We start from the raw sequence: 57,671 nt of genomic DNA on the forward strand, positions 1-57,671 counted from the left end.
GGTCAGTCCGACGCGGGCAGCTGCTTGCTGGCGCGCAGCTGGAGCGGCTCGTCGCCGATCGACAACAAACCGCGACCGCCTTTGGTGACGAGCACCTCGAGACCGGCGCCGTCGTGCTGCCAGCGCTTGCCGACGAGCAGCTCACCGTCCCACGCTGCATCCACTTCGGCGCTGCGGTCGCCGCCGGGCTCGACCATCGGGTGACCTCCGCAGCGCAGGTCGGACTCGCCGACCGCCGCGCGCACGATCACGATCTCCGCGTCGCTCACACCGCTCGCCAGCCGTCTGCCCGGCCGCAGTTCCATCTGTTCCCTCGCTTGCACGTGCATCGTCACACCTCCACAGGGGCATGCGGGTGCACACCCAGTCTTTCCGCAGCAGCGCCGAGCGCGGCGCGCTTGGTCGCCGGATCGGCATCGGCCGGCCAGACCTGGTCGGCCCACACCATCACGTGGTCAAAGCCCTCACGCTCGTAGCGCTCGATCGCATCGGGGTCGATCTCGGGCACGCGTACGTAGATCGGGAAGGCACCTCCGATGCCGAGCGCATCGCGGTTGGCGACCACCTGGTCGCGCCAACGGACTGCATCGCTGAACGCAGGCGTGCCCGACGCGAACCAACCGTCTCCGAGCCGGGCGGCGCGGCGCAACGCGAGATCGGTGTTGCCGCCCAGGATGAGCGGCACGTGCATCGGCTCCTCGCACAGCTGCACCCGCTCGACCTGGTAGTGCTCGCCTCGGTGCTCGAAGGGCCCGCCGGCCCACGCCTTGCGCACGACGTCGATGACCTCCTCGAGACGAGCGCCCCGACCGGCGAACGGCACGCCCACCGCGACGAACTCCTCCTCGAGCCACCCCGCTCCCAGGCCGAGGACCAGGCGCCCGTGGCTGAGGTCCTGCAGCGTGTGGCCCATGCGGGCGGTGATCATCGGGGGCCGCAGGGCCGCGAGGTAGATGCCGGTGGCCAGCTGGATCCGCGAGGTCACCGCGGCGCATCCTGCGAGCGCGACCAGCGGATCGACCAGCTTGGTGTTCGGGTCGACGATCGGACCACTGTGATGCTGGTGGCCAGCCGTCCCAGTGGTCGGATGCTCACTGGCGTAGTCGACGGGCAGGACCACGTGCTCGCCCAGCCACAGCGACGCGAAGCCGAGATCGTCGGCTGCTCGGGCGAGCTCGACGAGATCGCCGGGCCGAATGTTGTAGGTGGAGAGCCCGATGCGCATCACGCCTCCCTGTGGGGGCTCGACTCGCTTCGCATCAGACGGCCTCGAGCACGTCCGCGAAGCGGGCGCGGGCAGCGGCCTCGAGCCGGGGCAGGTGCCTGGTCGGGAAGACGTCGTCGGTGCCCTTGTGGCTCTTGAGGATCTGGCGGGCCAGGGTCACCTTGTGCACCTCGGTGGCACCGTCGGCGAGCCCCATGTGGAACGACTCGAGGACCATGGCCGCGTACGGCATCTCCCACGACACGCCCAGCGAGCCGTGGATCTGCACGGCCCGGCTGGCGACGTCGTGGAGCACCTTGGGCATCGCGGCTTTCACCGCAGAGATGTCGGCGCGGACACGCTGGTAGTCGTCGTACTTGTCGATGCGCCACGCGGTGCGCATGACGAGCAGCCGGAACTGCTCGAGTTGGATCCACGACTCGGCGATCATGTCCTGCACGAGCTGCTTTTGGGCCAGCAGCTCGCCTTGCGTCCACCGCGACAGAGCGCGCTCGCACATGTCGTCGAGGGCCTGGCTCACGAGCCCGACCGTGCGCATGGCGTGGTGGATGCGGCCGCCACCGAGTCGGGTCTGGGCCACGACGAAGCCTTGGCCGCGCTCGCCGAGGAGGTGGTCGACCGGGATGCGCACGTCGCGGTAGCGCACGTACGAGTGGGTACCGTGACTTTTGTCGTGGCCGTAGAGGCCGACGTTGCGCACGATCTCCACGCCGGGGGTGTGGGCCGGCACGATGAACATGGACATGCGCTTGTGGCGATCGGCGTCGGGCTCGGTCACCGCGAGGAGCACCAGGAACGACGCAAAGTTCGCGTGCGACGAGAACCACTTCTCGCCGTTGATGACCCACTCATCGCCGTCGAGCTCGGCACGGGTCACGAACCCGGTGGGGTCAGAGCCGCCGCGTGGTTCGGTCATCGAGTAGGCCGACACGGTCGTCTGCTCGAGCAGCGGCTTCAAGTACCGCTCCTTGAGCATGGGCGTGCCGTAGTGGGCGAGGATCTCGGCGTTGCCGGAGTCAGGGGCGTGGCAGCCGAACACGATCGGGGCGCAGTGGGAGCGGCCGAGGATCTCGTTCAGCAGCGCCAACTTCACCTGTCCGTAGCCGGGTCCGCCGAGGCTGCCACCCAGGTGGCACGCCCACAACCCTTGCTCGCGCACCTTGGCTTGCAGCGGCGGCACGAGCGCCTGCCGCACCGGGTCGTCCATGTTCCAGGCGTGTTCGACCACACGGTCGACCGGCTCGCACTCTTCGCGCACGAACGCGTCGGCCCAGTCGAGCTTGGCCTGGTAGTCGGCGTCGGTCTCGAAGTCCCAACTCATGGTGTCCCCCATGTCCCAGCTGCGTCGTGGATGGCGTGGCGTCCGCTCATGACATTAACATCATGAGGAATAGAGGGCTAGTCAAAGTTCGCCGTCATCGTCACCGCCTGTGGACGGGGCGTGCTCAGCTCGGGAAGGGTGAGGTGACGTTGATGCCGCCGTCGAGGGTGAGCACGTGGCCGGTCATGAACGACGAGGCGTCGGATGCCAGGTACAGGGCGGTACCGACGATCTCTTCGGGCTCGGCGAGGCGGCCGAGCGGGTAGCGCTCGGCTGCGAACGCCTTGAACCCGTCGACGTCCCAGGCCTTGGAGATGTCGGTGAGGAACGGGCCGACCATCACGCCGTTGGCGCGCACCGCAGGTCCGTAGGTGATGGCGAGACCGGCGGTGAGGTTGTTGAGCCCGGCTTTGGCAGCGGCGTAGGGGATGTCGTTGCGGCCGGGGTGCACGGCGGCGAGGCTGGAGATGTTCACGATCCTGCCGCCGTCGCCGGCCGCCATCCGCTCGCCCACCAGGGCGCTGAGGCGGAACGGCCCTTTGAGGTTCACGCCGATCACTTTGTCGAACAGCTCCTCGGTGACCTCGGCGAGGCTGGGGTACAGGGGTGCCATGCCGGCGTTGTTGACGAGGATGTCGACCCGGCCGAACTCGCCGTAAGCCGCCTCGACAAGGCCGTCGATCTCTTCCCAGTGGCCGATGTGGCAGCCGTGGGCGTATGCCTTGCGGCCGGTGGCGGAACGGATCTCCTCGGCGAGCGCCTCGCACGCCTCGACGCGTCGGCTGGTGATCATCACATCGGCCCCGCACCGAGCGAACGCCGTGACCATCTCCTTGCCGAGCCCGCGCGACCCGCCGGTCACCAGGGCGACCTTGCCGGTCAGGTCAACGTCGATCATGTGATGGTCTCCAAGGTGCGCTTGGCCCGGCGGGCCAGTCGGGGCGGGTACGAGGCTTGCTGGGCCATGCGCTCGTCGGTGCTCTCGCCGCGCAGGTAGCGGATCGACAGCTGTTGGCACACGACGGCGATCTTCCAGCAGGCGAACGCCTCGTACCAGGTGATGGTGTCGAGTGCGGCGCCGGTGCGGCGGTGGTAGTGCTCCGCGACCTGGGCGCGCGGCGGCAGACCCATCAGCTCCATGCCGGGCACGTGCAATGGCCGGTCGCCGTCGACGTCGCTGGGGTCGGGCCAGTAGTTCAACAACATTCCGACGTCCGCGAGTGGGTCTCCGAGCGTGGCCATGTCCCAGTCGAACACTGAGGCGACGCGGTCGGGCTGGCCGGCGTCGAACTGGCAGTTGTCCATCTTGAAGTCGTTGTGCAACAAGGTCGGAGCCGGGGACGCGGGCCGGCTTGCGGCGAGCTCGCGCCCGAGCTCGGCCATGATCATGTCGACTTCGGGGGTGGCCACGAGCTCCCAGCGCTTGCGCCAACCGTCGAGCTGGCGCTCGAGGTAGCCGGCGGGCCGGCCGAGGTCGCCGAGGCCGCACGACGCCGGGTCGACGAGGTGGAGGTCGGCCAACGCGTCGACCACCGCGAGCCCGGCGCGTCTGGCCACGTCGGCAAGCCCGGTGAACGATGGGGGCCAGCCGCCCCACACGACCACACCGTTGCGGTACTCGGACACCACGAAGTCGCTGCCGATCACGTCGTGGTCGTCGCAGAACAGGTAAGCGCGTGGCGCCCGGTCGTAGGCCTGCCACAGCTTCGACAGCACGCGGTGCTCGCGGCGCATGTCGTGCGCGCCTGGGGCGATGGCGCCCATCGGCGGCCGGCGCACGACCACGGGTAGGTCGGAGCCCGCAAAACGCGCCAGGTAGGTGAGGTTGGCGTGGCCGTTGGGAAACTGCAGGACCGACATCGGACCATCGACGCCGAGGCCGAGGTCGCGCAGGCGCGGGGTGAGGTAGGCCTCGAGCGCCGCCCAGTCGAGCTCTTCGCCCGGTCGCACGGGCGCGAGCTCGGGCAGGTCGACGCGCGGCGCGTTCGCGTCGGCGCCAGGCACGGTGGTCACCGGGTGAGCACCGTGCAGGCGCTGATGCCGGGCGCGCCGTACACGTGCGTGAACGCCGCGCGGGGCTTGCCGGGCACCTGGCGCGAACCGCCTTGGCCGCGCAGCTGCACCACGTTCTCGTGCACCTGGCGCAGGCCCGACGCGCCGATCGGCTCGCCATTGGCGATGCAACCACCATCGGTGTTGATCGGCAGACAGCCGCCGATCTCGGTGTCGCCCGCCTCGATGAGCTTGGGCTGGTCGCCATGCGCGCACAGGCCGGTCTCGGCCATGTGCATCAGCTCTGCGCCCGATTCGGTGTCTTGGATCTGGGCAACGTCGATGTCGTCAGGCGACACGCCCGCGGTCTCAAAGGCAGCTCGGGCCGCCTGGGTCGTCGGGCCATCTGACCGCTCGGGAGCCAGGCCCGGGCTGAACACCTCGAACGTGCCGTACTGGCGCGAGCGCAGCACCGACGCGTTCACATACACCGGCGTGTCGGTGTAGCGGTGTGCCTGGTCCGCGCGGCACAGCACCAACGCCACGCCGCCCTCGCCGGGTGAGCAGAACATGTACTTGGTCAGCGGGTGGCTCAACATCGCGGACGACGCGATCTCCTCAGCCGAAATGGACTGGCGCCGCCACGCGTTCGGGTTCCCGGCACCGTTGCGGTAGGCCTTCGCGGCGATGAGCGACAGCACCGCCGGGTCGATGTCGTGGTCGTGCAGGTAGCGCTGGATCTTCACGCCGAAGAACTGTGTGGTGACCATCAGTCCGACCTCGCCGTACCAGTCATCGAGGCCGTAATCCGCTGGGCTGGCGTTGAACGCGCCGCGTGGGTGCTTGTCGAATCCGACCGCCATGCCCAGGTCGTACTCTCCCGACGCGATCGCCCGAGTGGCCATCGCGAGCGCACTACCGCCGGTCGCGCAGCCGTTCACCACGTTGACGAACTCGATGCCGGTGAGGCCCAAGTCGTTGACGAGCGCGTCGGCGTTGCCGGCGTCACTCGAGCCGCCGAACGCGAACTGCATGTCGCGCCACGCACAGCCCGCGTCGCGCAGCGCTGCCCGAGCGGCCACCGCGCCCTGTGCCCGGCCCGACACACCGTCGGTCCGGCCAAAGGGGTGCATCCCGATCCCCACGATCGCCACATCAGGCATTGGTCACCTCCGCTGCGTCCACTGGGCGGAACGCGTACGAGCAGGCCGTGGTGCCGTCGGCGCCACGGTGGAAGGGCTCGAGCGTGAGCTCCATCGCCATCCCGATCTCGAGCTGGGCCGGGTCCGCCACAGCCAGCCGCGCCTCGACGAGCACCTCGCCGCCGAGGTCGACGTAGCCGAGGCCGAACGGCGTGAACGGATCGTCCGCCGCCAGATAGGGAACCTTCGGCGCAAATCCCTGCACCGTGAAGCCCCACAACGTGCCCGAAGCGGGCAACACGTACCGATCGACGTCCTCGCCGGTGCAGCGCGCACACGAGCCCTGCTCGGGGAAGCTCACCGCGCCACAGCCGCGGCACTTGGACCCAACCAGCCGGGGGCCACCATCGGTGTCGACCATGACCGGCTCTGTCACGTTGGTCATCGGACCACTCACGGCTGTCCTCCTTGGGTTTGGCCCACTTCGGCGAGCACAGCTTCGGTGTCGGCTCCGAGCGTCGGCGCAGGACGCAAGAGTGGGTCGTAACCCGACAGCCCGAGTGGCAGGCCCGGGTGGGGCACGTCCTTCCAGTAGCCGTGATCGAGCGGCACGAAGAAGCCCCGCTCCCGCATGTGCTCGTCGTTCAGCACGTCTTCGGGGGCATTGACCACGCCGACGGGCAGCGATCGCTCCTGGCCCTCGTGGTACAGGTCGCTGGCGTTCTGGAGCAGGAAGAAGACCTCGAGCACGCCCTGCACGTGGGGGAACTGGGCCTGACGGTGAGCGACGTCGTCATAGGCCGGGTCGGTGAGGTCCGCAGCAAGTCCTTTGCTGTCGAGCCAGCTCACCATGCTGTTCCACGGCTTGGTGTCGGCCAGGATCAGGGCGAAGTAGATGTAGCCGTCCGCGCAGCGAAACAGCGCCGGTTGGGTGGGTGACGGCTGGGCGTGGCGGCACGTCTGCCGTTGCACGAGCGCCTTTGGGTAGAAGTAGTAGGGGTTCGCGAGCTCACAGGTGACCGCACACGAGTCGTGCATGGCGACGTCGATGAGGTCGCCGCGACCGGTCTGATCGCGGGCCACCAGAGCGAGGGCGGCCCCGATCTCGGCGAAGCTGGCGGCGCTGTGGTAGCCCTGCCCGCCGCCGGGCCGGATGGGTGGGATCGAGTGGTCGTCGTAGCCCGAGGTGTTCAACAGCCCGCTCGCGGCGAGGCCGACGAGGTCAGAAGAGCGGTAGTCGGCCCATTCGCCGGTGAGGCCGAACGGGGTGATCGACACGACCACCAGACGCTCGTGGGTGTCGATGAGCTCGTTCAGGTCGAGGCCGAGCGTGCGCAGCTCGATGGGGTGCAGCGCGGAAACGAACACGTCGGCGGTGGCGAGCATCGCGTCGAGGTGGGCTCGTCCTGCGCTCGTGTGGAGGTCGAGGACCACGCTCCTCTTGGAGGAGTTGTAGTACCAGTACGTGAGGGACGTCTCCGGCCCCTCCTGACCGTCGGCGTAAGGGCCGACGTGGCGTGAGGGCGCACCCTCGGGCGGTTCGACCTTCACGACTTCCGCTCCGAGCTCGGCGAGGCGCAGCCCGGTGAGCTCACCGGCCGGGTCGTCGGCGATCTCGATGACCGTGATGCCGGCGAGCGGACCTGCGCTGCTCGCTGCTTCGTCGGTGCCCACTCAGATCACCCCCTCTGCGGCGAGCCCCGCCTGCTCGTCCTCGTCGAGGCCAAGGAGGTTGCCGTACACGTAGGCGTTGTCTTCACCGAGCAGCGGCGCGGAGCGCCAGTGGTCGGGCTTCATCCGCGTGGACACGAACGGCAGTCCTTCGAACAGGGCTGGACCGATCACCGGGTGGTCGAGCTCGAAGAACGTGCCATGGGAGCGGATCTGCGGGTCAGTTTCGGTGAGGTCGCGGGCGTCTTGCACGGCGCCCGCACGCACACCTGCTCTTTGCAAGCGGTGCATGACGTCGTGGCGGTCGCGGCTCTCGGTCCACTCGCTGATGTGCTTGTCGAGATCGTCTTGGTGGTCGAACCTCGAGGCCTGGGTGGCGAACCTGGGGTCGTCGGCCCACGTCGGCGAGGCCATCGTGTCGACCAGCGCCTGCCATTCGGCGTCGTCGAACACCGCGATCGCCACCCAACGGTCGTCGCCAGCGCACGGGTAGACGCCGTGCGGCGCGGCCTGGGGGTGGTCGAGGCGGTTGCCGAGCGGGAACTGGTCGTTGCGGGTGGACCGATGGTTCACGGCCACGTCGAGCAGCACGGGGCCGAGCAGCTCGACGCCGGCTTCCACCGCCGACACGTCGACGTCGCAACCCTGACCGGTGCGGCGCAGAGCGAAGATCGCAGCCACGAGCGCGAGCGAGTTGTAGTACGCGGCTTGGTTGTCCATGTAGGACAGGCCCCAGCCCGATGGCTCGCGTCCGGGCAGCCCGCTCACGTGAGTGAGGCCGCTGACGGCCTGCACGACGGGCCCGTAGCTGCGGTAATGCTGGTGCGGGCCGGAGTGCCCGAACCCGCTCATGCGCGCGTAGATGATGTCGTCGCGCAGGGAGCGCACGTGCTCGGATGTGAGGCCCCAGCGCTCCATCACGCCCGGCGCGAAGTTCTCGGTGACGGCATTGCTCGACGCGATCAGACGCTCGGCGAGCTGGCGACCCTTGTCGGTGCGCATGTTGAGCGTGATGCCGAGCTTGTTGCGGCTGTAGTTGTTGAACAGGCCGCCCTTGTTCGGATCTGGGTTGGGGTCTTCTTGGCCGTAGGGTCGCGCCGGCTCGTCTTTGTAGATGGGGAGGCGGCGGGGCATGTCGAGGCGTGTGCGGTCCTCGATCTTGATGACCTCGGCGCCGAAGTCGGCAAGCAGGCGGGTGGCCAGGGCGCCGACGCCCATCCAGCAGAAGTCCGCGACGCGGATGCCCACGAGCGGACCGCTACGCGGCCGCGGCGTGCGGTCGAGCGTGGGTCCCTCGGTCTCCTGAGGCGAGCTCATCGTCGTCCCCCTGCTCGTTCTTCACGTCCCGCCTGTGCGGGTCGCTCGGCGCATCGCCGATCCCGACCGTACCAATTCCTCCGGAGGTTCGTCAACTTTCCTCATGAGGATTAGCGCGTCGTCTTGCCGTAGCGGGGTCCAGACCGGCCCACAAGCTGCCGGAATCTTCAGGCCGCTGCGGCGCAAGCGGTGCGTGCAGCACGCAGTCCGAACACCAAGGCGTTGGCGAGCCCGCCTGCGTACGCGCGCACGAACACCCCGCCGCTGTCAGCACCAGCGGCGAGCAGACCCGGGATCGGGTGGCCGGCCTCGTCGAGCGCACGCGCCTGGTCGTCGATCAACAGACCACCGAAGGTGAAGGTGATCGCGGGCACCACGTCGACCACGTAGTAGGGCGGCTGGTCGAGGGGCGCACGGTCGTAGCGTCGGGTGGGCTCGGGCCCACCGTTGCGACACGCCTCGTTGAAGGCCTCGATCGTGGCGCGCACCTTGCTGCCGGGATAGCCCCACTCGGGCGGCAGGTACTCGAACTCCTCGAGGTCGGCCGCGGTGGCGATGCGGCCGCCCGAAGCGCGGGCGATCTCGAACTTGTCGATCGGGGCAGCACCCACCACGAACGGCGTGACATACCACTGCTCGTACGTGCGCTGGTCAGCGATCATCAGTGCCCGGCTGCCAGGCTGCTCGAGCACGGCCTGGGTGTTGAGGTGATCGCCCAAGGTCTCGTCGGCGAACCGCGAGCCTTCGGTGTTCACCAGCACGGCGTGCTCGCTGCAGTACATCGACTTCATCGCGAACTGCGTGGGCTCGTCGTAGCGGATGCCGAGCGGGATGAGGTGGCCGTAGAACCCCGCGTTCGGTTTGCCGAAGCGCGCCCCGGCCTCGAGGCCGAGGCGCAGGCCGGCGCCGTCGCTGCGGGGGTTCGACCGCAGCACCATCTGTGGTGCCTCGGGGTGGATGTGCTGGGCGCGCAGGCCGTCGTCGCCTTGGTAGCCGCCGGTCGCCAGCAGGGTGTTGGCGGCCTCGATGGTGCGCGGCCCCTCGGGCGTGTGCACCTCGGCGCCCACGACCCGGGGGCCGTCGAGCAGCAAGCGTTCGGCGGTGGAGTCGAGCAGCACCTCGCAGCCGTGGGCGTCGCGCAGCAGTCGGCTGCAGATGCCGAAGTACTGGGTGGTGTCGACGTGGCGGCCCCGCCCGAAGCGCATCATGTCGATCGGCGCCTCGCAGGCCACGCCGAGCGACTCCATCCACTCCACATCGGCCTGCACGTCGTCGACAAGCGCGCGGGCCAGCGCCGGGTCGCCGCCAGGGTTCTCAGCGCGCAGCACGGTGTAGGTGGGCGCCGTCCAGACGTAGCCGGCGAACGCGGCAGACCCGCCGACCGCGGAACCCTTCTCCACCACCACGGCGGTTCCGCCATGTTGGGCCACCCAGGTGGCGGCCGACATGCCGGCCATGCCGCCGCCGATCACCAGGAGGTCGACCTTGCTCATCAGCCTGACCTCTCAGTCGAGGTGGTACAGCTCGGCCGCGTTGTCGTGCAGCACCCGTTGCAGCGCCGCCTTGGGGAACCCGCCGAGCTCTCGGGCGATGAACTCCCGGGGCGAAACCGCCGAGGTGGCAGGTCCGGGCGACATGCACGTGGGGTGTGGGAAGTCGGTTTCGTACAAGATGCACTCGGGACCGAGCTGTTCGATCGCTGCGAGTGCGGAGTCGGTCTCGAACCAGAAGCAGCCGTAGAACTGCCGTTTGAAGTACTCGCTCGGCAACAGGTCGTACTCGGGGTGCTCGAGGGGTACACCGCAGTTCTTCCACTGCCAGTCGAGGCCGCCGAGCGCAAACGGCAGCCAGCCGACGCCGCTCTCGACCGACACGAACTTCAGCCGGGGGAAGCGGTGCGCCACGCCGCCCGTGATCAACAGCGCGATCGGCTTCGCGTTGCTCATGCCGAACTGCATCGAGAACGACGCGTAGTTGGCGTGGCGGCCGCTGCCCTCATACGGCGAGTCGAACAGCGACATGTCGCCGGAGCCGATGTGAAAGTTGATCGACAGCTCGGCGTCTTGCGCTGCTGCCCACAGCCCGTCCCAGTACGGGTGGGTGAGCTTGGGGAGACCCCAGAACGCGGGCTCGCCGCTCATGATGATGCCTTTGTGGCCCAGGTCGGCGGCACGCTCGATCTCGGCGACCGTGGCGTCGAGGTCCCAGAACGGCACGGCCATGATCGGGATGTAACGGTCAGGCGCAGCCGACGCGTACTCCACGAGGAAGTCGTTGTACGCCTGGACGCAGGCGAGCTTGAGCTCATGGTCGCCAAGCGCGAGGTACTTGCCGGCGCCGAAGCCGGCGACGTTCGGGTACAGGACCTGCGCCCAGATGCCATGCTCGTCCATCCACGCGAGACGCTTGTGGGGGTCCCAGGTCGCGGGGTCGACATCGGCGAGGCGCGGTGGGTGGTCGGGGGGGAACTGCGACCAGCCAGCCTGGGCGGAACCGGCCGCCGCGCTGATGCGCTCATCGCCGAAATACCAGGCGTCCTCCTGAAGTTCCTCGTCGAACTTCACGTGCGGCACCTTGTCGCCCCACTTCTTGACCGAGAGACGGCTGGTCCACAAGTCATAGGGCTCGATCACGTGCGAGTCCGTGTCGATGACCTTGAAGCGGTCCACGTCCTGCGGCTCCAACATGTCTGGCCTCCCCTGGCGCGCGCCGCACCGATCGGACGGAGCCCGCCGCGAGCGCGGCTCGGCCTCCGTGGCTGCGCCTCACCTTACCTCATGAGGAATTGAGAAGCTAGGGGTCAACTGCCGACCGCGGGCACGCTGGCGTAGGCGGCGTAGGACTCGATGAGGCCGTCACCGGTCAACGTGACGGCAGAGACGAACGACCCGGCGGGTCGATCGCCTTTGGTGTGGAAGGTGCCACCGACGAAACCGCGGCGGCCGTCGAGCGCTGCGGCCTCGATCACGTGACGCACCTGACGAGGTCCCCGGTGCCCGAACAGCTCGATGAGCTCGTCGCGACCGTGCACCTCGTGGCGGAGGTTCTCCACGTCGTCTGCGTAAGGCGGGTGCGAGTAGAAGGCGTCAGCGGTGAAGCAGGCGGCTGCCTCGACGAGCTCGAAGCGCTCGAGCGCATCGAGGTACCTCCCCACCACCACCCGCAGGTCGTCGGCCGTCAGGTCCACCTTCTCCACGGTCATGCTGCTCCCCCGTTGTCGTGGGCGTCCGTCGAAACTGCCCTTGCCTTCCGCTGGCATTATCCTCATGATAAAACGAATTCATCTGGAGGAAAAGGGCAGAGGCCCGTCCGCCGCGGAGGAGGCCGCATGGATCAGTGGGGCACGAGCGCCATCGTCGGGATCGGCGAGACGGTGCCGGTGCGAACGAGTGCGCATTCCGAGGCGCAGCTCGCCTGGCAGGCCAGCCGTTCGGCGATCGCCGACGCCGGCCTGCGCCCAGACGACATCGACGCGCTGGTCCCTGTGTCGGCGGGCGTGCATCCCGACGAGCTCGCGGCCGCGCTCGGCATCGGCGAGTACCGCTTCGCTGCCTCGCGCTCGACGGCGGGCGGCGGGAGCGTCGGCGGGATGGAGCTGGCGCACCTGGCGATCGCATCGGGCATGGCAACCACCGTCCTGGTGTACTTCGCCTACCGGGGCTCACGGCCCGGCGGCCCGTACGGCGTGCACGCGCTCGACCCCGTGAAGTCGGCGATCGAGATGCCGGTGGGGTGGTACGGCCAGCCCGTGTACTTCGCGTCGATGGCTTCCCGCTACGGGCACCTCCACGGCCTCGACGACGAGGCGCTCGGCGGGGTCGCCGGCGCTGCGAGGCAGTGGGCGGCCACCACCGACACCGCGCTGCAGCAGACGCCGCTCGACCTCGATGCCTACCGCGCGTCGCCGATGATCGCCGCCCCGCTGCGGCGACCCGACTGCAGCTTGATCACCGACGGCGCCGGCGCTTACGTGGTGACCGGTCTGCGTCGCGCGCGCGATGCCCCACACCCGCCCGTCGTAGTTGCCGGCGCCGGGCTGGGATCGTTGCCGGCGACCACGCTCACCAGCTATTTCACCCAGTACCCCGAGCTTCCGCGCACGCCGGCCAGGTGCTCGGGGCCGCTGGTGTTCGAACGGGCCGGATTGAAGCCCGCCGACATCGACGTGGTCGAGGTGTACGACTGCTTTTCGATCTCCACGATCCTGCAACTGGAGGATCTGGGGTTCTGCGAACCGGGCGAGGGGGCCGTGCTGGCAGCGAGCGGCGCTTTGGCGCCCGGCGGCTCGCGTCCGGTCAACACCGGCGGCGGCCACCTCGCCCACTCCTTCCTGCCGGGCATGACCCATGTGCTCGAAGGCGTGCGACAGATGCGCCGAGACCGCGGCGTCGGCCAGGTGCCCGACGCCGAGACCTGCCTCGTCGGCGGTCTGGGGATCCCCGATCACGCCGCGGCGATCCTGACCGCCGACCGGTGAGCGCCGCCCGCCGATCCCCACGTGCAGCGAAGCCCGACGTCGATCCGCGCGAAGGAAGAGCCATGCCTGTCCCCGACTTCGACGGGCCCGTGCCCGACGACCTGGCCCCCTACTGGGAGGCGATCGCCGACGGCGCAGTGGCGTTCACGCGCTGCCGCGAGTGCCACCGCTCGTGTTGGTATCCGCTCGCCGCGAGCCCCTGTCATCCCGACGCGGGCCTCGAGTGGCACCGGGTGGAGCCGCTGGGCACCGTGTGGTCGTTCACGGCAGTGCAGCGCGACTTCCTGCCGGATGCCAGACCCGCCGCCCCCTATCTCGTGGGCCTCGTGGCGCTCGACGCGGATCCGTCGGTGCGGATCCCGGCGCTGCTGGGCGACCGGCCCGTCGACGGCGAGGCGCCTCCGTGGCTCGTGGTCGGCGCCGCGGTGCGGCTGGACCCGGTGAGCGCCCCCTCGGGCCGCGCGCTCCCCCGCTTCGTGCCGGCGGCGAGCGCCCGATGACCCGACTGCGGATCGGGGTCCGGGTCCCGTGCTACCGCCGCTGGTGCCGGCGCGAAGAGGCACGTGCGATCGCGCAGACCGCCGAGGAGCTCGGGTTCGACTCCCTGTGGGTGCAAGACCACCTCGTCGCACCCGTCGGCGATGACGCGGAGCTGCGCGTCGAGCAGGTCGATCCGTGGATGGACCCGGCGTCGGCCGCCCGCGAGCCCGCGCAGATCAAGGACTACTACGCGGCCGACGACTGGTGGCTCGACCCGTATGTCACGTGGGGGTTCCTCGCGGGCGTGACCGAACGGGTGCAGCTGGCAAGCGACATCATCGTGATCCCGTACCGCAACCCGGTGGTGCAGGCGAAGATGATCGGCACGCTCGACGTGCTGTCAGGCGGGCGGATGATCGTGGGCACGGGCACGGGGCACGTGCAGGCTGAGTCCGAGGCGATCGGTGTGCCGTACGAGGCACGGGGTCGAGCGCACGACGAGGGCCTGCGGGTGATCAGGGCGCTGTTGAGCAAGCCGGAGGCGAGCTTCGATGGCGAGCTCACGTCGTTCGGTCGGGTGCGGTCGCTCATCCGTCCGGTGCAACGCCCCTACCCGCCGATCTACGTGGGAGGCAACGCGCCGCGTTCGATCCGCAGAGCGGTGGAGCTCGGGGATGGCTGGCTTCCGACGAGTCCGACACCGGCGGGGCTCGAGCGCGGCGTCGCCCTCCTGCACGAGGCATGCGAGCGCGCCGGCCGCGCGGTGCCGCCGACCGTGGGCGCGTCGATACCGGGGAACCTGCGGTTCGCGACGCCGAGCCTGCGTGCGGGCCGCCGGCCCACCACGACCGTTGGTGAGGCCATCGACCTGCTCACGAGCTACGCCGAGGCGGGCGCCGAGCACGTGGCCCTCGGGTTCGCCATGCCGACTGCCGACGTGTACCTCGAGCAGATCGAGCTGTTCGCTGCCGAGGTGTTGCCGGCGGTGCGCTGATCCCGGCCGAGCGCGCGGGCGTCGAACGCGGTTCACGATCCCCATGGCAGTGTGTGACGTGCGGAGGCGAGGAGCTCACCGACCGAGCGGACCTGCTGCTGGACGACTTCGGGTGCGGCCCCGGCAACGTGCACGCGCACGTTCATCGCCGACGCGCCGACGGCGGCAAGGTCTTGTGCCAGCCGCTCCACGAGCAGCGCGGGGTCGCCCGACGTGCCGTCGTGGTGGAAGCCGCCGGCTTGCCGCATCCCCGCGGCCGCTGCCTGGCGGAACTGGTCGGCAGCGGCGCGTGCTGCTGCGGTGTTCGGTCGCTCCCCAATCCACAGGTGGCGGATCCACACGACCGGTCCGACTCCGCCCGCGGCGCGATAGCGACGGGCAAGGTCGCCGAGGCGGGCAGGATCCTCACCCCCCGGGAAGACCAGGCCGAGCTGGAGGCGCGCCAGCGCGTCGACGCCCGTCGTGCTGTTGGCCCCGCCCAACAACGGCACCGCATCGGTGGCCAGCGCGGCCACCGCCGGATCGACGGCAAGGCCGCCGTCGCCGCGCAGCTCCTCAGCGAGCACCTCGAGCGCGGCTCGGCTGCGCCGTATGCGATCGTCGAACGGCACGTCGAGGGCGTCGAAGTCCGTGCGGGCGTAGCCCGGCGCCACGGCGGCGCCCACGCGTCCGGGGAATCGTGCCGCGGTCCACGCGATCTCCTCGGCCACGAGCCTCGGGTTGCGCACGCCCAGCAGCATCGGCGCCGGCGCAGCCCACACTGTTCGGGTGGCGCTGAGCAACCAGTTGACGGCCAGCAGCGGCTGGGGCAGGTAGCCGGGGAAGCCCGCGTGGTGCTCACTCACGGTGACGCCGTCGAAACCTTCCTGCTCGGCGACGCGGCCGAGCTCGATGAGGTGCTCGACGCGCTTGGCTGCACTCGTCTGGTCGCTGAGGTGCAGGCCCAGCGAGATCGACCCGTGGCCGAATGGTGTGACAGCCCGATCGCCGGTCACGCGGTACGCGCGTCGCGCGTGGGCGTTCGTTGACCGGCAAGAAGCGAGTGATGGACCCACTCGTTGTCGGCCCCGAGTGATGGCGCACCACTTCGCTCGGGGAACGGAACGTCGTCGAACTCGAGCAGTCGCGCCACCATCCGAACGCGCCCGTGATCAGCCAGGTCGAGCTCGGCGACGCGGCCAGATGCAAGGTTCGCGTCGTCGAGTAGATACCGGGAGTACCACTCGGCCTCGTCCACCACAGCGCAAGGCACCCCGGCATCGCGCAGATCGCGCTCCCACTCGAGCGCGGGACGACCGAAGAACTGGTAGGCGAGGGGCTCGGCGAGGTCGGTGCCCGCCGGGTCATGCGGGTCGGGCGAAGCGTCGAGAACCACACGCAGGAGCGAGTCCACCTCGGCGGCACGACGGCAGCTGATGGCGAGCCACCCTTCGAGGCACTGGTAGATGCGCTGCGCGGCCGACCAACCCATTTCCTCGTCGTCGATGAGCGGCAGCACCGATCGGGGCTGGCCATCGACGATGAACCAGTGCGACGTGGCGAGCAGCGACGAGTGCAGCTGCGGGCACTCGATGTCGTCGGCGCATCCCGTTCGGTCGCGCCCGATCACCCCGAGCAGCACGCCCACGGCGCTGAGCATGCCGTTGTAGTAGTCCTCGTTGCCGAAGCTCTGGTGCGGCGGGTGGTCGCCGCCGGTCGCCTCGCTCATGATCCCGACGAAGCCCGACAGAAGCGGGGCGAAGCTCTGCAACGCCGACTTCGGACCGGTGGAGCCGTACCCGGGCGCGTAGCTGTAGACCAGTTCGGGGTTGGCGCCGCGTGCGCTCGCAGCGTCGATGCCGACCCGTTCCGCTGTGCCGGGGCGGAAGTTGTGCTGCACGGCGTCGGCCCACCGGAACAGCGCACCCAACAGCTGCGGCGCATCGTCGCCCTTCAAGTCCACCGCGACGCTGCGTTTGCCGTGGTTGGCAGCGTGGAACGGGTCGGGCATCACGCGGATCGGGTCGCCGTGCACCGGTTCGACCTTGATCACCTCGGCGCCGAGGTCCGACAGGATTCGGTTGCCGTAGGCCGCTGCGAACCACGACGAGAACTCGAGCAGATGCAACCCGGCGAGCGGTCCGGTCCCTCCCTGGACCTCAGACGCGCTTCCGATGCCGGTGCCCCGAGAGTTGTCGAGCTCACCGCGCAGGCCCGGCGCGGTCCACCCCTGTTCGCGCACGGCCCTGTTGTCGTCGCCGTCGGTCGGGATCCGGCCGCCGGCGGCGCCGGGCTGGTGACGGAAGCTGATCGGGGGGCCGACCACCGAGCGCGGGTCGCCGTCGGGTCCCGCCACGTCGATCACCAGGCGTGCATGCTCGACCTGCGGGTCGGTGAAGGCCACGGCGGGCGCTTGCAACGGCAGCGCCGCCACCTGCGCGTCCCACAGCAACGACAGCCATTCGCCGGCGGGTCGAGCCGCCATCAGCGCGGGCAACTCGCGATCGAGCACTTCGAGGTCGACGTCGGTGAGGTCGGTGGCCGTCTCCGGTCGGTCGGGATCGGGGGCGCTGACCTGGTCGGCGAGACCCATGAGCTCGACGAAGCGGCCGAACGCGCCCTGGGCGCCGGTGTGCACTTGGATCAGGGCGCCGTCGCCACATTCGAACCTGCGCAGGAGCATCCGGCGATGGCCGAGGTCGAGGTCGCCGTTGGCGGTGCGGCCCTGGATGTACGACACGCGACGCTCGCTCCACCACTGCATGGTGCGCTGCGCGAGCACGGCAGCGTCGAGTCCGACTGAGGTGGCAGCACCCTCGCCCGCATGCAGGCGGTGGCGCAGGCCGGCAAGGGCGCCGATCACGGTGAGGAGCCCGGAGCTGTACGCGATGGCGGGGTGCCCGAGAAACGTGGGTCCGGGTGTGTGGCCGGGGCTGGCGGCCATGGCCCCGTAGCGCGCAGCCGCGATGATGTCGTCTTCGCAGTCGGCCTCGCCGCCGGTGAGCGCCACGGTCACCAGCCCTGGAGCCTCGGCACGCAGCGCTCGGCTGTCGAGGCCGGCCCGGGCTAGCTCGAGCTGGTCGTCCTCGATCAACGCGATGTCCGCGGTCGAGCCGAGCTGGCGGAGCAGGTCGACATCGGCGGTGGACCCGAGGTCGACGGTGATCGAGCGCTTGCCACGGTCCCAGGGGAGCGGCTCCGCGCTCTGGCGTGCTCGGTGCACGTCGCCTCGCACGACCCGGATCACCTCTGCGCCGTAGTCCGCGAGCAGCACGCCGGCGATCCCACCCCCATACGACAGGCTCAGGTCGAGCACGCGCACCCCCACCAGGGCGCCAGATCGCACCGGTTCTTCCGCGGTGGGCGTCTCTTCGCTCGGTGAGCGCGCCATCACAGGTTCTCCGCCATCCGTCGACCACCGCCCACCGCGAAGGCCAACGCGACACCGACCGCGGCGATCACACACATGACCAGCGCCATCGCTGCCACGATCGGGTACGAGGTCGACGTCCAGAGGTCGAACAGCACGGTTCCCATGACGTTCGTGCGTGTGGAGCGCACGAGTAGCGACGCGCTGAACTCGTGCGTGAGCAGCACGAACATGAGCGCTGCAGCCCCGCCGAGCGCGGCCCGCACCAGGGGCAACACGATGGTGAGGTGGCAGCGGAGCCGGCTGGCTCCGGCGACGCGAGCAGACTCCTCGAACACCGTGCCGAGCGCGCTGCGACTCGAGATCACGAACCTCGTGGCGTACGGGAGCATCAAGGTGATGTACACGAGCAGGATCACGAAGTTGGTGCCGTACAGCACGAACGGGCCGCGGGTGTATGCGAAGAGGAACCCGGCGCCAAACACGACCGCGGGGACCCCGAGCGGCAGGAACGTGATGAACTCGAGCGTGCGCCGCAACAGGGCCGGAGTGTCCTCGCGGCGCATCAACTCGGCCACGAGGTAGCCGACGAGGAGCACGATGAGCACGCCACCCACCGCGAGCACCAGGGAGTTTCGGATGGCGCCCGACAGCTGCGGGTCGTGGAAGACCTGGGTGAAGTTCGCGAACGTGAACTTGTCGGTCTGGATGTGGCGTGAGTAGAAGGGCGACAGCGCCACGACGGTGAGGCCGAACAACGGCAGGCCCAACGCGACGATGGCATACACGGTGACCGGCACGATCGACCAGGCGGTGGGCCGCAGCGACGAGCGCGAGGCGCGTCCGCCTTGGGTCACGTAGCGCCCCTCGTCGCGCAGGCTGAGGCGCTGGAGGCCAACGATCACCAGGCCCGCGAGCAACAGCGGCGTGGCCAGCACGGCGGCGACGCCGTAGTCGATCGGCGGGTTGGCCGTGCGGTCGTAGATCACGGTCGTGAGCACACGGATGTTCTCCTGCGGCCCGAGCAGCAGCGGAGCGGTGAACTGGCCCAGCGCGAGCAGCAACGTGATGCCCGAGCCGTACAGGATCACGGGGCGCAGGAGCGGAAGCGTGACGGTGCGCAGGACGCGACTTGGCGTCGAGCCGAACACGGCACCGGCCTCGAGCAGCTCGGCGTTCATGTTCGCGAGACCCGAGCGGATGAACACGTACATGAAGCTGGTCAGCGCGAAGCCGGTGATGATGATGATCCACGGCTTGCTGTAGATGTCGATCGGGCCGCTGCCGTTGGGGTCCATCCCCAGAACGGCGCGGATGAAGGCGTTGAGGTACCCGACTTTGGGCGACAACAGCAGCGCCCACCCGACCACGTTCGCGACCGCGGGGATCACGAGGGGGAGCACGGGCAGCATCCCCATCCACGCCCACCGGCGCGGCAGGCGCGTGGCCACGAGCGCCAGCGCGACCCCGAGCACCAAGCTGATCACCACCGACCCGATGGCGAGCTCGACGGTGGTCCATATCACCTCGCCGAGACCGGCGATGTGCCGAGCATCGGTCGCTGCCTGGTTGCCGTTCCGTGTGGCCTCTTGGACCAGGCGGAACATGGGCCAGACCACCAGGTAGCCAACCGCTGTCAGCAGCGCTCCGAGCTGGAGCGATGACCGCCAGTCGAGGCGGCGAAGTCGCAGGGCGAGCACCGGCTCAGCCTCCCGGGTGAGCCCGGAGGCCGAGCCGGGTCGACAGGTGTCTCATCGGCCGAAGGTCTTGTTCCACTCGCTGATGAGCGCGTTCTGCTCGTCGATGGAGGTGGTCACCGGGTCGACCTCGTTGGCCATCAAGATGCCTTTCACCCCATCCAGGCCAGGTGCCTGGTCCTGGCCGAAGGCGCGTTGTCCGGCTTTGGAGAGCATGAAGTTCATGAACACCTGGGCGGCGTTCGGGTGCGTGTTCCACTTGACGATGAACGAGTCGATCGGCGCGCCCCATGCCGGGTTGACCTGCAGGTACTCCACCGGCGCGCCCTTGTCCTTGTCGGCGAGGATCGACGGCGTGGCGTAGCTGGCCACGTCGATCTCGCCTGCCTCGAGGGCCTGTTGCATCGGCACGAGCGTCTCGTAGACGCGCGGCTTTTGGGCGGCGAGCTTCGTCAGGAAGTCATCGCCCAAGTGCTTCTCGAGGAAGCTGTAGTAGTCGGCGGTGCCACCCGTGCTTGGCTTGACGATGCCGATCTTGCCGCCCTTGAACTCGGGCTTGAGCAGATCTTCGTAGCCTTTCAGCGGCGTGCTCACGGCGTCGGTGTTCCACGCGATCCCGAGGACGGTGTAGCTGGAGACGACCGCGTCGGGCCCGAGCTCGGCCTTGCTGCTCGCCCAGTCGGCAAACGCGGGTCCCTTGATGTCGACGAGCTGCCCGGCGGGACGCAGTTCGGGAACGAGGTCCTGTTCGCTGTGCGACACCACGTCGGCGCCCTTGCTGCCCGTGGTGCGCTCGGCGTCGAGCTTCGACTTGACCTCGCTGAGGACGCGCACGCCCTGGACTTTGATGTCGGGGTACGCCTTCTCGAAGGCGTCGATCACGTGGGTGGCGGTGGGCGGCGGCACGACGTAGTACCAGACGACGCTGCCTTCCTTGTTGGCCGCGTCGAGCACCTTTTGCCATTCGGGCGATGCCGTGGAAGTCGGCGAGGAGCCGCCAGCGGCGTCGCTCGAAGACGCTTTGCTGCTCCCACTGCTGCCGCACCCGGCGACGAGCAGGAGCGCCGCAACGAGCGCTCCCACGATCGACCCATGTCGCAACGTCGTGTTCCGCACCGTACGGATCCCCCCGTTCGTGTCGCGCGGGCGCCCATTCGGGGCACCTGCTCAATGCCCCCCTGTCCGACGATCCGATCGCACGCCATATTTATCAGGAGGTTTGGCTAATCCTACCGACGAATACGGAGGTGTCAAGGGTCCGGTGCCACGTTCCGCACCCGCGGAGGTGAGCGCCGGCCCGGGGATCTGCCGCGCCGAGCTGGCAGCGGCACCGCGGAGGGGGCGGCGGCGCTCGGCCGCCGTTCGCAGGCGCGCAAGGAGGTGGCACCGGTCGACAGGCTCGCCGGGACGCCACGGACGTGGCGGGCTTCGCCGCTCAACCGAGTCGGCGCCGGTGCCGGCGCCGCGTGGTCAGCGCCAGATGCGGACCCACTCGACCTTGGTGGTGTTGACGTCGGGCGTCGCCGCGGTGGCCCGGTTGTCGAACGACTTCTCGGGGTGCAGGAAGTTCTGGATGTTCACGCCGAGGGCCTGGGTCAGGCTCAAGAAGAACGGCTGGTCGAACGGCGCCGGGGCGGTGAGACCGCCGTTGGGCACGTAGTGGTCGATGAAGCACACGTTGCCGTTGTAGAGGACGGTGAGCGTGCCGGGCGTCCACTCGAGCCCGTAGGTGTTGTAGGCCGACAGGTCGATGGCGCAGCGGTTGACCGGGTCGTCGTTCGAGACCACGTTGGTGCCGGTGGCGTCGTCGCGGGTGCTGGCGTCCATGCCGTAGTGGATGTAGGGCGTGACCTCTGAGGGCGACGCGAACGGCGAGTAGAACTCGGCGAAGTCGATCTCACCGGACTTCGGCCAGGCGCCGTAGTACGTGGGGCTGTCGGGCCACAGCCAGAAGGTCTCCTGCAGGCCGACGGCGGTGGTCTGGGGCAGCTTGGCGCGCACCTCGAACTTGCCGTAGGTCTGCGAGAACTTCTGGAAGCCCATCACCTGCGCGGCGGTCCATTGGGTGGTGAAGGTGGTGTTGCCGAACAGCCACGACAGCCCGTTGGGGTAGCTGCACTTGAAGGTGAAGGGCTCGCGGCGAGCCGACAAGTTCAAGGTGCCGTCGGCCACGTTCACGTTGTCGGCGCTGTTCACGTAGCACGCCCGCGAGGGGCTGTCGCCGGCGACGATGCGGCTCGCCTCGGTGGTCTGCCATGTCCAGCGGTTGGTGTCGAGGGCGTTGGCGTCGCCGGTGGAGGCGTCGAACTCGTCGTCGAAGGTGCACTGCCACGGCGTGCCGTCGCTCTTGTAGATCGTGACGCCGCCGCAGGTCGGCGTGGTCGGTGGCACGGCGACCGTGGCGATCGGCGTGAACGACGAGGCTGCACTGCACTGGCCGAGCAGCTGCTGCAACGGGTTGCACCCGGCCGACGCTGCCCGGCCTCTGGCCGACGCCGAGCTCGTCGCCGACGCGGCCCCGACCCCGCCGATCGCGCTGAGCGCCATCAACGCGGCTGCGACCAACGCACCCGCCCCGGCTCGCCTCTTGTGCCCCATGGCGCCCACCCCCATTTTGTCCGTTTGGTGCGGTGAGCGTGGCACCCATCGGCGCGGGCCGCAACCGGTCCGCTGCGCCCCGGTCCTCCAACGCGCACGCGACGACGAGGCGCGCTCTGAGTTGCACGATTGCCAGCGGGCAACTCCAGGAGCCGACTTGGCAGCTTTGAGCATCCCCGCGTGGGCTACGGGGTGCCGATGCCGTGGGCGAGGAGGCTCTGGGCGCAGGCGACCACGGTCTCGGCGGCGGGGCGGGGCTGCCAGCCGAGCACGCTTTGGGCTTTGGCGGTGGTGTGGCGGTTGCGGCGGCCGAGCGAGGGGGTGATGGAGCGGAGGCCTTCGTCGCCGAAGCGGGCGGCGAGGCGCACGGCGAGGTCGGGGAGCTGGCGGGTGCGCACGCGTGACGCGGCGTCGCCGAGCTCGGCGCGCAGGGTGCGGGCGATGTCGCGCATCCACACGAACTCGCCGGTGGCCAAGAACCGCTCCCCTGCCGCTTCGGGCACGGTGAGGGCGCGCAGGTGGGCGTCGGCGAGGTCGCGCACGTCGACGACTTCGAGGCCGATGCGGGGAACGCCGGGCATCTTGCCGGCGAGCATGCGGGCGATGACGCCGACCGAGCCGATGTTCGCGGTGGTCATGATGGGGCCGAGCACGGCACCGGGGAGCACGGTCACGAGCTCGGGTGCGTCGGCGGTGGTGGCGACGTGGTCCCATGCGGCCAGCTCGGCGACGGTCTTGGAGCGCCGGTACGGGATCAGGGTGGGGTCATTCGGGTCGGTCCACAGCGCCTCGTCGGTGACCCCCTCTTCGGCGTACGACGAGGGGCTGGCGGCGTTGGCGGCCGACGTCATCACCACCCGCTGCACGCCAGCGCGGGTGGCGGCGCGCAGCACGCGGAGCGTGCCGTTGCGGGCGATGTCGACGGCTGCGTCGGCGTCGCCGGGCAGCCTGGCGCCGATGGGCGAGGCGACGTGGAGCACGTGGTCGACGCCGCGCATCGCGTCGTCCCAGCCGTCGTCGCTGGCGAGATCGGTGGAGGCGACTTCGATGGCGTCGACGTCGGCCACTTCGGACCGAGCTGCGTCGAGCACGCGCTGGCGGGCGTCGGCGCTGCGGACGGTGGCGCGCACCTGATAGCCGCGGCGGGCGAGCTCGGCGAGGCACCACCCGGCGATGTAGCCGGTGCCGCCGGTGACGAGCACCCGTTCAGACACGGGCCCGTCCCGATCGCTGCCGAGGGCTGGCGGATCGAGCGGTCGGCTTGCGGCTGGCGGCCAGCTCGACCGTGCCGACGAGGTGGGTGAACAGCCCGTCGCGCACCAGCGTGGCGAACGCAACGGTGGGGAGGCCGCCGAACTCGGCGTTGACCTTGGCGATCTCGGGCGACGGGCGCTCGTAGCTCCACAGCGCCCCGGCGAGCACGGTGACGAGCCCGGCGAACGACCGGGCCGACCGTGCGCTCAGCCCGGGAAGGCGCTGTTGCACCCAGGCCTGGAGACGGTCGGCGTTGGCGATGGCTTGGCGCTTCCAGTCGAGCGCGGCCCGCTCGGAGATGTTGCGCTCGAGCACGCCGGCCAGGTTGGCGAGCAGCTCGCACAGCAGGGGTCGTGCGGCGAGCGTGTCGGCCAGCGTCGAGGCGACGGCGCGCTCGGCGGCGTGCGCGGAGCGACGGCCACCGGGGGCGGTGGCGGCCTGGGTGTCGAGCTCGTCGAGCCAGTCGGACCACTCGGTGGTGAGCACGGTGAGGTAGATGGCTTCGCGGCTGTCGAAGTAGCGCAACACGTTCGACTTCGCGAGCCCCACCTCGGCGCTGATCTGGTTGAGGCTGACATCGGCGAGCCGCCGATCGGCGAGCAGCTCGCGTGCGACCGCAACGATGGCCGCCCGTCGCTCGGCCACCTGCTCGGGCCGCCGGGCACGTCGGAAGTCGGAGGGCATGCACAGCAGTATAACAGACCAGTGGTCTGTTATTAACGGCGGCGGTCAGGTGACAACCGTCCGCCACAACCGATCAATCGGCATGACGTGGAGTCGGTCGTCGAAGGTGTAGGAGCGGGCACCGGTACTAAACGCCACGCCAGCGATGAAGCGGTCTCCGACCGAGTCGCGCAGCTTGTGCAAACCCCCGAGATGCTTGCCGGCGACTCGCTCGTTGGCCTTCACCTCGAACGCCAACACCCCACCGTCGGAGAACTCGATGACGACGTCCACCTCGTCATCGTCGACGCGCCAATGGCCAAGGGTGACCGATTCGTCGAGCCATGACACCTGCTTGCGCAGCTCGCCTACCACGAACGTCTCGAGGAGGTGCCCGAACTCGGTCAGATGCGTTGGGTCGAGGGTGGCGAGCTTGGCGGCGCTGGAACCGAGCAGCCAGGCGGCGAGGCCCGAGTCGACAACATGCACCTTTGGTTGCTTGGCCGCCCGGGCCCGCAGTGACTTCCCCCATGCGGGTAGTCGATAGACCAGGAAGAGGTCTTCGAGGAGGCGAACGTAGCCGTCAATCGTCTCGCGATGTGCATCGAGACCCCGGGCGGCCGAAGCGACATTCAGGCTCTGCCCGGTTTGGCCGGCGAGCCGGTCGAGCAGATCGCGCAGCACCTGCCGTTGCCGCACCCGTGCGAGGTCCACGGCATCGCGTTCGATGCTCAGGCGCACGTAGTCGTCGAACCAGCGCGCCCGAGCGGCGCCGCTCCGGCGGCGCGCCAGCGGGAAGCCGCCGGCCATCACACGCTTGACGTAGTCCTGCCGGGTCGTCGTCGACGTGGGATGCGCGGCCACGACGTCGGAGGGTGCCGCGCGAAGAGACACGAGGAGGTTCTCGGACACACCGTCGATCTCGCCTTGGGATAGGGGCAGGATCGTGAGCACGTGCATGCGCCCCGTGAGCGCTTGCGCCGTGCGAGGAATCGCGTCGTGCCGGGTCGATCCGGTGAGGACCGCCGTGCCTGGCTGCGCCCCCTCGCGGTTCAGTCGCGCCTTGATGGCATCAAGGATGTCGAGGGCCTTTTGATACTCGTCGACGCACAGTGGCGAGGGGCCGCCCGCCGCTGCCGCGGTGTTCGCCTGGACCGCCTCGAGCGTGGCCGGGTCGTCGAGATCGAGCACGGCGACGTCGCTGGCAGCGGCGAAAGCTCGCAGGAGCGTCGACTTGCCCACGGCACGCGGACCGTGCAGGGCGATCACCGGCTCGTCGATGATCAAGCGGTCCAGTACTTCGAGGAGCCGGCGCTCAACGATGCTCTCAGGGAACCCAGGCACGCAGGCATCCTACCCTGGCTACCGCACGCCATCCGTAATTTTTGAGCGCATCTATCCGGATATTTCGAGCAACCCTGTCCATACTTTTCGAGCGCTCAAAGCGACCCGTACGACCTGGAGCGGCTGCTGCGCGAGCGTGGCATCGAGCGCGACTTCTGGTCGTGGCCCTGAGCCTGGCGAGCACGGGGCGACGGCGGGCCCGGCGCCACCCTCCACTCACCGCCGATCGTCGAAGCCGCTGGCGAGGTTCTCGGCGATCTCGGTGATGAGGTCGGCGGCTTCGAGGCCGGCGATGAGGTCGGGCGGGATGGCCTGCCCTCCGTGGACGGCGCCGAGCAGGTTGCCGGTGATGGAGCCGGTGGAATCGCTGTCGCCGGAGTGGTTCACCGCAAGCAGAAGCCCGTCGATCAGCGTGTCGGCCGTGAGCGCGCACGCGACGCTGATGGCCAGTGCTTCCTCGCCCGTCCAGCCGCCGCCGAGGCTCTCGAGGTCGGCAGGGGTGGGGCGGCCGCGCGCCGCGAGTGATCGGACGGCTTCGAGCGCGCCGGCGGGCTCTTCGTGGCCGGCCCAGCCCAACAGCTCGGCCATGGCGGCGTCGAGTGCCGTGTCGAGGTCGACGCCGTCGACGAGTTGTGCGACGACGCTGGCGAGCACCCCTGCCGACAGGTAGCCGCTGGGGTGGCCGTGGGTGAGCGCCGCGCAGGCCGCGCCGAGTCGAAATGGGTCGTCGGCACCGACGAGGCCGGCGGGGGCCGCCCGCATCACCCCGCCACACCCTTTCGAGTTGTTGATCGGCTCGTCGATCGAGCCCCGCGGACCACGGAGGAGCGAGCCCAGGCACGTGACGCCGGGAGCGCGGCGGTGGTGCAGCACCGCGTGCTCGACGAGGCCAGCGCGAGGGTCGTGAGGCGCTGGTGAGCGCCACGCGGGCCACGGCTCGTCTTGTGTGGTCAGCCACCGCAGGTAGGCGTGCAGCACCTCGGTTTCCGCGTCGGTGTCGGATCCTCCGGCGGCACCTCCGCGAGCACGGAGCAACCCTTCGGCAGTGAACAGCGTCATCTGTGTGTCATCAGTGATTGCCCCGCCGTTGCGCCCGTACGCCGGCAGGTAGCCCGTCACGCCCTCCGCGCCGTGGTCGGCCTTGATCGCCGACCACGATGCGAACTCGATCGGCGCGCCGAGTGCGTCACCGACCGCACCGGCAAGCAGGGAGCCGAGCACGCGATCGCGCCTGGTGGGAACGGATGGTCGTGTCATGGCGGTGCGGTGGAAGTCATGCGCGCGGTGGGTGCTGGCCGGCTGTCAGGACAGACGGTACGCCGAGCGTGCGGTGATTTCCGCCAGCATGTCCTCATTTGGCACAACGAAGGTCTCGTGCTCCTCTGATTGATGGCGGTTCGGCACCGCCGGACCACGGAGCACCCGCAAACGACGCCCAACCGACGCGCGCGCCACGTCGGGACGTTTGACCCATCGATCCACCGGACGGTGGTGCCGATGTGGACGCGATGGCGGGAAGTCGGGTGATGGCGTTGCGGCGGTCGGAGCGGTGTCGGCGGTGCGGGTACTTGATCCCGGCACAAACCCGCGCCTGGTGGGATGCGGCAGAGAAGTCGGTGACCTGCTTGACGTGTTGGGAGTCGACAGCCGACTCGCGCGTGCGGCCGACGGCAGCGCCGCCCGCACCCACCGCTGGTGCTGGCTCGTCGGCCCAGCGCGAGTACGAGCGGCGACGGCAACGGCGAGAGGACGACGTCCGGGCCAAGCACCCGCACGTCGGTGGGCTGTTGCTGGCGGTCACCGACGAGCCGCAGAGCACCACGGCTTGGCGCCAAGGGGCCGCCGGCGAGCGCAAGCTCGCGGCTGCTCTCGACGAGGTGCCTGGGGTGCGCACGCTGCACGACCGCCGGCGCCCGGGCACCCGAGCCAACATCGACCACATCGCCATCTGCCCGTCGGGCGTGTTCGTGATCGATACCAAGCGCTACACGAAGGGGCAGATCCGTGCCCGCGACGTGGGTGGGTGGTTCAAACGGGACGTGCGCCTGTACGTGGGCTCGCGCGACTGCTCGAAGTTCGTCGGCGCGATGGCCAAGCAGGTTGACGCCGTGCAATCGGCGCTCGGTGACCTCGCACCAAGCGTGCCTGTGGTGCCGGTGCTGTGCTTCGTGGACGGCGACTGGAGCCTGTTCACCAAGCCCTTCACGATCGACGGCGTGTGGATCACCTGGGGCAAAGCGCTTCGCAAGCGCCTCACCCACCCCGGCCAACTCGGGAGCCGCTACATCAATGCCGCCGCGACCGCACTCGAAGAGGGTCTGCCGCCGGCGTGACGGCGCATGCTCGCGGCCGGGTCGGCCGAGACACCGACGAGACTCTCGGGTAGACCGTGGCGGTGGGCGTAGAGATGGACGGGGCGCGGATCGGTGAGCGGCTGCTGGCCGTGATCGACGAGGGTCGAAAGGTCGCCACGTACAAGCTCGCATTGATCTCGGCCTTGATGGACGCTGCAGCCGAACACGTCGACTCGACCGGGCGAGCACCTGACGTGCTGACGACTCGGCAGGTGGCCGAGCACGTCGTTCGCCTCTACCTCCCACAGGTTCGCGTGTTCGTCACGCTCGACGGCCGCGAGCGGGAGCTGCGCCAGATCACCGCGAAAGGCTCGGCGGTGCTCGGCCCGATCCTGGCGTTGCACGTCGCGGCGCAGAACCGTCGCTGCCGCACGTTCCACGAAATCCGCACTCACCTACCTGATGAGCTCGACAACTGCCTCGACAAGGTGGAGGTGGGGTTCGCCAGGTACCCGCTGCTGCGTCTCCAGACGGTGGGTAGGCGGACTGACCCGTTCCTCTACGACGTCGATTGGGACGAGTCGGTGACCCAGTCGCGCCTCCGGCGGCCCGACGGGAACCTCATTCGGTTCCAACCCGGCGCGGCGGACGAGCTGCTGCGCCTCGCTCCCCTGGTGCGGCCACTGGTGGAACTGCACTGGACGCGCATGGTCGCGGAGCTGAGCGGCATTGCCACCGAGGAGGCGAAGCTGCGCGAGCACCTGTTCGGCGCGTCGAGGGTGGCCTTCCCCGCGGCCTTGCGGTCGGGCTTGGCCGATCTGCACCAGGGCAGGTGCTTCTATTGCGGCCGCGCGTTGGGTCGACGCATCGAGGTGGACCATTTCATCCCGTGGTCGCGTTGGCCCAACGATGCCATCGAGAACTTGGTGCCGGCCGACGTCTGCAACAACCACAAGCGCGACTTCCTCCCGGCGCGGCGACACGTGGAGCATTGGGCGGAGCGGCTCGACCGCCGCGGGTCGGACTTGGCCAGCCTTGCGTCGAGCACCTCCTGGGCTGCCGAGCCCGACCGCACGTTGGCGCTCGCCCGTTCGACGTACGCCCACCTGCCGGAACGAACGCCGCTGTGGCTCCTCGGGTCAGAGTTCGCCGACGATGATCCGCGGAGCCTGGCCATGCTGTTGTCATCCGCTTGAAGACCGTCCTCGCCCGGATCAGGTCGTCCCCTGGGGCCCAGCGACCCGGCGCGAGATGTCGACGATGCGGCGACCGCGCTCCACCGCTCTGGCTGCCTCGGACCTGGGGATGTCATCTGGCTCGTACTCGGCGCGGGTCTTCATCGCCAGGAGCCGCCCCAACTCCTTGGCGAGCGCTACGCCGTCAGGGCCGGCCGTGCGCAAGAGCCGGATCGCCTCATCATTGGTCCTGGCCAGCGGCGCGGACGCCGAGGCGAATGCCGGTCACCGCGGCCGCCGCGTTGATGCCGGCGTGGATCGCGAGGCTGGTCGCCGCGATCGGGCGATCGGCATCTCGTTCCGCGGTAGCGGCCGACAGGTACTCCTCCGCCTTGGCCACATACGCCCGGACCTGGGCCGCCGTGACCGACCGGGTACGGGGCTGTTTAGGCACTCCGCCGTCCACGGAGGGTCTCAAGCGGTACGCCGTGCACGATGACACCGTCGCGGAGGACGTTGGCCCAGAGCTCTGCCGGGCGACGCAAACGCCGGGCGAGCTCGCCTTCATCGATCTCGATCACCTGAACGGCGTTGCCTGTGAGGCGCTGGGCCGCGGTGCGCCACCCGTCTGCGGAAGAGGCCCAGGGATCGTCGTCCTCGTCGACGTCGCTCGGACGGACGAGCACGATGTCCACGTCGCTCAGCGCATCCGCTTCACCTCGAGCAAGGGAGCCGAAGACAATCACGCTCACCGGAGTTGGGTCCATCTGGCCAGCGAGGGCGCCGAGCTGCTCGAGCACGCTCTCGCGGGATCGGCTGAGCGAACGAACCAGGCGCCCGGCCACGTGCTCATCGATCAGCGCGAAGAGGGCAGAGGGTGGTGCCTCTCGCCGCGCGACAAGGCCCAGGGCGACGAGCTCTGGGAGCACCCGAGACGCTTGGGCAGGGCTGACCCCCGACAGGCGAGCGATGGTCCGCAGGTTCAGTTCAGCGGTGGTCTCGGCCAACACCGCCAGGATGCGTCCCTGCACGCCAGGGATGACGGCCTCGACCGGTCGCTGGAAGTCCACCGCGACAGGATAGGACACTGGACTCACAGATGAAACGATTGTCTCTTTTCTGAGAGCAACCTCGGCCGCGACCGACCCAGCTCAGGCGACTGGCGCGACCTTCGTCACCGAGTCGATGGGCATGGCGGCCGTGGCCGGCTCATCGACGATCGTTCCGCTCACCTCCTGCGTGAGCAGACAAGCACGTGGCGACGGGTGGGAGGGCCGTACACCTCCTGGACGGTGCCGCGCACGTCCTTCTCGAACGCCCACGGAATGAGGACTTCGTCGCCGTAAGCGGGCTCGTTGTTCGCCATCGTCGTGCGCCTCTCACCACGGTGACGCGATGTCGAGCGCTTTCGCGAGCTCGACCGCCACCACTCGATCCATCGTATCCACCAGCCGGTTGAGCGACCGCCGGTGCGCACGGTAGGAGCCCAGCGTGGGCTTGACCTTGCCGGTCGCCACAGCATTGGCCAAGGTGTTCTCGTCGCCATGCGCGATGGCGTTCCTGAAGTCGACCAGCACGTCCCCAAGTCGGGAACGGGATCCACCAGTGCAGCCGACCGGGCGACCCTCGCTTGTCGTGTGCGTGAAGTGGGCTGGGAGACCACTTCACGCACACAGCTCGGCGGCCGGTAGGCGGGTGGCTGGCGCGGGACGGCCGTGGGTCACGGGGCGGCGCGGTGGTCCGGGCAGTGGCGGAGTTGGCAGCGGGGCTATACGAACAGGTGGTTTCGGCTGCGCCCCGCACGGCCTGAGCAGGAGTTTCGTGGCTGCCGCCGAAGCCGGCAGTAGGCCTGGAAGTCCGGTGATTTCTGCCGGAATGTCCTCATTTGTCGAGGGTTCCTGCCGATGGGAATCGGACGGCACGCGCGAAGCGCGTGAGAGGAGCAGACGATGGGAACGGGCTTGGTGACGCTCGATGGAAGGCCGATCGCGGGCTGGCTCTTGAAGGCCGATCCGGCGATCTACGACCTCGAGGCGATGTTCGACCTCTACGGCGAGATCGACAATTGGTCGGTCCACCCGACGTATCGCATCCATCAGATGGACGCCGGCCAGCGGTGCTTCCTGTACGTAGGCAAAGGAGGCTCGTACGCGCAGGGCGCGATCGTCGCTGCCGGCGAGGTGACCGGCCCCGCATACCTCGACGAGGGTGGCACCGACGGCCTCTGGATCGAGGGCGGCTACGGAGCACGGTGGTTCGTCCCCGTTGCGCTCCACCGACTGGCGACGCCTGTGCGCCGAGGCGACCTGAGCGCGGACCCTCGGCTTTCCAGCCTGGAGCTTCTGCGAGTGCCGCAGATGTCGAACCCCACCGTCATCCGGCCCGACGAGCTCGTGGCGCTCGATGAGTTCGATCTTTCAGTCGTGGTGCCGACCGATGAACAGCGCGCGCGCCTCGAGACACGACGGACCATCGAATTGGACGACGACGAGCTTGTGGACGGGGACTACGACGAACTCGAAGAGCAGAGTCTCACGCTGTACGCAGCTGACCGCGACTGGTGGGTCGAAGGCGTGCGGGCGAAGGACGACCCCGGCCCGCACACGAAGTGGTGGGTGATCGAAACCGAGATCGACGAGCTCGACGGGGACGGCGACACGCTCTCCAGAATCGGCCCGTTCGAGTCCTTTGAGGTAGCTCTCGCTTCTCTCCTCGACCGGGCGCTCCAGTCGGACGGCGAGGGCATGCCCACCGGTGAGGACGAGCCTGATGAAGTCACGCTCTGCGCGAGCTATTCGTGTGCAGACGACTACTCCGACCTTGTTCGCCTCACGAACGACAAGTTCTGTCGCTACGCAGATCTGGAGAACGCCGTGATGGACGGCCTGGACGAGCCAGCCGAGATCTGGGGAGATCTCCGCACCGCGGTTCTCGAGGCTGTCCCTGCTTGACGCTGGCGCCCAGCGCCCCGGAGTGGCCCGCTGAACAACAGCTCGCGCCGTTCGGACCTAGCATCCACACGTCGGTGGCCCGTTGCTGGCGGCAACCGACGGGCGACAGAGCACCACGGCATGCCGCCAAGGCGCCGCAGGCGAGCGCGAGTTCGCTACAGCACCCGACGAGGTGCCCGGCGTGCGCACCCTGCACGATCGGCTGCGCCCAACTACTCAGATTGTGGCCGGCGTTGCCGATGCTGAGCCATGGAACGGGCGGGCGCGGTGCTTCGGCCGCGCAAATTGAGCATGGCCCTCGTCGGAGTTGCGGCATTGGCAGTCGTGACAGTCGGGGTGTGGAAAGTGAACAGCCACACCGGCTCCACGACGGCGCTTCTCAGCGCCCCTCCGCCAGGCAGGGGGTTGGTAACGACAACGACCACAACGACCACAAGCGCACCGACCACCACTGTCGCGCCGACGACCACGATCGCCCCGAGCGCGCAGATCGCGTCCGTACTCGATTTCCAGCCTGTCGGGGTGTACGTCGGACAGTACGAGGGCGACTACTACATGACCGTTGGCTTCCATATACATTCAAAGGCCGGCCAGCGAATCGTGGCCTATCAGGCGAGCATTCGGCTCTCGGCTACCGATTCGCTCGGACGGACGTATGTGATGGCGTTGCTGGACGACTGCACCGACCCACTCGATCCGGGTCAGGTACTCAACGGCAATGTCTCATCACTCGAACAGGCCGCCGACTCTGAACGAACGTGCGCCGCTGAGGAGTGGGATGCGAACCAATTCATCGCCGAGGAGATCGGGCTCTGGCGTGCATTGGAACACGGATCGACGCCGCACTACGACGTCACACTAAACCGTGTGTCATTCGCCAACGGATCCGGCATCGGCACCGCGATCACCGGCACGCCGTAGCCGCTAACGACGATCCAGGGATTGCTCTGGTCAGCGGCCGCACCCAGGTCATGATCCGGTCGGCTAGGTCCTCCACCTGCTCAGCTACCTGCTCCGGTGGTCCGGCGAGGCTGATTGGGTACGTGCGAAGGACCTTGCCAGCGTGTCGGACGGTCACCACGTTCGTCGGTGTCTCGCCATCCGTGTCGCAGTAGATGAGCAGCCCCTCCGGCAAGTTCAACGCCGTCGCATAGGCGAGCAGCTGGAAGAAATCGGAGCTGTAGGCCGCGTCGCCCTTGAGCACCTTGTACTTCAGGTCTGCTACGTACACAGGCTCACCCATTCGATGAAACTCCAGATCTGGGCGCATCGGCACTCTTCCACCCTCACCGAGGTGGCGCATGGTCTGGGCGGCAACGGTGAGCTGCCCGGTCAGCAGCAGGCGCAGTCGTTCCGTCACAAACTGCTCGAACAGCTTGTTCATGTCGAGAAGGAATGACTCTGCGCGTGTTCCCCCGGCGGTGTCGACGAGGGTTGATCGGTCGAGGATCAATCGCGCGAGTCGCAGAGCCGGCATGTAGTGCGCGTTGAGACGCGTCTCGGCTACCTGGTCGAGGTCCTCGGCGCGGACGTGCCGGTCGTCGACGGTGTCGAGGGCAACGAGTTGTCGGCGGAGAACCAGGCGGTCGATGGGCCGGACACGCTCGATGCGCACCGCGCGCCGGATTGCCGCCTTCAAATAGCGATTCTCCAACACATCGGGCGTGAACTCATCGAACTGACAGTCAACGGGAGCCAGCAGACCGCCGCGTGCGAACTGCCTGACGAGGTCAACCCGGCCCCGGAGGGCGACGAGCGGCTCGCGGTGCTCGCGATACGACCGGTAGCACCCGCGGGCGAGCGCGCCCTCCGCAGAGCGCGCGAAGAAGGCCACGACAGCGGGCAAGAGGTCGCCGACGGTCGCGTAGTCCGCGAATTGTCGGCGCCATGCCTTGTCAGGCAAGCCCACCTCGAGCAGGAACAAGAGATTGTCGAGTGCGATCTTCGGACGGATCCGAATCGCAAGCCCGTCGACCGAGACCGACCCAACCATTTGTGTGGCCTTCACCTGCCACATGCCGTCGACTGCATCGGGGCTGACGGCAACAGCGTTGGTGGCTGCGAGTGCACTGGCTTGGTGGCTGCTCATCGCAACCGTCCGTTCCTCGTACTCGCGCATGATGACGACTTCAGCCATCTGCCAAATCCACAGCGGCTCTAGTCACCTGCGTCGGCCATGCCAGGCTCGGCCGCATGCCCCGCCTCGCCGTCTGGTCCGCCCGTCGGAACAGCGGATCCCAACGGTTCGGACTGGTGCGCGCCGGCCTCGAGCGCCGCTGCCTCGGCCTCTTCCGCCTCGTCGAGTGTGTTCGCTCCGGCCGCACCGCGATAACGGCTCACCACCTCCGCGAACCGAAACTGCTCGATCTCCTCGTCGTGACCGTAGAACTGGTCCTCGATCAGCGGCTCGATGTTGGCCTTCCAGATCTTGGCGAGCGAAGCCTGGGTGAGATCCGGCTGCATGAAGTAGCTCGGCCCGAGCTGCGCAGTGGGCCCCAACCTTTTCCGCAGCTCCTCGTTCACGCCCGCCACTAGGCCGCCAACCCACCTCACGCCTTGGTGCTCTTCGAGCCAGCGCTCAAGCAACCCCTCAATCGGCGGGCGATCGGGAAAGAACGGGATGAAGTCGAAACGTCGACGCATGGCAGCGTCAACCAACGCAATTGAGCGGTCTGCCGTGTTCATGGTGGCGATGAAGCACAGGTTGGGCGGGAGAGTGAACTCCTCGTTGGGCCGGTACAGGGTACGCACCGCCTCATTCCGGTATTCGAGGAGATACAGCAGTTCCCCGAGTACCTTGGCTACGTTCGCTCGGTTCAACTCATCGATCACAAGGACGTGGCACCGCTGCGGAGCTTTGCGCGCGGCATCGGCGAGCAGCCGCAGTGGACCGTCGACGAGCTCGTAGGTCATTTGGCCATCCGCCACCTTGGGCCGGTAGCCCTCGAAGAAGTCCTCATATGAGGTGGAGGGGTGAAACTGGACGACGGCGCGCTCACCTTCGCCAGGCGCGAGGGCCGCGGCCAGGCGCTTGGCCACGAACGTCTTGCCCGTGCCCGGAGGGCCGTAGAACACAACCTGCTTTCGACTCTTCGGATTGTTGATCTCGAGCGTTGCTGCGATATCGGCGAGGAACGCCCGATCGAGATAAAGCTCGGACGCGGCGACCGTCAGCGGGTCGAGCGCAGACTCGACGTCCTCGGGCTCGTCGGGCTCGTCGCGGTTGGCGTCCAGCCCGACGAATGCGCAGAAGTCAGACCACTCTTCGTTGCTCCAGCCGCTCGGCGGCTCGCCCGCGTATCTCGTGACCGTCCACACCACGCTCTGGGCATCGAGTCGGTCGCGCAACGGATAGGACCACGAGGCGCTCGCCTCGATCAGCTCGTCGAGGAACTGGCTGATGAAGCCGTACAGGTCGGCAGAGCTTGACGTTGCAGGCTCGGGCTGCCATCCGATCAGCCTCCAGGACTGGCGGAACGGAGTTACCTTCATCGGAGGGTGCTCAGCCCAGCCAAGCGCCATTAGGAGGAAGCTCCCCAGGTTCAGGCGCTTGCCAAGGGTCGCGACGCCGGTCACCCGAGCCAGGAGGTCGAATTCGCGCATGCCTGCTTCCGCGTCCGGCGAGGTCCAGAGCCCTTCGACGGCCGACAGCGCTGCGTCGGGATCGCTCTCTACCCAACTCGTCCAGTCAGCCTTCAGCCGCCAGCTCACGAGGTTCTGAGCGGGGCTATCGAGTTCGCCGGTCACCCGGTCGAGAAGGTCCGCACTGTTACGGCCGAGGTCTCGGCGAAGCGCCGCCAAGCGTTCGCCTGCATCCACCTTGTAGTTGCGCTCCCACTCGTCGAAGTCCGGATGCGCGTGGAAGCGCTCCGCCCACTTCAGATACTCCGACCATCCGTCGCTTCGTTCGGGCTCGTCCGCGTTTTCGGTGTCCAGTTGGACCAGATTGTCGAGCAGGGGCCGCGTTGCCGCGGCCGCCTCGACAACCGCCGCGCGGACGTCGAGGTCAGCAAGCTCAGACCGTGTGAACCAGCGGGCGTAGATGAGCTCGCCAGGCATCCCACCTACAAAGCCGAGGTCGTCGCCGCGTTTGGAACCGCGTGCCCCGATCAGCCGGTACCCGGGGAGCCCGGCCGCTTCGAACGTGCCAACAATCTGTTCCCAGACCTCTCCTTTGAACCAACCTGGTCTCAGCCCAATGGCCACGCCGCTCGCGTTGAGCCAGAGCCTCACGCCGAGTCCGCCATGGCCCTTCACCGCCCAGTTCGCCCAAAGGTCAGAGCGGGGGCGGTCCTCGCTCCAGTGGCGCGAAAGCCGACTCGGCGCGAGGTCTCGCCCGGCTGCCTCCGAGACGGCTTCGGCGATCTCGGCCGCGATGTACGAGCCCACGCTGACCAGCGCGGCGGCGTTTTGTTCGAGTTCGTCGGGCGCAACCGAATCGACCTCGATGCCGAACGAGCACCGGTCCGCTAGAGACTCGTCGAGGAATACGGGTCGGCGCTGTCCCCACCACGACGCGGTGTTCTCAAACCTGATGAAGTCATCGTCCACCTCGCGGATTCGTTCGATTGCCACGAGGTAGCGCTCAATGGGCACAGTCGGAAGCGGCTCTCCAATGAGGTACGCAAGGAACTCGCCGACACTCCGCCAAAGCACCGGCCACGTGCCGTGGTCTTGCAGTGCCCAGAAGTAGGAGAGGAGGAACGGCGAGCGGCCGGGGGCCGGGTGGTGGCCGGACTTCACCGATTCCACGTAGTCCACGAAACCTTGAAGCTTCTCCCGCGCCTCGGGCAGCCCTGACGGCGCGACAAGTGAGGCCGCTAGTAGTTGAGCGAACTCGGGATGCGCGTCAGACGTCTTGGCAAGCTGGTGGACGAACATCTGCCCCGATGCTCCGTCGAAGGCGAGCGTCTCAGGCTTCCTCGCCCAAAGCTGCAGGGCGGAGGTGAACGCTCCTACATCACCGTCTCCCTGCAGTCTCTGAAGGATCTCCAAGGCTTCGTCGGCGCTCGCGACGAAACCGTCATTCGCGGCTCGCCGGTCGGTCACCTCGCCGGGGTCCGCTTCCCAACGCGACGCGTGGGCTTCATACCATCGGCGTCGTAGCGCGAGCTCAGGGGCCTGCGGTTGGTTCCGTCCGGCCCCCATCGGCGTGCCGTCAACTGACTTCCAGTCCAACCATCCGTTCGCTGAACGACCGAGGAGTACCTCGGCGGCCTGGCTCGGAGAGCTGAACGTGGTGTCTCGCGTCATGCGCAGCCGGGATCCGTCAACCACCAAAATCCCGTCTGCTCGGAGCCGGCTCCGCAACTTGCTGCTGCCAACCGGCATCGATGGCACCTCGCTGGCACGGGCGTAGGCGCCCGCTCGAACAGTGAAGTCAGTGCCGCTCCCCGGGTTGCCGGTGCCCTCAGCGTCAGGCCCTCTGAGGTGAAAGGCTCCCTCTGCGCTGCCGGCCACGTCGCCATCTCCCGCCATCGCTGCTCCCCTAGGTAGCCCCATCCCAGTCGAGCACATCTGGCCGCGTTACGTCTGCGGGGTGCAGATCCCGCCGGCTTGCAGGCGACAGCCCCACCGCTCGGCGCGTACCGCCAGCAGGCCACTCAAGCAGCGGGACCCCATGAGACCAACTCCAACCGGGCGTCTCGGCGTTCGACGGGCCTGACCTCTGGAAGACCGACTCCCGTCACGTGGTCGGGTTCGAGGACGTGATCCTCCGTATGTTCAGGCCTCTATTGCGGGCTGGCTGGGGTCAGTGCGGCGCGGTTGGAGGAGTTCCGCCATCGAGCCGTCGGAGTCGGGAAGGTCCACACGACGCTCGAACGGCATTCACTGCGTGATTCAACCGTTCCGGTGAGTGTTCCACCACACCTTTCGACGGTGGGCTCGGGGGGACGCGGTGAAAGCGAGCACGTCGGTCCTCGCATCTCACATCGACGCGACGGCGAGAGGGAACCGCTCGGCGAGTGTCAGCCTCGTCCCAGCGCGCCGCGTTGGCGGCGAGGTCGGTGAGCGTGAAGATCGACCGGAATTCACTAACGACACCCCGCGAAGTGCCGAGACTGCACGCTCATTTCTGAACCAGGCACGTTTCGTAAGCTCCGCGCGATGTCACCGAGGACCGGTATGGTCCGGGCATGGGCGGTCATCTCGCTGACGTGGACAAGAGCGTCCCCTCGGACGCGCTCGGCCGACTGCACCTGCGCGAGGCGATCACGTGGACCCTTGGTCACGATCTTCGGACCATGTCTAGCCGGCTCCAACATCGTTCGGTGGTGGCGTGTCACTTGTTCGCGCCCCGTGGCCGCTGGGCTACCGGTGGACGCTGCTCGACGGCACAGTCCTATCCATTCCAAGGAGGATCAGTGTGAGTGAGTTCGCCGCATTCTGGAGCTATGTTCACGAAGACGACGACGCCGAAGGTGGCAGAATCCGCGCCTTGGCTACCTTTCTGGAGAAACGTGTTCAACTGCTGACCGGTTCGGCCTTCTCAATTTTCATCGATAGCGACTCTCTCGCCTGGGGCGATGAATGGGCGGACAGGATCGACGAGGCACTGGTGAAGACAACATTCTTCGTGCCGGTGGTGACACCTCGATATTTCCAGAGCGCTAGCTGTCGGGAAGAGCTAATAAAGTATTCGACGGCGGCGAAGCGAACAGGGCTGACTGAGCTCATCATGCCTATCCACTATGTAACGGTCTCGGGTATGGATTCTGCAGAACATTCCGGTGACGAGTTGGTCGACCTGATGCGTACATATCAATGGGAAGACTTCCGAGAGGTTGCCCTCGAGGATCCGAACTCCAGCAACTACCGCAAGGCAGTCCAGAACCTCGCGACACAGCTTATTGACCGAGCCAAGACTGCCGACTCGAAGCCGGCAAGTTTGATGGCAAAAGCGAACGAACCGCAAGCACAAGAGGCATTGGCGCGGAATGACGACCTGCCTGTAGACGATGATACCGGCCCTGGGCTAGCAGATGTCTTGGCCGACGGCGAGACTGCCTTGACACAATTTGCAGAAATCTTTACGGAGCTTGGGCCGCTGATAGAGGGGATTGGCAACCGCATTGAGCAAGCGACTGCGGACGTAGAGGCGAATGACAAGAAGGGCAAGGGATTTGCCGGTCGTATACTAGTATTTCGACGTCTTGCATCGGAGCTTGATGAACCCGTAGATAGTGTCGAGACTCTGGCTCACGCTGCCTTAGATCGACTGCTGACAATCAGTCCTATGATGACCCTCTTGATGCAGCTACTGCGATCAGAGCCGACGCAGATTGCCGAAACGATACCCACTTTTGTTGATCCACTCCAGAGCATGGTGGCCTCCGCCGAAGAGGGCCTCGCGTCAGCGGAGCAGATGGCAGAGGAGGTGGGAAGGATCGCCTCGATGTCCAAGGACTTGAGACCACCGGCAAGACGACTAGAACGCTCCCTACGCCAGCTGGTCGACACAAGAACACTCTTCCGCTCATGGTCGCAAGAGGCCGGTGAGCTAAGAGCGCTTGCGGCCGCGCAGAAAGAAGCGATCAGCCCATCGGGTGGAAGCTAGTTGCCTCGGTCAGCAGCCTATGTTGCGACGTGACGGCCTCACCTCCTCGACCGCCCTGTGGGTGTGGACGCAAAGGCCAACGTCAGCGCGCCACGCCGGGCACCGCCGATTGAACGTTCACAATCGGTTCAACTGAATCACGAGAAGGGCGAGGTTGATGGCCACGGGGAAGGCGGCGTTGTCGCTCATCGCGCCGGGGGCGCAGGTGGTTGTGCGCGACGAAGAATGGCTGGTGCGAGCCGTTCAGTCGACGCGCGCCGATGGGCTGATGGTGCGCGTGATCGGCACTTCGGAGCTGGTGCGCGACCAGGAAGCAACGTTCTTCACCGAGCTCGACGACGTGCAGGCGCTGCGCCCGGAGGACACCCGCCTGGTTGCCGACGACACCCCCCACTTCCGACGGAGCCGCCTGTACTTGGAGGCGTTGCTCCGCAAGACACCGCTGCCGATGGGCGAGTCGCGGCTCGCGGTTGGCCACCGCCAGCTGCTCGACGAGCTCGACTACCAGCGCAGGCCGGTGCAGGTCGCGCTGGAGGCGCTACGGCCGCGGCTGCTCATCGCCGATGCGGTCGGGCTTGGCAAGACGCTCGAGGTGGGGATGCTGCTGTCGGAGCTGATCCACCGGGGCCGTGGTGAACGCATCCTCGTGGTGACTCCGCAGCACATCCTCGAACAGTTCCAGCTCGAGTTGTGGACGCGCTTTGCGATCCCGCTGGTGCGCCTTGACTCCGAAGGCATCCAGCGAGTGCGCCAGAAGATCCCGGCCACCCGCAATCCGTTCACGTTCTACAAGCGGGCGATCATCTCGATCGACACGCTCAAGAACACGGGCCGGTACCGCCATCACCTCGAGGGGATCCGCTGGGACGCGGTGGTGATCGACGAGTGCCACAGCCTCATCAACCAGGGCACGCTGAACAACCAGCTCGCACGGGTGTTGGCGCCTCGCACGGAGGCGTTGATCCTGACGAGCGCCACCCCGCACAATGGCAAGCCGGAGTCTTTCGCGGAGCTGGTGCGGATGCTCGATCCCACTGCGATCGCCGACCCCTCGTCGTACGAACGGCGAGATATCGAGCATCTCTACGTGCGGCGACACAAGCACTCCAACGAGGTGTCGGCAGAGGTGGGCAGCGCGTGGGCCGATCGGCTCGACCCGGTGGGCGTCCACGCAAACGCCACCGCTCCGGAAGAAGCGGTCTTCGACGAGCTGGCTGATGTGTGGCTCCGCCCAACCTCTGGCAGCGCGCCCAGCAAGGGCAGGGGCCGCAGCTTGTTCCCGTACACGCTCCTCAAGGCGTTCTTGTCGTCGCACCATGCCGCTGCCGAGACGATCGCGAATCGACGCAAGACGCTCGCCTCGTCGGTGCCCGACGACCCCGACGCCGAGGCCGAGGACGTTGCCCTCGAGCGCCTCGCTGGCCTGGTCGACAGCATCGACGACGAGTCCGCCTCGAAACTGGCCGCGCTGGCGTCGTGCCTGCGGGAGATCGGCATCGGTCGAGGAAGTTCCACCCGAGCCGTCATCTTCTCGGAGCGGCACGCCACGCTCGAGTGGTTGGCCAGCACCTTGCCGCCCTTGCTCAAGTTGAGCGCGGGTGCCGTTCGCGTGCTGCATGGCAGCCTCGCCGACGTCGACCAGCAAGACATCGTGGAGGAGTTCGCGCTTGCCGACAGCAAGGTGCGGCTGCTGCTCACCGGCGACATCGCGTCGGAGGGCGTGAACTTGCACCGCGAGTGCCACCACCTCATCCACTTCGACCTTCCGTGGTCGCTCATCCGCATCGAGCAGCGCAACGGCCGGATCGACCGCTACGGGCAGCGCCACAACCCGGACATCAGAGCGGTGCTGTTGCGCACCGCCAACGACAAGATCGGCGGCGACCTCGACGTGCTCGACAAGCTCCTCGACAAGGAGCACGCCGCGCACAAAGCCTTGGGGGATGCTGGGTCGCTGATGGGCCTGCACTCTGCCAAGGAGGAAGAGGACAAGATCACGCAGGCCGTCGCCGATGGCGAAGAGATCGATGAGGTGGTGCCCGACTCGCCCGCGGAGTTCGACCTGCTGATGGCGATCGCTGGGGACTCGGCCACCGACCCGGTGGAAACGACGGGCACCCTCAGCCTGTTCGCGAACGACGCGGAGTTCGTCGACGAAGCGATCCACGAGGTGTTCGAGGACCCGAACGAGTCGCTTGACGTGCACCGTGAGCCCGAGCACGAGCTGCTCTCGTTCGTGCCTCCGGAGGATCTGCGCCGGCGACTGGAGGTGTTGCCGCAGAGCTACCTCAAGGAACGCAAGGTGCTCGAGCGCGTGAAGGTCACGTCGAGCCGGACGGTGGCTGAGGAGTCGCTTCGCCTCGCCCGCGAGAGCTCCGACTCGTTGTGGCCCGAGGTCGTGCACCTCTCGTCGCAGCACCCGTTGGTGGACTGGTTGTCCGACAAGTTGCTGGTGGAGCTCGGCCGCAATGAGGCACCGGTGCTGATCGGCGCGGTTGAGTCGCCGACGTTCTTGGTGCAGGGGGTGTACTCGAATCGTCGCGGTCAGGCCACGGTCGTGGAGTGGTTCGCCGTCGACGGCTTGCCGGACCACGCGCGCGTCCGGTCCATCAGGGAGGTGCTCGACAGCGCCGGCGTGGGGCCCACGATGGCGAACCCAGGTCCAGCGGCTCAGTTGGCGTCGCTCGAAACGCTTGTGCCCGCTGCCGTCGAAGCAGGCCGACGCCACATGGGCGACGTGAAGGCGGACCGCACCGCTTCGGTGGCGGCCCGTCTCCGCGATCACCAACGGCGCTTGTCGGCGTGGCGCAAGACGTCGAAGGCGCTCATCGGTGACCTCTCGGCTGAACGCACCCGCGCCCGCCGCGCGCAAGAGGTCGACGACATCACCGCTGGCACCGAAGCCCTGATCGAGTCGCTCGAGACGGCTGGCGGTCCGTTGGTGCGCGTGGTCGCGGTGATCGCGAGCGGCTCATGATCTTCGACAGCATCACGAACAGAGGTGAGTTCTTCTCCGATCACTACCTCGACGCGCTGATCGGCAACGATCTCGCTGGGCTGCGCAAGCGTTGGGACGACGAGGAGGGCCGCGGCCAGTCGACCGCCCGCACGCGTGTGCGCTCGCTCGCCGCGGAGTTCTACCGGGCAAAGACCCAGGTGGTCGAAGGAACCGCAGCCGCGCATGACGACAACCTTCGGGAACTGCACGACCGGGTGCTCGAAGCCCTCGGCTTCGGCCCCAAGCGACAATCGATCGAGCCGGTGCGCGGGGGCGTCGAAACACTCACGTTCGAGGTAGCCCACGCAGAAGCGACACCGACCGGGTTGCTGCTCGTGGCGTTGGATCTCGGCTTCACCACCACGCTCGACGCCGCACTCGATCCCGACGCGGCAGGCCGCGTGTTGAGCCCGGTGCTGAGCGACGGCAAGGTGCTCCGCAAAGACCGCTTGTCGACGTTGCCGGTCAGCGACGTGGTGGCCGCGCTCTTCGCTGTGGACGAGCCACCGCGCTACGTGCTGTTGCTCGCCGGCGTCGTGGTGGTGCTCGCCGACCGGGCGAAGTGGGGCGAAGGGCGGTTCCTGGCCGTCGACCTCGACCTCGCGCTCAGCCGTCACGACACCAAGGCGAAAGGCGAACTGGAGACGGTGGCCGCATTGTTCTCTGCCGACGCGCTGGTGCCAGTCGATGGCACCTCGGTGCTCGACGGGCTGGTGAGCTCCTCGCAGAAGCACGCCGTTGGCGTGTCGAAGGACTTGCGCGACGGCATTCGCCAGTCGATCGAGCTGCTCGCCAATGAGGTCATCCAACAGCGGCTTGCGGCCAACCGAGCCGTGTACAACGTGCCCCACCTGGCGACCGACCTCACCCGCGAGTCGCTGCGGTTCCTGTACCGACTGCTGTTCCTGCTGTACGCGGAGACCCGGCCCGAGCTCGGCATCTTGCCGCTCGATCACCCCGAGTACGTGCAGGGCTATGGGCTCGACCGCCTCCGCGAGCTGGCGCTCACCAAGCTCACCAGCGACAAGGCACGCAACGGCAGCCACCTCCACGAGTCGCTGAACCTGCTGTTCCGACTGGTGAACGACGGCTACCACGCAGTGCACGCGGAGCAGGCGATGCTCACCGACCTTCCCGGCGAGATGTCCGAAACCGAAGGGCTGCGCTTCGAGCCATTGCACTCCACGTTGTTCGATCCGGCGGCCACGCCGCTGCTCGACGGCGTGCGCCTGCGCAACGACTGCCTCCAGCAGGTGTTGGCGTTGTTGTTGTTGTCGAAGGAGCGCAAGGGCCGCGAGCGCGGGTTCGTGTCGTACGCGCAGCTCGGCATCAACCAGCTCGGCGCGGTGTACGAGGGCCTGATGGCCTACTCCGGGTTCTTCGCCGATGAAGACCTGTACGAAGTGGCCAAGGGCGGCGACCCCGACAAGGGCACGTGGATGGTGCCTGTCGCACAGGCCGACGCGTATGACGACGACGTGTTCGTACGGCGCGACGACCCGCAGACGGGCCGGCAAACTCGCGTGCGCCATCCCAAGGGGTCGTTCGTGTTCCGGCTCTCGGGCCGCGACCGGCAGCGCAGCGCGAGTTACTACACGCCTGAAGTGCTCACGCAATGTGTGGTGAAGCACTCCCTTGCCGAGCTGCTCGACCAGGACGGAGAGACCACGCCGGCGGAGCGGATCCTCGGCCTCACAGTGTGCGAGCCCGCGCTTGGCTCGGGTGCGTTCGTGAACGAGGCCATCAACCAGCTCGCGGCCGAATACCTGCGGCGCCGCCAAGATGAGCTCGCCGAGCTGATCGACCCCGACCAGTACACCGCCGAGCTGCAGAAGGTGAAGGCCCACCTCGCGCTCCACCAGTGCTACGGGGTTGACCTCAACGCCACGGCAGTGGAGCTGGCAGAGGTGTCGCTGTGGCTCAACGCCATGCACCCAGGCCTCCAGGCACCGTGGTTCGGCCTGCACCTGCGGCGCGGCAACTCGCTGATCGGCGGCCGCCGCGCCGTGTACCAGCGAGCGCAGCTCGCCAAGAGCGAGTGGTTGAAGCGCCCGCCGACGCCACGCCCGCTCGGCGCAGAGCCGTTAGCCGACGGCGAGATCCACCACTTCTTGCTGCCCGCCCACGGCTGGGCCGCAGTCGGCGACGCGAAGGAAGCCAAGGAGCTCCGCTCCGACGATGCCAAAGCCCTGCGCGACTGGCGCAAAGCCGTCACCAATCCACCGAGCAAGCGCGACGCCGACCGGCTCGTGGCCCTGGCCCGCCGCGCGGAGGACCTCTGGGGACGCGCACAGCAGGTTCTCGAACGAGCCGAAGCCGACCTGCGCCGACCGATCCAGATCTGGGGTGCAACCCAAAGTGCCTCCAGCTCGCCGCTGAGTCGCGCCGCGCTGGAGACCCTCCTGCAGGACCCCGAATCCGCGCTTGGGCGACTCCGGCTCGTGATGAACGCCTGGTGCGCGCTGTGGTTCTGGCCCATCGTCGGGCGCGACGGGGCCGAGCGGCCCGTGCCGCCAAGTTTCAGCGAGTGGCTCGACACGATCGAGGCCATCCTCGGCGTCGATGACGCACACAAGCCGCCAGGCCAGCTCAACCTCTTCGACGATTTCGAAGCGATGCTGCAACGCGACCGCCAGCTCACCCTCGAGTTCGGCAGCCGCCCGATCCCCGATGTGTTGGCCAGCCATCCCTGGCTGCTCGAGGCGCAAGTGATCGCGGAGCGCGAAGGCTTCTTCCACTGGGAGCTCGAGTTCGCGCCGGTCTTCGAGCGAGGTGGCTTCGATCTCCAGGTCGGCAACCCGCCGTGGGTCCGGCTTGATTGGAAGGACGACATCACGCTTGCCGAGTTCGACCCCTGGTTCGGGTTGACCGACAAAGCCCCGGAGGCGCGGCGCCGTGAGCGGCGCGCTGACGTGCTCTCGGATGGGCCAGCCGAGGGCGTCTACCTGCGAGAGGTAGGGGACAGCGCGGGCCTCACAGCGAACCTTGGTTCGGCAGTTGAACGGCCGGTGCTCTCCGGCATCCGCACGAATCTCTACATGGTGTTCATGGACACGGTCTGGCGGCACGCGTCAGCGGCGGGGGTTTCCGGTCTGCTCCATCCCGAGAGCCACTTCACCGACCCAAAGGGCGGGCCCCTTCGCCGAGGCGCCTACCACCGGCTGCGGCGGCACTGGCAATTCTTGAACGGGCTGTTCCTCTTTGATGACATCAATCACAAGACGATCTTTGGCGTCCACATCTATGGGCCACAGCAGCATGCAGAGTTCCTTCAGATGTCATACCTGCAGTCGCCCGACATGGTGGATGGGTCGCTCGAGCACGATGGGTCCGGCGAGGTTCCGGGGATCCAATACCCCTCGGGGGGCTGGGATCTTCGGCCGCATCGGGCGCGCGTGGTCACCGTGGACGAGCCGGTGTTGGCGTCGTGGGCGCTGTTGTTCGACGAACCGGGGACTCCGGCGGACGAAGCCCGGCTGCTGCGGCCGGTGACGACCGCCGACCTCGAAGCGTTGGTCGTGCTCGCCAACCAACCCACCCGTCTCGCCGATCACAAGTACCACTGGACGCCGGGATTCAACGAGACGAATGCCAAGACCGACGGGACGATCATCTGGGAGACGAAGATCCCGGACTCCTGGGATGAGGTGATCCTGCAGGGTCCCCACTTCACGGTGGCCACGCCGTTCGCCAAGCAGCCGAACGAGCACTGCAAGCACAACCAGGACTACAGCGCCTGGGACCTCGAGACGCTTCCTGAACGGGTGATCCCCCGCACCAACTACCAGCGAACCTGCGACCGCGACACCTACGAGTCCCGCATCGACCACTGGAACGGCCGCCCGTCCACTGACTATTGGCGGCACGTGCACCGTGAGATGACGCAACCCGGGCTCGAGCGATCCGTGCAGGGTGCTGTGCTTGCCCCTGGTCCACTGCACATCCATGCGTGCTTGACATACGGTTTCGATGATCAGGCATCGCTCGTCCGATTTGCCGGCCTGATGAGCAGCATCCCGATCGACTACCTGTTTAAGGCGTCGGGCGCGGGACACGTCGCGGAGCACCAGCTGAAGCGTGTTCCGCTGCCCAACCGCTCGGCCTACGACGCGGCTCTTGCCTCGCGAACCCTGCGACTCAACTGCCTCACGGCCGACTACGCACCGCTTTGGGAGGAGCTCTACGACCCGACCTGGAACGACGACGCCTGGACAGACCCAACGTCCATGCGGCCCCCGCTCGGCGACGTGGGGCCACGCTGGACGATGGCCACGCCGTTGCGAACAGACTACGACCGACGGATGGCGCTGGTGGAGATCGACGCCCTGGCTGCGCTGATGCTGGGCCTGACGGCCGAACAGCTCTGCGCGATGTATCGCACGCAGTTCGCGGTGCTGCGCAAGTACGAGTACGGAATGGTGTTCGACGCGCAGGGTCGCAAGATCGCCAAAGATCACCAGACGGCCGGTGTCAACCAGCAGAAGGGCGACTACGAGCGGGTGCAGGCGTTCATCGCGGGCGACGATGTTGATGTTGCGCCGTACGAGCCACCGTTCACGCGTCCCGACCGCGAGAAGGAGATGACGCAGGCCTACGAGGTGTTCCAACGGCGCTACGGCGGCGGATCGGCGGCAGCGAGCTCATGATCCCGTCGCTCGTCGCCGATGAGGTGCGCGCTGCGGTCGTCGAGTACCTGTCGACGACCTTCGCGCTCAGCGACGACGAGACCCGTCGGGCGCTCACCGAGTTCCTGAGTGACGAGACCGACGGCATCTTCCGCGGCCCCTACCTCCGGGTACGCACACCATTTCGATCAGTAGGCACCGACTGGGAGCCGCCGATCGATTGGCTCCCCGACGGGTTCGCTCCCTACATCCACCAGGCACGCGCCTTCGAACGGCTGTCGTCGCTCGACCACGCCCCGCAGCCCACGATCGTCACGACCGGAACCGGGTCGGGTAAGACCGAGTCGTTCCTGTATCCGATCCTCGACCACTGCGTGCGAGCCCACGCCCACGGCGAACAAGGCGTGAAAGCGCTGCTGCTGTACCCGATGAACGCGCTGGCCACCGACCAAGCGCGCCGTCTCGCCGAACTGCTGCGCAACGACCCGGGGTTGGTCGGGCTCACCGCTGGCATCTACATCGGCAGCGAAGGCGGCCGGCACACCACGCTCGGCCCCGATCACCTCGTCGACGATCGCAACACGCTGCGGGCAAACCCGCCCGACATCTTGTTGACCAACTACAAGATGCTCGACTTCTTGTTGCTCCGCCGCGAAGACCGCGACTTGTGGGTGTCGAACCCCGCCGGCGCCCTGCGCTACATCGTGCTCGACGAGTTCCACACCTACGACGGCGCACAGGGAACCGACGTGGCGATGCTGCTGCGGCGCCTCGGCGTCACCACCGGCCACGCCGAGCCTGGACGGCCCCTCGGTTCCATCACCCCTGTGGCCACCTCGGCCACGCTCGGCTCGGGGCACGCTGCCGGCGATGCGCTCCGCGAGTTCGCCGAGCGCGTCTTCGGCACACCGTTCACCGGCGACGCGCTTATCGGTGAGCAACGACAGACAGCCGAGGAAGCGTGCGGCATCACCGACTACGAGCTGCCGATCCCCGATGTGGCCGACATCCTCGAGGTCGCCGACGACGACCTCGACGCACTCGCGATGGGGTTCACCGGCGAGAGTGCACCACTCGACCCAGTGACGCTCGGCTCCAAGCTGTTGTCGCACACGTTGACACGAGCCGTGTTGAGCGCTGTCGGTGAGCAGAGCAAGTCATGGGCTGAAGCCGTGGAGTCGGTGGTGACCCGAGCACCGAACTGGGGCGCGGCATTGCAACGTGATCCAGCGGCCGTCGGCGAAGCCCTGTCGCGCTACCTCGCCTTGCTGGCCGTCGCTCGCCGCGCCGCCCCTTCAGGAGACCAGCGGCCGCTGTTCAGCATCGAGGTGCAGCTCTGGGTGCGAGAAGTATCCCGCCTGCTTCGCTCCGTCAGCCCGTCGCCCCGGTTCCGGTGGTCTGACAGCGCGGTCCCCGAAGACGACGCCGACCCGGCGCCTGAGCTGCCGTCGATCTACTGCCGCCACTGCGGCCGAGCCGGCTGGATGGCTGTGCACTCCGAGTTCGACGGGGGCATCCGCTTCGAGGCAGGCCAGGCCTACACCCAGTCGATGCAGAGCCCAGCCAGGAACCGGGCCCTGGTCCGCGCCACCGAGGACGAACCCGATGTGCGGCACCTCGACCCGCAGCGGCAGACCCTCGTTGGGACCGCCACCGAGACGACCATCCCTGTGCTCGTCACCCCAGGCGACGACCAGGCCCGCCGTTCGGAGTGCCCGTCGTGCGGGCAGGCCGAAGGGATCCGATTCCTCGGGTCGCGGGTGGCCAGCCTTGCGTCGGTGTGCATCACGCAACTGTTCGGCTCGAACCTCGTCTACCAGGAGGAGCGCAAGCTCCTGGCGTTCACCGACTCGGTGCAAGACGCGTCGCACCGCGCAGCCTTCTTCGCCGGGCGGACCTACCGCTTCAACTTCCGCACTCGGCTGGCCGAGATCGTGCAACAGCACGGCCAGCTCCCGCTGCACGACCTCGGCGGGGAAGTGCTCGCCGAAGCCGGCGATGATCCCGCGGCCATCCATGCGCTCACCCCACCCGACCTGCTGCGACACCCCACCGTGCGCACCCTGTGGACCGATGCCCCGATCGCCGCCGGTCGCGACGTGCTCGAACAGCGGCTCAGCCTCGAAGCGGACCTGGAGCTCGGGCTGCGCTCGACAATGGGCCGCACCCTCGAGCTCACCCGCGTCGTGGCCGCCCGAGTCGACCTGCAGCACCTCACCGAGCTTGCCGACCTGGTGGCCGAAGCCCACCAGCACCTCACGGGCAACCAAGTGCTCGCCGATACCGTGCCCGGCTACGAGGTGTACGTGCGCGGCCTGGTAGAGCGCCTTCGCCTACGTGGCGCGATCTTCCACCCGTGGCTCAAGCCCTATGTGAACGACGACGGCAACGTGTGGCGTATCTGGGGCGGCCGACCCGACGGCATGCTCGCCTTCCCCCAAGGCGTGAGCCGGCCCGCATTCGCAACCACTGGGCCCGCCACTGCCGGGAGCAAGGGCGCGTCGTTCGACTCGATCACCGCGCTGGGCTCGACGCCCTCGTGGGCAGTCGACTGGGCGATCCGCTGCCTCGGCGTGACGCCCCAAGAGGGACGTGACCTGAACCTCCGCGCGTACGAGCTCCTCGCCGCCGAGGGCGTGCTCGACGCACGAACCACCGCCGGTCACCACACCCTCTACGGCCTCGACCCACACCTCATCGTCGTCACGAGCATCGACGACGACCTCGCCGAGGAGGCCATGGTGCGATGCCCAGTGTGCGTGGGCCACCATGCCGTCGCGCCCGACCAGCTCGTGCACTGGGAAGGCACGCCCTGCCTGAGATACCGCTGCCCCGGTCGCTATACCGCCGCGCCACCCGAGCCCTCGAACTTCTACCGCACCCTCTACCGCTCCGGGGCGATGCGGCGCGTGGTCACCGACGAGCACACCGGCCTGCTCGACCGCCCCGACCGCGAGCGAATCGAGAGCGCCTTCAAGGCCGGCACTGACCCCGACGCGCCCAACGTGCTCACCTGCACGCCCACCATGGAGCTCGGCATCGACATCGGTGACCTATCCGCTGTGATGCTCACTTCGGTGCCGCGCTCGCCCGCCTCGTACATCCAGCGGGTCGGCCGCGCGGGACGGCTCACCGGCAACTCGTTCGTGGCCGCTGTCATGCCCACCGAACCGCGGGCGCTCTACTACCTCGCCGACCCCGAGCAGATGATCGCGGGCGAAGTGCGGCCCCCGAGCTGCTACCTCGACGCCGTCGAGATCCTCTGCCGTCAGTACCTCGCCTTCCTGATCGACCGGACCGCGACCGGATCGGTGCCCGCCCCTCCCCTGTCGAATCGGATCGGCGACCTCATGCGCACCGGCCTCGACCCCGGAGGCTGGCTCCGAGCAGTGCTCGACTCGAGCACCACCGACCCTGCCCACGTCGAATCGTTCCTGGCGCAGTTCGGCGACGAGGTGAGCCCCGAGAGCGCCGACGCAGTCCGACGCTTCGCCGACGGCGGCATCGAGCTCGCCGCGAAGACCGCCGCCGAGGACTGGAACGAGCGGCTCGCGGATCTCGGCCGGCGACGCGACCGACTGAAAGCCGGCATCGACAAGCTCGAAGAGCTCAAGCACCGAGACGACGACCAAGAAGGAGACCTCAAGCGCCTCAAGGGAGAACGCCGAGCGGTCATCGACATGATGCGGCGCGACCGCCAGGAGTACTCACTCAGCGCGCTCGAACGCCTCGGACTGCTGCCGAACTACGAGCTGATCGACGATGCCACGGAGCTCGAAGCGTCGCTGTGGTCCTACGACGAGACCGGCGGCTTCCAAGTCGACAACTACCAGTACCAACGACCGGCGAGCATCGCCCTCAGTGAGTTCGCGCCCGCGAACAGCTTCTACGTGCGCGGCCACAAGCTGCTGATCGACGCGCTCGACATCGGCACGTCGATCGAGCTGCTCTACGAGCGATGGCGCCTCTGCCCCGAGTGCGGCTTTGGTGCCGACGAGAACAGCCGGAGCACCTGGAGCGAGTGCCCGCGCTGCGGCACGACGGCTATCGCCGACGCCGGCGCGGCCCACCAACTGCTGCGGTTCCGTCGTTCGTATTGCTCCGACTCGGAGGAACGGGCGCGGGTCTACGACGAAACCGACGATCGCGAACGGGTCTCCTACAACATCGTGCAGTCAGTCGACGTGGACCCAGTCGACGTCGTGGAAGCACACGAGCACAAGCATGTGACCTTCGGGATGGAGATGGCCCGAGCCGCCACGATCCGCACCCTCAACCTGGGGCCGTCCACCTGGAACGGCGAGCGGACGATGATCGCCGGTCAGGAAGCAACCGCGCCGCGCTTTCGCACCTGTCGCTATTGCGGAGCCGTCTACGGCGCTCGCCGCAAAGGCGAGATCGAGCATCGCGGGTGGTGCCAAGTGCGTTCAGGGGCGCGCACCGAAGCCTGGGATCATCCCGTGCTCATCCACGAGATGCGCACCGAGGCGGTGCGCTTGCTCCTGCCTGTCTCGACGTTCGAGGTCGACGAGCGCCTCGCCAGCTTCAAAGGCGCGCTGCTTCTGGGCTTGCGGCTCGACTTCGGGGGCGAACCGGAGCACCTCCAGATCATCACGGCCGACCACCCAGGCTCTGGCGGACCCGGTCGGCGCCGCTTCCTCGTGCTGCATGACACCGTGCCGGGCGGCACCGGCTACTTGGCCCGGCTGGCCGACCCAGACCGCCTCGCGCACATCCTGCGCACAGCCCGCGAGGCGATCTCGCGGTGCCCGTGCCGCGACGAGGGCAAGCTCGCCTGCCACCGTTGTCTGCTCGCGGGCGTGGCGCCCCGCGAGATCGGGCGGGTTTCACGAACGCTGGCGCTCGAGCTGCTCGATGAGCTCCTCGAGCCTTGGGAGTTCGACCGCGTGGCCAGCGTCGCCGAGATCAAGATCGGCGGGCTCGAAGAGTCCGAACTGGAGCGACGGTTCAAAGTCGCCTTCAAAGCGTGGGCAGCCAAGACCAGCACCGGTGATCCGATCGAGGCCACCATCACGTCCAAACCACGACCCGGCGGCCGCGAAGCACTCGAGCTGCGGCTCACCACGGCCGACGACACCTGCCGGTGGCTCATCGAAGAGCAATGCGATCTCGACACCGACCCTCCGACACGACCGGACTACCTCATCGTTCGCCAAGACGACGTGTCGCCGGCAGTCGCCGTCTACCTCGACGGCTTCCAGTACCACGCCTCACCCGAGAACTGCGTGCTCGCCGGCGACGCCATCAAGCGCCGAGGCGTACGAGCCGCCGGGCACCTCGTGTGGAGCCTGACCTGGCGCGACGTGCTCGCATTCCACGAGGCGACAGAAGCCGCGGTCACATCCCCACCGCCCGATAAACGGCTCCTCACACGAGACGGTCGCCGCACCGCACAGGACGTCCACCACCAGCTCGGCGACGGAACACTTGACGTGGCCGCAGCGGACCACAACCCGATGCGGCTTCTGATCGAGTTCCTCGCCAAGCCCGACATGGAGTCCTGGGAACAACTTGCCGCATCGGTGAGTGCCGGCCTCGCCCGGCAAGGGTCCCAACAAGCCGCTGCCCAGGCCGAGTGTGCTGCGGTGTTGCGCGCTGCACTTCACCTCCAGCCCTCCCCGTCGACCGCTGGCGAAGGCTTGGTGACGGCGGCCGCGCAGATTGCAGAAGGCCTCCCGGTGACGGCAATCCTTGATGCTCGGGCCGAGGTGGGTGGCCAGGCTGCGCAACGCTGGACCGTCGTCGCGACGATTGACGACCGCCCCGAAGCGCTGCGTGAACCGGAACATCCAGCGCGATGGGGCGCGTGGCTGCAATTGGCAAATGTGCTGCAGTTCCTCCGCCGGGATCGCCAGGCCTGGTTCACCGCGGTGAGCGAGGCCGACTCGATCGACATCGACGACTTCGATGTGGTGTTGTCGCCGTTCACGCCGGTGCTAACAGAGTCCGAGGCGTCGCCCGACGGACCTGGCGACGCCGCCCGCGAGGAGCTCGACCTGATCGTCGACCATGCAGCGCGCGCGCTGGTCGAGCAAGTTCTCGCGGTCGGGGGGCCAATCCCGGAGGCGGGCTACGAACCGGGCGGCACCGACGGGTGGCTGCTGGAGGTTGCGTGGCCAGCGCAGCGCGTCGCGGTGCTTGCGGCGGGGGCGCACGACGATGCCGCCCTCACCGCGTGGCTGACTGCTCACGATTGGGAAGCGCGGCCCGCCAACGCGTGGACGGCCGATGAGCTCAGGTCGTGCATCGAGGAGCGCAGCTGATGCCCAAGTTGGTCATCTCCAGCGAGGGCCTCAGCGACTTCGGCGACCTGCCCAAGCCGCAGCGAGCCAAGGTCCGCGACGTGTTCGCCAAGTTCCAAGCACACCAACACGCCGGGCTCCACCTCGAGAAGCTCGAAAACCCCAAAGACCCTCGCGTTCGCACCATCCGCATCGACCAGCAATACCGCGGGATCGTGATGGCGCCCGACCAGGGCGACACCTTCACGCTCGTCCGCGTGCTCACTCACGACAAAGCCGACAACTGGGTGAGCCGCAACACGTTTCGCGTGAACGAGGCAACGGGTGCGCTCGAAGTCCAGGACCTGGTCGCGATCCAGGAGCTCGGCGCTGAGGTAGTAGGTGAGTCCACAACACCGGCCACGTTGTTCGTGGGGCGCTCGGACAAAGACTTCCAGCAGCTTGGCATCCCCGCCGAGCTCATCCCGCTGATTCGCACCATCAGCGACGACGCTCAGCTCGACGCACTGGCCACACTGCTCACACCAGGCCAGGAGATCGCCCTCACCGGCCTCGCCACGGGTGCAACCGTTGAGGAGATCTGGGCCGAGCTGGTGGCCGACGAAGACCCAGGCGCCGTCGACACCGACGACCTCGATGCCGCGCTGGAACGGCCCGTCACACGAGCCGGTTTCTTCGTCACCGCCGACCTCGAAGAGCTGCAAGAAGTGTTGGACCAGCCGTTCGCGGCGTGGCGGGTGTTCCTCCATCCCGACCAACGGCGCTTGGCCTACCGCCGGGAGTACAACGGCCCCGTACGCGTCACCGGAGGCGCCGGAACCGGCAAGACGACCGTTGCGCTGCACCGTGCCCGCGCCCTCGCCGAGCTGGGCTCCCCCGATGAGCACCGCATCTTGTTCACGACCTTCACCCGGAGCCTCACCGCCGCCATCGAGGAACAACTACGGCTGCTTGGGGGGCCAGCACTCGCAAATCGGGTCGACGTCATCAACGTCGACCGCCTCGCCGCACAGATCGTGCGTGAAGCTGAAGGCCGAGCGCCCCGCCTCGCAACCGACGACGAGGTCCGCGAGCTGTGGCGCGACGTTGTCGACGAGAACGGCACCCCGTTCACACCCACGTTCCTCGACCAAGAGTGGCGCCACGTGGTGCTCGGCCAGGGCCTCGCCGACCGAGACACCTACTTGACCGCAGCCCGGCCCGGTCGGGGCGTGCGGCTCACGCGGCGCCAACGGATCCAGGTGTGGCGGTGCGTTGAGGACTTCACGAACCGCCTCGTGGGCTCCTCGCGACGGACGCACCTCCAACTCGCTGACGCTGCCGCCAGCGCGCTCCAAGCCAGATCGGTGAAGCCGTACGACCACGTGCTGGTGGACGAGGCGCAAGACCTCCACCCCGCGCAGTGGCGCATGCTGCGCGCCGCCGTGGCGGTCGACACCAAGAACGACATGTTCATCGTGGGCGACACGCACCAGCGCATCTACGACAACCGGGTCACCCTCTCGCGGGTGGGCATCAACGTGCGCGGGCGGTCGCGTCGGCTCCGGATCAACTACCGGACTACGCACGAGATCCTGCGCTGGTCACTCGGCCTCCTGCGCGGGGAAGCCTTCGATGACATGGACGACTCCACCGACACGCTCGAGGGCTACCGGTCACAGATGCACGGCGCGGCCCCGACGGTCGAGGGGTATCCCTCGACTGCCCAGGAGCTCGCGGCCATGGCCGGCGCGGTGCAGGCATGGCTCGACGCCGGCGTCGCTCCTGGCGAGATCGGTATCGCTGCCCGTACCCGCGACCGCTGCACGGTGGCCGTGCAGGCACTCGAAGGGGCCGGGATCGCGGCCGTGGTGCGCGAACGCGACAAGGAGATCCCGCCCGATCGGATCGCCGTAGCCACGATGCACCAGATGAAGGGCCACGAGTTCCGATGCGTCGCCATCGTCGACGCGAGCGAAGGGCAGGTCCCCTCTCCCTACGCCCTGACCCCCGAGGCAGTCGACCCAACAGAGCACGCCAACGACCTAAAACAAGAGCGCAGCCTGCTCTACGTCGCCTGCACCCGTGCTCGCGACGACCTGCGAATCAGCTGGTCCGGCGCACCCAGCGAGTTCCTCGCACCCCTGCTCTGAGGCCCCGCCTACGGGATGGAGATCACCAGGTCTGGCCGACCGAGCTGCCTGCACACCTCGTTGGCCACCCGGGCGTCGTCCTCCATCCCGATCGGGCTCTGCACGTCGTTCTCGTCGTCGTCCGTCAAGATGAAGTACTCGATCCCGGCCCGCAGCGTGGCGCGCTGAGCCGGGTCCAGCTGCTCCGAGCCCTCGAGAAGCGTGCTGTAGAGGGCCGCAATCGAGCGAGCCAGATCCAGCTCCAAGAACTCGTGATCGAAGCTCTGCTCATCGAGCACGTCGAGATGCGTCGCGATCCGCGTCTGCAACAGCCGCAAGTCGACCACCGAAGTGGGCGCCTTCATCGCCGTGAACGCCGCCATCTCATCCATCTCAGCCTCCGCCCAAGACCCCATCAGGTTCCATCGGCCACCGAACCCCGCCGTTGAGCCGAAGCGAGTGTAGGCACGACACCTCGATCAGGCGCTGCAACGTCTCCACTTGTCGACACGGCCACCAGACGCGTCACACGAAGAGGCGATCGAGCTCACCCGGCCACACCAACCTCACGCCGCTCTGCCTGCAGACCGACTCCCAACGTTCATCGGTCGGCTCGCGGCCGACCACGAGCGCCGGCGACGCGGGGAACCCAGCCCGAATGAGCGTGTCTTGGTGATCAAGCGCTTGGCCAAGGCCGAGGGCAAGCTCATGGTCCTCATCGGCTTGCTCGAACGACTTGACCTCGGCAACGACCCACCCGTCGCCGCGCTGCCAAGCGAGGTCGAAGTCGGGGTCGCCTGGGCCGGAGGAGAGCGGACTCGAACCAGCAGCCCTCACGGCAGCCGCTACCTCGTCGCGGAACGACACGGTGTCGGCCAGAGCCCGGCCCGCACCGGACGGGCCGGCATCGACGAGCGGGCTCGGCTCAAAGCGGTACGGAGTCACGAGGGTTGGCGAGCGCGGAGCAACCAACCGGCGAGGTCCCGCGCTCGAGCTCGGCTCGATGGCTCCCGTCGGCAGGAGCCGGAACACGATGACCTGTCGCTCGCTGCCCGTACCCGGGTCTGTCGCAGTGGCCTTGTACCAGGCGCTCCGATGGGGCATCTCGAACTCGCCGGCGTACTGCACCTCACCGCGAAGCCCCCAGAACAACCGCAGTGCGCGCCCGTCAGCCCGGTGATCTCGCACCGCCGCGTTGTGGCCGTACATCTCCTGATTGCCGAGGTCGCCCAGCCCGGTGTAGTGAAACTCGAGACCGTGCCAGTGATCCGGACACCCGGCCGGGACGGCCTCAGGATCAGAGAACAGGAGGATGTTCGCGGTCTGACCCGACGGCGCGATGCGGCCGCCTGGCGCGCCGCCGTATCGGTCGTGCACCTTGCGGCGCGTAATCAGCTGCCCTGGCACCAATCGCCAGGGCACGACCTGCGCCGTCAAGCTCGCCCACCTTTGCGCCGCCACCAAGGTCGCACCGCTCCTTCACCATGTGCCATCCGCCTGACAGCCACACTCTTCGTGTCGCGCATCGGACAGTGGTGCAAGATCTTGAGACCGCGCGGCGGAGCAGGAGTCGTCCGGGGCTGACAGCAGCCCTCCCGAACCCCGAGGTGATCGCAAGCGCGTGAGTCTGACCCAGGTCAAGCAGGCCAGCTCAGCGGCGCGACCGCCGAGCGATGCGGCCGTATCGATCCGCCCCTATCGCTGCCCTTGGCACAGCTGCGAGGCGGTCGCGCTTGAATCGCAGCGGGTGGCCGAGCGTGGCGCGCAGTGTGTGCAGCGCCGGCAAGCACAGGCAAAGCTGTGAACGTGACCGAGAGCAGGGCGAACGACAGCACCGGAGGCATCCCTGTGCCGCCCGCTGGCACCCCGTGGCACGAGCTGACCCGCTTTGCGCTTTCATGGAATGCTTACGACCGCTACCGAAGCCCGGAACGTTGGGAGATGCGGCGAATGGTGCCGCGAAAGCCTGGCGCGAGACCGGTGCGCTTCCCGACGACCTGAGTCTGTTGCGATCATTCCTATTCTTCGAGCAGCGCCGCTACCGGCACTTCGATGGCGAGCCCAAGGGCAGGAGCCGCGCCTACATCGACGCCCTTCTCACCGCCATCGCTGAGCTCAGCGGCGGCACCGTGCCGGACCCGCCCGACCCGCTGCCCTGACGGAACAACCGGC

Annotated in this window: 41 protein-coding genes; 13 read left to right on the forward strand and 28 right to left on the reverse strand. The window is 68.0% G+C overall.

Annotated elements, in window-relative coordinates; genetic code table 11:
* Nucleotides 1–2: 2 nt before the first annotated feature.
* From VHA73_13770 to VHA73_13825, 12 genes are all read right to left on the reverse strand, one after another.
* Complete coding sequence (locus tag VHA73_13770; protein ID HVX19093.1) at nucleotides 3–329, reverse strand: hypothetical protein; 327 nt, start codon at nucleotides 327–329, stop codon at nucleotides 3–5.
* A 2-nt stretch (nucleotides 330–331) separates the two neighbouring features.
* Nucleotides 332–1,225, reverse strand: coding sequence for a TIGR03619 family F420-dependent LLM class oxidoreductase (locus VHA73_13775; GenBank protein ID HVX19094.1), 894 nt, complete (start codon nucleotides 1,223–1,225; stop codon nucleotides 332–334).
* 34 nt (nucleotides 1,226–1,259) lie between these two features.
* A complete protein-coding gene (locus tag VHA73_13780; GenBank protein HVX19095.1) occupies nucleotides 1,260–2,558 on the reverse strand; it encodes an acyl-CoA dehydrogenase family protein in 1,299 nt (432 codons plus the stop codon).
* A gap of 112 nt (nucleotides 2,559–2,670) precedes the next feature.
* A complete protein-coding gene (locus VHA73_13785; protein HVX19096.1) occupies nucleotides 2,671–3,444 on the reverse strand; it encodes a glucose 1-dehydrogenase in 774 nt (257 codons plus the stop codon).
* Nucleotides 3,441–4,559: a phosphotransferase family protein gene (locus VHA73_13790; protein HVX19097.1), complete on the reverse strand. Its 1,119-nt coding sequence runs from the start codon at nucleotides 4,557–4,559 to the stop codon at nucleotides 3,441–3,443. Before VHA73_13790 ends, VHA73_13785 begins: the two co-directional genes overlap by 4 nt.
* Complete coding sequence (locus VHA73_13795; protein HVX19098.1) at nucleotides 4,556–5,701, reverse strand: thiolase family protein; 1,146 nt, start codon at nucleotides 5,699–5,701, stop codon at nucleotides 4,556–4,558. Before VHA73_13795 ends, VHA73_13790 begins: the two co-directional genes overlap by 4 nt.
* Nucleotides 5,694–6,137: an OB-fold domain-containing protein gene (locus VHA73_13800; GenBank protein ID HVX19099.1), complete on the reverse strand. Its 444-nt coding sequence runs from the start codon at nucleotides 6,135–6,137 to the stop codon at nucleotides 5,694–5,696. Before VHA73_13800 ends, VHA73_13795 begins: the two co-directional genes overlap by 8 nt.
* Nucleotides 6,134–7,354, reverse strand: a complete 1,221-nt coding sequence (locus VHA73_13805; GenBank protein ID HVX19100.1) for a CoA transferase — start codon at nucleotides 7,352–7,354, stop codon at nucleotides 6,134–6,136. The genes VHA73_13800 and VHA73_13805 overlap by 4 nt, the downstream gene beginning before the upstream one ends.
* Nucleotides 7,355–8,668 carry a CoA transferase gene (locus VHA73_13810; GenBank protein HVX19101.1) on the reverse strand — a complete coding sequence of 438 codons (1,314 nt, stop codon included), beginning with the start codon at nucleotides 8,666–8,668 and terminating at the stop codon, nucleotides 7,355–7,357. It lies immediately after the preceding gene.
* Nucleotides 8,669–8,835: 167 nt separating this feature from the next.
* A complete protein-coding gene (locus VHA73_13815; protein ID HVX19102.1) occupies nucleotides 8,836–10,161 on the reverse strand; it encodes an FAD-binding protein in 1,326 nt (441 codons plus the stop codon).
* Nucleotides 10,162–10,173: 12 nt separating this feature from the next.
* Nucleotides 10,174–11,355 carry an amidohydrolase family protein gene (locus VHA73_13820; GenBank protein ID HVX19103.1) on the reverse strand — a complete coding sequence of 394 codons (1,182 nt, stop codon included), beginning with the start codon at nucleotides 11,353–11,355 and terminating at the stop codon, nucleotides 10,174–10,176.
* A 113-nt stretch (nucleotides 11,356–11,468) separates the two neighbouring features.
* Nucleotides 11,469–11,870, reverse strand: a complete 402-nt coding sequence (locus VHA73_13825) for a nuclear transport factor 2 family protein (GenBank protein ID HVX19104.1) — start codon at nucleotides 11,868–11,870, stop codon at nucleotides 11,469–11,471.
* A gap of 126 nt (nucleotides 11,871–11,996) precedes the next feature.
* On the opposite strand from VHA73_13825, the gene VHA73_13830 reads away from it, so the two are divergent.
* The 3 genes from VHA73_13830 (at nucleotide 11,997) to VHA73_13840 (ending at nucleotide 14,619) form a co-directional block, all read left to right on the forward strand.
* The gene (locus tag VHA73_13830) at nucleotides 11,997–13,145 is read left to right on the forward strand and encodes a hypothetical protein (GenBank protein HVX19105.1); all 1,149 of its coding nucleotides are present in this window, start codon (nucleotides 11,997–11,999) and stop codon (nucleotides 13,143–13,145) included.
* A 62-nt stretch (nucleotides 13,146–13,207) separates the two neighbouring features.
* Complete coding sequence (locus VHA73_13835; protein ID HVX19106.1) at nucleotides 13,208–13,645, forward strand: OB-fold domain-containing protein; 438 nt, start codon at nucleotides 13,208–13,210, stop codon at nucleotides 13,643–13,645.
* Complete coding sequence (locus tag VHA73_13840; protein ID HVX19107.1) at nucleotides 13,642–14,619, forward strand: TIGR03619 family F420-dependent LLM class oxidoreductase; 978 nt, start codon at nucleotides 13,642–13,644, stop codon at nucleotides 14,617–14,619. The genes VHA73_13835 and VHA73_13840 overlap by 4 nt, the downstream gene beginning before the upstream one ends.
* A 32-nt stretch (nucleotides 14,620–14,651) precedes the next feature.
* On the opposite strand, the gene VHA73_13845 is transcribed toward VHA73_13840, so the two are convergent.
* From VHA73_13845 to VHA73_13885, 9 genes are all read right to left on the reverse strand, one after another.
* The gene (locus tag VHA73_13845; protein ID HVX19108.1) at nucleotides 14,652–15,614 is read right to left on the reverse strand and encodes an LLM class flavin-dependent oxidoreductase; all 963 of its coding nucleotides are present in this window, start codon (nucleotides 15,612–15,614) and stop codon (nucleotides 14,652–14,654) included.
* Nucleotides 15,611–17,989 carry a CoA transferase gene (locus tag VHA73_13850; GenBank protein ID HVX19109.1) on the reverse strand — a complete coding sequence of 793 codons (2,379 nt, stop codon included), beginning with the start codon at nucleotides 17,987–17,989 and terminating at the stop codon, nucleotides 15,611–15,613. Before VHA73_13850 ends, VHA73_13845 begins: the two co-directional genes overlap by 4 nt.
* Nucleotides 17,989–19,668, reverse strand: coding sequence for an iron ABC transporter permease (locus VHA73_13855; GenBank protein ID HVX19110.1), 1,680 nt, complete (start codon nucleotides 19,666–19,668; stop codon nucleotides 17,989–17,991). The genes VHA73_13850 and VHA73_13855 overlap by 1 nt, the downstream gene beginning before the upstream one ends.
* Nucleotides 19,669–19,719: 51 nt before the next feature.
* Nucleotides 19,720–20,748 (reverse strand): extracellular solute-binding protein, encoded by a 1,029-nt coding sequence (locus VHA73_13860; GenBank protein HVX19111.1) that lies wholly within the window; start codon nucleotides 20,746–20,748, stop codon nucleotides 19,720–19,722.
* A 387-nt stretch (nucleotides 20,749–21,135) separates the two neighbouring features.
* The gene (locus VHA73_13865; protein HVX19112.1) at nucleotides 21,136–22,263 is read right to left on the reverse strand and encodes a glycoside hydrolase family 16 protein; all 1,128 of its coding nucleotides are present in this window, start codon (nucleotides 22,261–22,263) and stop codon (nucleotides 21,136–21,138) included.
* 185 nt (nucleotides 22,264–22,448) lie between these two features.
* Nucleotides 22,449–23,477: an NAD-dependent epimerase/dehydratase family protein gene (locus VHA73_13870; protein HVX19113.1), complete on the reverse strand. Its 1,029-nt coding sequence runs from the start codon at nucleotides 23,475–23,477 to the stop codon at nucleotides 22,449–22,451.
* On the reverse strand, nucleotides 23,470–24,201 hold the full coding sequence (locus tag VHA73_13875) for a TetR family transcriptional regulator (GenBank protein ID HVX19114.1): 732 nt from the start codon (nucleotides 24,199–24,201) through the stop codon (nucleotides 23,470–23,472). Before VHA73_13875 ends, VHA73_13870 begins: the two co-directional genes overlap by 8 nt.
* A gap of 45 nt (nucleotides 24,202–24,246) precedes the next feature.
* Nucleotides 24,247–25,524: a DUF4143 domain-containing protein gene (locus VHA73_13880; GenBank protein HVX19115.1), complete on the reverse strand. Its 1,278-nt coding sequence runs from the start codon at nucleotides 25,522–25,524 to the stop codon at nucleotides 24,247–24,249.
* Between the two features lie 216 nt (nucleotides 25,525–25,740).
* Nucleotides 25,741–26,781, reverse strand: a complete 1,041-nt coding sequence (locus VHA73_13885) for an ADP-ribosylglycohydrolase family protein (protein HVX19116.1) — start codon at nucleotides 26,779–26,781, stop codon at nucleotides 25,741–25,743.
* 311 nt (nucleotides 26,782–27,092) lie between these two features.
* On the opposite strand from VHA73_13885, the gene VHA73_13890 reads away from it, so the two are divergent.
* Both VHA73_13890 and VHA73_13895 read left to right on the forward strand, forming a co-directional pair.
* Nucleotides 27,093–27,857, forward strand: a complete 765-nt coding sequence (locus tag VHA73_13890) for a nuclease-related domain-containing protein (protein ID HVX19117.1) — start codon at nucleotides 27,093–27,095, stop codon at nucleotides 27,855–27,857.
* 62 nt (nucleotides 27,858–27,919) lie between these two features.
* Complete coding sequence (locus VHA73_13895; protein HVX19118.1) at nucleotides 27,920–29,014, forward strand: HNH endonuclease; 1,095 nt, start codon at nucleotides 27,920–27,922, stop codon at nucleotides 29,012–29,014.
* 220 nt (nucleotides 29,015–29,234) lie between these two features.
* On the opposite strand, the gene VHA73_13900 is transcribed toward VHA73_13895, so the two are convergent.
* From VHA73_13900 to VHA73_13910, 3 genes are all read right to left on the reverse strand, one after another.
* Nucleotides 29,235–29,447, reverse strand: coding sequence for a hypothetical protein (locus VHA73_13900; GenBank protein ID HVX19119.1), 213 nt, complete (start codon nucleotides 29,445–29,447; stop codon nucleotides 29,235–29,237).
* Entirely contained in the window at nucleotides 29,440–30,090 is a 651-nt protein-coding gene (locus VHA73_13905) for a helix-turn-helix domain-containing protein (GenBank protein HVX19120.1), read from the reverse strand. The genes VHA73_13900 and VHA73_13905 overlap by 8 nt, the downstream gene beginning before the upstream one ends.
* Nucleotides 30,091–30,372: 282 nt before the next feature.
* Nucleotides 30,373–30,570 (reverse strand): hypothetical protein, encoded by a 198-nt coding sequence (locus tag VHA73_13910; protein HVX19121.1) that lies wholly within the window; start codon nucleotides 30,568–30,570, stop codon nucleotides 30,373–30,375.
* Between the two features lie 372 nt (nucleotides 30,571–30,942).
* Here VHA73_13910 and VHA73_13915 point away from each other — a divergent pair, with 372 nt between their 5' ends.
* The gene (locus VHA73_13915) at nucleotides 30,943–31,944 is read left to right on the forward strand and encodes an EVE domain-containing protein (protein ID HVX19122.1); all 1,002 of its coding nucleotides are present in this window, start codon (nucleotides 30,943–30,945) and stop codon (nucleotides 31,942–31,944) included.
* A gap of 249 nt (nucleotides 31,945–32,193) precedes the next feature.
* Nucleotides 32,194–32,865, forward strand: a complete 672-nt coding sequence (locus tag VHA73_13920; GenBank protein ID HVX19123.1) for a hypothetical protein — start codon at nucleotides 32,194–32,196, stop codon at nucleotides 32,863–32,865.
* On the opposite strand, the gene VHA73_13925 is transcribed toward VHA73_13920, so the two are convergent.
* Both VHA73_13925 and VHA73_13930 read right to left on the reverse strand, forming a co-directional pair.
* On the reverse strand, nucleotides 32,849–34,081 hold the full coding sequence (locus VHA73_13925) for a hypothetical protein (GenBank protein HVX19124.1): 1,233 nt from the start codon (nucleotides 34,079–34,081) through the stop codon (nucleotides 32,849–32,851). The two genes, VHA73_13920 and VHA73_13925, sit on opposite strands and share 17 nt — an antisense overlap.
* 20 nt (nucleotides 34,082–34,101) lie before the next feature.
* On the reverse strand, nucleotides 34,102–36,993 hold the full coding sequence (locus VHA73_13930) for an AAA family ATPase (protein HVX19125.1): 2,892 nt from the start codon (nucleotides 36,991–36,993) through the stop codon (nucleotides 34,102–34,104).
* Between the two features lie 1,318 nt (nucleotides 36,994–38,311).
* Between VHA73_13930 and VHA73_13935 the strand changes: the two genes are divergently transcribed.
* The 5 genes from VHA73_13935 to VHA73_13955 all read left to right on the forward strand — a co-directional run bounded on the left by VHA73_13935 (nucleotide 38,312) and on the right by VHA73_13955 (nucleotide 55,520).
* Nucleotides 38,312–39,502: a toll/interleukin-1 receptor domain-containing protein gene (locus tag VHA73_13935; protein ID HVX19126.1), complete on the forward strand. Its 1,191-nt coding sequence runs from the start codon at nucleotides 38,312–38,314 to the stop codon at nucleotides 39,500–39,502.
* A 157-nt stretch (nucleotides 39,503–39,659) separates the two neighbouring features.
* Nucleotides 39,660–42,479 carry a DEAD/DEAH box helicase gene (locus tag VHA73_13940; protein ID HVX19127.1) on the forward strand — a complete coding sequence of 940 codons (2,820 nt, stop codon included), beginning with the start codon at nucleotides 39,660–39,662 and terminating at the stop codon, nucleotides 42,477–42,479.
* Nucleotides 42,476–47,146, forward strand: a complete 4,671-nt coding sequence (locus VHA73_13945; GenBank protein HVX19128.1) for a hypothetical protein — start codon at nucleotides 42,476–42,478, stop codon at nucleotides 47,144–47,146. The genes VHA73_13940 and VHA73_13945 overlap by 4 nt, the downstream gene beginning before the upstream one ends.
* Nucleotides 47,143–53,409: a DEAD/DEAH box helicase gene (locus tag VHA73_13950; protein ID HVX19129.1), complete on the forward strand. Its 6,267-nt coding sequence runs from the start codon at nucleotides 47,143–47,145 to the stop codon at nucleotides 53,407–53,409. Before VHA73_13945 ends, VHA73_13950 begins: the two co-directional genes overlap by 4 nt.
* Complete coding sequence (locus VHA73_13955) at nucleotides 53,409–55,520, forward strand: UvrD-helicase domain-containing protein (protein HVX19130.1); 2,112 nt, start codon at nucleotides 53,409–53,411, stop codon at nucleotides 55,518–55,520. Before VHA73_13950 ends, VHA73_13955 begins: the two co-directional genes overlap by 1 nt.
* Before the next feature lie 8 nt (nucleotides 55,521–55,528).
* Here the strand turns inward: VHA73_13955 and VHA73_13960 are convergent, their stop codons facing one another.
* Complete coding sequence (locus VHA73_13960; protein ID HVX19131.1) at nucleotides 55,529–55,891, reverse strand: hypothetical protein; 363 nt, start codon at nucleotides 55,889–55,891, stop codon at nucleotides 55,529–55,531.
* 133 nt (nucleotides 55,892–56,024) lie between these two features.
* Nucleotides 56,025–56,876: a hypothetical protein gene (locus VHA73_13965; protein ID HVX19132.1), complete on the reverse strand. Its 852-nt coding sequence runs from the start codon at nucleotides 56,874–56,876 to the stop codon at nucleotides 56,025–56,027.
* A gap of 629 nt (nucleotides 56,877–57,505) precedes the next feature.
* Between VHA73_13965 and VHA73_13970 the strand changes: the two genes are divergently transcribed.
* The gene (locus VHA73_13970; GenBank protein HVX19133.1) at nucleotides 57,506–57,658 is read left to right on the forward strand and encodes a hypothetical protein; all 153 of its coding nucleotides are present in this window, start codon (nucleotides 57,506–57,508) and stop codon (nucleotides 57,656–57,658) included.
* Nucleotides 57,659–57,671: the final 13 nt, after the last annotated feature.

It is taken from the genome of Acidimicrobiales bacterium, from assembly GCA_035547835.1.
GTDB lineage: Bacteria > Actinomycetota > Acidimicrobiia > Acidimicrobiales > Iamiaceae > DASZTW01.

Excerpts from the sequence above, each read along its gene's own strand:
- VHA73_13875 (HVX19114.1), bottom strand. The coding sequence starts at position 24,201 with ATGCCCTCCGACTTCCGACGTGCCCGGCGGCCCGAGCAGGTGGCCGAG.
- VHA73_13915 (HVX19122.1), top strand. The coding sequence starts at position 30,943 with ATGGGAACGGGCTTGGTGACGCTCGATGGAAGGCCGATCGCGGGCTGG.
- VHA73_13850 (HVX19109.1), bottom strand. The coding sequence starts at position 17,989 with ATGGCGCGCTCACCGAGCGAAGAGACGCCCACCGCGGAAGAACCGGTG.
- VHA73_13945 (HVX19128.1), top strand. The coding sequence starts at position 42,476 with ATGATCTTCGACAGCATCACGAACAGAGGTGAGTTCTTCTCCGATCAC.
- VHA73_13920 (HVX19123.1), top strand. The coding sequence starts at position 32,194 with ATGGAACGGGCGGGCGCGGTGCTTCGGCCGCGCAAATTGAGCATGGCC.
- VHA73_13785 (HVX19096.1), bottom strand. The coding sequence starts at position 3,444 with ATGATCGACGTTGACCTGACCGGCAAGGTCGCCCTGGTGACCGGCGGG.
- VHA73_13795 (HVX19098.1), bottom strand. The coding sequence starts at position 5,701 with ATGCCTGATGTGGCGATCGTGGGGATCGGGATGCACCCCTTTGGCCGG.
- VHA73_13955 (HVX19130.1), top strand. The coding sequence starts at position 53,409 with ATGCCCAAGTTGGTCATCTCCAGCGAGGGCCTCAGCGACTTCGGCGAC.
- VHA73_13780 (HVX19095.1), bottom strand. The coding sequence starts at position 2,558 with ATGGGGGACACCATGAGTTGGGACTTCGAGACCGACGCCGACTACCAG.
- VHA73_13950 (HVX19129.1), top strand. The coding sequence starts at position 47,143 with ATGATCCCGTCGCTCGTCGCCGATGAGGTGCGCGCTGCGGTCGTCGAG.
- VHA73_13775 (HVX19094.1), bottom strand. The coding sequence starts at position 1,225 with ATGCGCATCGGGCTCTCCACCTACAACATTCGGCCCGGCGATCTCGTC.
- VHA73_13830 (HVX19105.1), top strand. The coding sequence starts at position 11,997 with ATGGATCAGTGGGGCACGAGCGCCATCGTCGGGATCGGCGAGACGGTG.
- VHA73_13810 (HVX19101.1), bottom strand. The coding sequence starts at position 8,668 with ATGAGCTCGCCTCAGGAGACCGAGGGACCCACGCTCGACCGCACGCCG.
- VHA73_13820 (HVX19103.1), bottom strand. The coding sequence starts at position 11,355 with ATGTTGGAGCCGCAGGACGTGGACCGCTTCAAGGTCATCGACACGGAC.
- VHA73_13865 (HVX19112.1), bottom strand. The coding sequence starts at position 22,263 with ATGGGGCACAAGAGGCGAGCCGGGGCGGGTGCGTTGGTCGCAGCCGCG.
- VHA73_13825 (HVX19104.1), bottom strand. The coding sequence starts at position 11,870 with ATGACCGTGGAGAAGGTGGACCTGACGGCCGACGACCTGCGGGTGGTG.
- VHA73_13815 (HVX19102.1), bottom strand. The coding sequence starts at position 10,161 with ATGAGCAAGGTCGACCTCCTGGTGATCGGCGGCGGCATGGCCGGCATG.
- VHA73_13940 (HVX19127.1), top strand. The coding sequence starts at position 39,660 with ATGGCCACGGGGAAGGCGGCGTTGTCGCTCATCGCGCCGGGGGCGCAG.
- VHA73_13840 (HVX19107.1), top strand. The coding sequence starts at position 13,642 with ATGACCCGACTGCGGATCGGGGTCCGGGTCCCGTGCTACCGCCGCTGG.
- VHA73_13770 (HVX19093.1), bottom strand. The coding sequence starts at position 329 with ATGCACGTGCAAGCGAGGGAACAGATGGAACTGCGGCCGGGCAGACGG.
- VHA73_13835 (HVX19106.1), top strand. The coding sequence starts at position 13,208 with ATGCCTGTCCCCGACTTCGACGGGCCCGTGCCCGACGACCTGGCCCCC.
- VHA73_13885 (HVX19116.1), bottom strand. The coding sequence starts at position 26,781 with ATGACACGACCATCCGTTCCCACCAGGCGCGATCGCGTGCTCGGCTCC.
- VHA73_13925 (HVX19124.1), bottom strand. The coding sequence starts at position 34,081 with ATGGCTGAAGTCGTCATCATGCGCGAGTACGAGGAACGGACGGTTGCG.
- VHA73_13960 (HVX19131.1), bottom strand. The coding sequence starts at position 55,891 with ATGGATGAGATGGCGGCGTTCACGGCGATGAAGGCGCCCACTTCGGTG.